Annotated in this window: 47 protein-coding genes (2 of these 47 only partly in view); 19 read left to right on the top strand and 28 right to left on the bottom strand. The window is 72.1% G+C overall.

The window, feature by feature from the left end; genetic code table 11:
• A protein-coding gene (locus ACZ63I_RS19845) for an iron-siderophore ABC transporter substrate-binding protein (protein ID WP_469340261.1) crosses the window boundary here: on the top strand, positions 1–368 show its final stretch. The gene continues 706 nt to the left of window position 1, outside the view; only the last 368 of its 1074 coding nucleotides appear in the window; its start codon lies off the left edge, out of view; the stop codon is at positions 366–368.
• Between the two features lie 134 nt (positions 369–502).
• Here the strand turns inward: ACZ63I_RS19845 and ACZ63I_RS19840 are convergent, their stop codons facing one another.
• Together ACZ63I_RS19840 and ACZ63I_RS19835 are read right to left on the bottom strand one after the other, a co-directional pair.
• The gene (locus ACZ63I_RS19840) at positions 503–712 is read right to left on the bottom strand and encodes an MbtH family protein (RefSeq protein WP_469340260.1); all 210 of its coding nucleotides are present in this window, start codon (positions 710–712) and stop codon (positions 503–505) included.
• Between the two features lie 102 nt (positions 713–814).
• On the bottom strand, positions 815–19669 hold the full coding sequence (locus ACZ63I_RS19835) for an amino acid adenylation domain-containing protein (protein ID WP_469340258.1): 18855 nt from the start codon (positions 19667–19669) through the stop codon (positions 815–817).
• A 163-nt stretch (positions 19670–19832) separates the two neighbouring features.
• On the opposite strand from ACZ63I_RS19835, the gene ACZ63I_RS19830 reads away from it, so the two are divergent.
• Genes ACZ63I_RS19830 through ACZ63I_RS19820 form a run of 3 tightly spaced genes read left to right on the top strand, consistent with a single transcriptional unit; the run spans position 19833 to position 22783 of the window.
• Entirely contained in the window at positions 19833–20870 is a 1038-nt protein-coding gene (locus ACZ63I_RS19830; protein ID WP_469340256.1) for a FecCD family ABC transporter permease, read from the top strand.
• Position 20871: 1 nt separating this feature from the next.
• Positions 20872–21939: a FecCD family ABC transporter permease gene (locus ACZ63I_RS19825; RefSeq protein WP_469340254.1), complete on the top strand. Its 1068-nt coding sequence runs from the start codon at positions 20872–20874 to the stop codon at positions 21937–21939.
• Between the two features lie 19 nt (positions 21940–21958).
• A complete protein-coding gene (locus ACZ63I_RS19820) occupies positions 21959–22783 on the top strand; it encodes an ABC transporter ATP-binding protein (protein ID WP_469340519.1) in 825 nt (274 codons plus the stop codon).
• On the opposite strand, the gene ACZ63I_RS19815 is transcribed toward ACZ63I_RS19820, so the two are convergent.
• Positions 22750–23709, bottom strand: coding sequence for a methionyl-tRNA formyltransferase (locus tag ACZ63I_RS19815; protein ID WP_469340253.1), 960 nt, complete (start codon positions 23707–23709; stop codon positions 22750–22752). The two genes, ACZ63I_RS19820 and ACZ63I_RS19815, sit on opposite strands and share 34 nt — an antisense overlap.
• A 76-nt stretch (positions 23710–23785) precedes the next feature.
• Here ACZ63I_RS19815 and ACZ63I_RS19810 point away from each other — a divergent pair, with 76 nt between their 5' ends.
• A complete protein-coding gene (locus tag ACZ63I_RS19810) occupies positions 23786–25129 on the top strand; it encodes a lysine N(6)-hydroxylase/L-ornithine N(5)-oxygenase family protein (protein ID WP_469340251.1) in 1344 nt (447 codons plus the stop codon).
• A gap of 24 nt (positions 25130–25153) precedes the next feature.
• Here ACZ63I_RS19810 and def read toward each other — a convergent pair whose 3' ends face one another.
• A complete protein-coding gene (def, locus tag ACZ63I_RS19805; protein WP_469340250.1) occupies positions 25154–25816 on the bottom strand; it encodes a peptide deformylase in 663 nt (220 codons plus the stop codon).
• Between the two features lie 63 nt (positions 25817–25879).
• On the opposite strand from def, the gene ACZ63I_RS19800 reads away from it, so the two are divergent.
• Positions 25880–26446 (top strand): helix-turn-helix domain-containing protein, encoded by a 567-nt coding sequence (locus ACZ63I_RS19800; RefSeq protein ID WP_469340248.1) that lies wholly within the window; start codon positions 25880–25882, stop codon positions 26444–26446.
• Positions 26447–26461: 15 nt separating this feature from the next.
• On the opposite strand, the gene ACZ63I_RS19795 is transcribed toward ACZ63I_RS19800, so the two are convergent.
• The 6 genes from ACZ63I_RS19795 to ACZ63I_RS19770 all read right to left on the bottom strand — a co-directional run bounded on the left by ACZ63I_RS19795 (position 26462) and on the right by ACZ63I_RS19770 (position 30320).
• Entirely contained in the window at positions 26462–26638 is a 177-nt protein-coding gene (locus ACZ63I_RS19795; RefSeq protein WP_469340246.1) for a hypothetical protein, read from the bottom strand.
• Positions 26638–26787, bottom strand: coding sequence for a hypothetical protein (locus ACZ63I_RS19790; RefSeq protein WP_469340244.1), 150 nt, complete (start codon positions 26785–26787; stop codon positions 26638–26640). The genes ACZ63I_RS19795 and ACZ63I_RS19790 overlap by 1 nt, the downstream gene beginning before the upstream one ends.
• A 98-nt stretch (positions 26788–26885) precedes the next feature.
• The gene (locus ACZ63I_RS19785) at positions 26886–27416 is read right to left on the bottom strand and encodes a hypothetical protein (protein ID WP_469340243.1); all 531 of its coding nucleotides are present in this window, start codon (positions 27414–27416) and stop codon (positions 26886–26888) included.
• Positions 27417–27769: 353 nt separating this feature from the next.
• Positions 27770–28615 carry an alpha/beta fold hydrolase gene (locus tag ACZ63I_RS19780; RefSeq protein WP_469340241.1) on the bottom strand — a complete coding sequence of 282 codons (846 nt, stop codon included), beginning with the start codon at positions 28613–28615 and terminating at the stop codon, positions 27770–27772.
• Positions 28616–28637: 22 nt separating this feature from the next.
• Positions 28638–29600 (bottom strand): alpha/beta hydrolase, encoded by a 963-nt coding sequence (locus tag ACZ63I_RS19775; protein ID WP_469340239.1) that lies wholly within the window; start codon positions 29598–29600, stop codon positions 28638–28640.
• Positions 29601–29693: 93 nt separating this feature from the next.
• Entirely contained in the window at positions 29694–30320 is a 627-nt protein-coding gene (locus ACZ63I_RS19770; RefSeq protein WP_469340237.1) for a TetR/AcrR family transcriptional regulator, read from the bottom strand.
• A 153-nt stretch (positions 30321–30473) separates the two neighbouring features.
• Between ACZ63I_RS19770 and ACZ63I_RS19765 the strand changes: the two genes are divergently transcribed.
• The 3 genes from ACZ63I_RS19765 to ACZ63I_RS19755 all read left to right on the top strand — a co-directional run bounded on the left by ACZ63I_RS19765 (position 30474) and on the right by ACZ63I_RS19755 (position 32173).
• Complete coding sequence (locus ACZ63I_RS19765; protein WP_469340236.1) at positions 30474–30635, top strand: hypothetical protein; 162 nt, start codon at positions 30474–30476, stop codon at positions 30633–30635.
• A gap of 12 nt (positions 30636–30647) precedes the next feature.
• The gene (locus ACZ63I_RS19760) at positions 30648–30920 is read left to right on the top strand and encodes a DUF4190 domain-containing protein (RefSeq protein ID WP_469340234.1); all 273 of its coding nucleotides are present in this window, start codon (positions 30648–30650) and stop codon (positions 30918–30920) included.
• 95 nt (positions 30921–31015) lie between these two features.
• Positions 31016–32173, top strand: coding sequence for a glycoside hydrolase family 88/105 protein (locus ACZ63I_RS19755; RefSeq protein WP_469340232.1), 1158 nt, complete (start codon positions 31016–31018; stop codon positions 32171–32173).
• 60 nt (positions 32174–32233) lie between these two features.
• Here the strand turns inward: ACZ63I_RS19755 and ACZ63I_RS19750 are convergent, their stop codons facing one another.
• On the bottom strand, positions 32234–32599 hold the full coding sequence (locus tag ACZ63I_RS19750) for an MmcQ/YjbR family DNA-binding protein (protein WP_469340231.1): 366 nt from the start codon (positions 32597–32599) through the stop codon (positions 32234–32236).
• Between the two features lie 20 nt (positions 32600–32619).
• Positions 32620–34371 carry a glycosyl hydrolase family 18 protein gene (locus ACZ63I_RS19745; RefSeq protein ID WP_469340229.1) on the bottom strand — a complete coding sequence of 584 codons (1752 nt, stop codon included), beginning with the start codon at positions 34369–34371 and terminating at the stop codon, positions 32620–32622.
• 177 nt (positions 34372–34548) lie between these two features.
• Between ACZ63I_RS19745 and ACZ63I_RS19740 the strand changes: the two genes are divergently transcribed.
• From ACZ63I_RS19740 to ACZ63I_RS19730, 3 genes are all read left to right on the top strand, one after another.
• Positions 34549–35544: a DUF8017 domain-containing protein gene (locus ACZ63I_RS19740; RefSeq protein WP_469340227.1), complete on the top strand. Its 996-nt coding sequence runs from the start codon at positions 34549–34551 to the stop codon at positions 35542–35544.
• Positions 35545–35705: 161 nt separating this feature from the next.
• Positions 35706–36758: a peptidoglycan-binding domain-containing protein gene (locus ACZ63I_RS19735; RefSeq protein ID WP_469340226.1), complete on the top strand. Its 1053-nt coding sequence runs from the start codon at positions 35706–35708 to the stop codon at positions 36756–36758.
• Between the two features lie 86 nt (positions 36759–36844).
• The gene (locus ACZ63I_RS19730; protein WP_469340224.1) at positions 36845–37270 is read left to right on the top strand and encodes an SRPBCC family protein; all 426 of its coding nucleotides are present in this window, start codon (positions 36845–36847) and stop codon (positions 37268–37270) included.
• 82 nt (positions 37271–37352) lie between these two features.
• Here ACZ63I_RS19730 and ACZ63I_RS19725 read toward each other — a convergent pair whose 3' ends face one another.
• The gene (locus ACZ63I_RS19725; RefSeq protein ID WP_469340518.1) at positions 37353–38885 is read right to left on the bottom strand and encodes an alkaline phosphatase D family protein; all 1533 of its coding nucleotides are present in this window, start codon (positions 38883–38885) and stop codon (positions 37353–37355) included.
• Positions 38886–39069: 184 nt separating this feature from the next.
• On the bottom strand, positions 39070–39906 hold the full coding sequence (locus ACZ63I_RS19720; RefSeq protein WP_469340222.1) for an alpha/beta fold hydrolase: 837 nt from the start codon (positions 39904–39906) through the stop codon (positions 39070–39072).
• A gap of 195 nt (positions 39907–40101) precedes the next feature.
• On the opposite strand from ACZ63I_RS19720, the gene ACZ63I_RS19715 reads away from it, so the two are divergent.
• On the top strand, positions 40102–40827 hold the full coding sequence (locus ACZ63I_RS19715) for a cyclase family protein (RefSeq protein WP_469340220.1): 726 nt from the start codon (positions 40102–40104) through the stop codon (positions 40825–40827).
• 22 nt (positions 40828–40849) lie between these two features.
• On the opposite strand, the gene ACZ63I_RS19710 is transcribed toward ACZ63I_RS19715, so the two are convergent.
• Positions 40850–41950 carry a glutamate--cysteine ligase gene (locus ACZ63I_RS19710; RefSeq protein WP_469340218.1) on the bottom strand — a complete coding sequence of 367 codons (1101 nt, stop codon included), beginning with the start codon at positions 41948–41950 and terminating at the stop codon, positions 40850–40852.
• Positions 41951–41976: 26 nt separating this feature from the next.
• The gene (locus ACZ63I_RS19705) at positions 41977–43233 is read right to left on the bottom strand and encodes an MFS transporter (RefSeq protein WP_469340217.1); all 1257 of its coding nucleotides are present in this window, start codon (positions 43231–43233) and stop codon (positions 41977–41979) included.
• Positions 43234–43375: 142 nt separating this feature from the next.
• Between ACZ63I_RS19705 and ACZ63I_RS19700 the strand changes: the two genes are divergently transcribed.
• Both ACZ63I_RS19700 and rho read left to right on the top strand, forming a co-directional pair.
• Positions 43376–44005: a GOLPH3/VPS74 family protein gene (locus ACZ63I_RS19700; protein ID WP_469340216.1), complete on the top strand. Its 630-nt coding sequence runs from the start codon at positions 43376–43378 to the stop codon at positions 44003–44005.
• A 212-nt stretch (positions 44006–44217) separates the two neighbouring features.
• The gene (gene rho, locus ACZ63I_RS19695) at positions 44218–45375 is read left to right on the top strand and encodes a transcription termination factor Rho (protein WP_469340214.1); all 1158 of its coding nucleotides are present in this window, start codon (positions 44218–44220) and stop codon (positions 45373–45375) included.
• Here rho and ACZ63I_RS19690 read toward each other — a convergent pair.
• On the bottom strand, positions 45347–45994 hold the full coding sequence (locus tag ACZ63I_RS19690) for a peptide deformylase (protein WP_469340212.1): 648 nt from the start codon (positions 45992–45994) through the stop codon (positions 45347–45349). The two genes, rho and ACZ63I_RS19690, sit on opposite strands and share 29 nt — an antisense overlap.
• A gap of 127 nt (positions 45995–46121) precedes the next feature.
• Here ACZ63I_RS19690 and ACZ63I_RS19685 point away from each other — a divergent pair, with 127 nt between their 5' ends.
• Positions 46122–46394, top strand: a complete 273-nt coding sequence (locus ACZ63I_RS19685) for an SCO5918 family protein (protein ID WP_469340211.1) — start codon at positions 46122–46124, stop codon at positions 46392–46394.
• Between the two features lie 32 nt (positions 46395–46426).
• Positions 46427–46804, top strand: a complete 378-nt coding sequence (locus ACZ63I_RS19680; protein WP_469340209.1) for a hypothetical protein — start codon at positions 46427–46429, stop codon at positions 46802–46804.
• Positions 46805–46900: 96 nt separating this feature from the next.
• Here ACZ63I_RS19680 and ACZ63I_RS19675 read toward each other — a convergent pair whose 3' ends face one another.
• From ACZ63I_RS19675 to ACZ63I_RS19645, 7 genes are all read right to left on the bottom strand, one after another.
• Positions 46901–48451 (bottom strand): DEAD/DEAH box helicase, encoded by a 1551-nt coding sequence (locus ACZ63I_RS19675; protein WP_469340207.1) that lies wholly within the window; start codon positions 48449–48451, stop codon positions 46901–46903.
• 264 nt (positions 48452–48715) lie between these two features.
• Positions 48716–48919, bottom strand: a complete 204-nt coding sequence (locus ACZ63I_RS19670) for a cold-shock protein (protein ID WP_014061102.1) — start codon at positions 48917–48919, stop codon at positions 48716–48718.
• Between the two features lie 241 nt (positions 48920–49160).
• Positions 49161–49466, bottom strand: a complete 306-nt coding sequence (locus tag ACZ63I_RS19665) for a MerR family transcriptional regulator (RefSeq protein ID WP_469340517.1) — start codon at positions 49464–49466, stop codon at positions 49161–49163.
• A 62-nt stretch (positions 49467–49528) separates the two neighbouring features.
• Positions 49529–50761 (bottom strand): glycosyltransferase 87 family protein, encoded by a 1233-nt coding sequence (locus ACZ63I_RS19660; protein ID WP_469340205.1) that lies wholly within the window; start codon positions 50759–50761, stop codon positions 49529–49531.
• Complete coding sequence (gene mptB / locus ACZ63I_RS19655) at positions 50758–52191, bottom strand: polyprenol phosphomannose-dependent alpha 1,6 mannosyltransferase MptB (RefSeq protein ID WP_469340203.1); 1434 nt, start codon at positions 52189–52191, stop codon at positions 50758–50760. Before mptB ends, ACZ63I_RS19660 begins: the two co-directional genes overlap by 4 nt.
• Before the next feature lie 89 nt (positions 52192–52280).
• Positions 52281–53216, bottom strand: a complete 936-nt coding sequence (gene hemC / locus ACZ63I_RS19650) for a hydroxymethylbilane synthase (RefSeq protein WP_469340202.1) — start codon at positions 53214–53216, stop codon at positions 52281–52283.
• A gap of 158 nt (positions 53217–53374) precedes the next feature.
• Positions 53375–53689 carry a hypothetical protein gene (locus ACZ63I_RS19645; RefSeq protein WP_469340200.1) on the bottom strand — a complete coding sequence of 105 codons (315 nt, stop codon included), beginning with the start codon at positions 53687–53689 and terminating at the stop codon, positions 53375–53377.
• Between the two features lie 69 nt (positions 53690–53758).
• Between ACZ63I_RS19645 and ACZ63I_RS19640 the strand changes: the two genes are divergently transcribed.
• Positions 53759–54487: a class I SAM-dependent methyltransferase gene (locus ACZ63I_RS19640; protein WP_469340198.1), complete on the top strand. Its 729-nt coding sequence runs from the start codon at positions 53759–53761 to the stop codon at positions 54485–54487.
• Between the two features lie 30 nt (positions 54488–54517).
• On the opposite strand, the gene ACZ63I_RS19635 is transcribed toward ACZ63I_RS19640, so the two are convergent.
• Genes ACZ63I_RS19635 through ACZ63I_RS19625 form a run of 3 tightly spaced genes read right to left on the bottom strand, consistent with a single transcriptional unit; the run spans position 54518 to position 55504 of the window.
• Positions 54518–54835, bottom strand: a complete 318-nt coding sequence (locus tag ACZ63I_RS19635) for a hypothetical protein (protein ID WP_469340196.1) — start codon at positions 54833–54835, stop codon at positions 54518–54520.
• 37 nt (positions 54836–54872) lie between these two features.
• Positions 54873–55250: a toxin Doc gene (locus ACZ63I_RS19630; RefSeq protein ID WP_041994633.1), complete on the bottom strand. Its 378-nt coding sequence runs from the start codon at positions 55248–55250 to the stop codon at positions 54873–54875.
• Positions 55251–55252: 2 nt separating this feature from the next.
• A complete protein-coding gene (locus ACZ63I_RS19625) occupies positions 55253–55504 on the bottom strand; it encodes a hypothetical protein (protein WP_041994630.1) in 252 nt (83 codons plus the stop codon).
• 341 nt (positions 55505–55845) lie between these two features.
• Here ACZ63I_RS19625 and ACZ63I_RS19620 point away from each other — a divergent pair, with 341 nt between their 5' ends.
• Entirely contained in the window at positions 55846–56490 is a 645-nt protein-coding gene (locus ACZ63I_RS19620; RefSeq protein WP_469340194.1) for a hypothetical protein, read from the top strand.
• A 119-nt stretch (positions 56491–56609) separates the two neighbouring features.
• On the opposite strand, the gene ACZ63I_RS19615 is transcribed toward ACZ63I_RS19620, so the two are convergent.
• Positions 56610–56700: the final stretch of a ThuA domain-containing protein gene (locus ACZ63I_RS19615; protein WP_469340516.1), read on the bottom strand. It continues 1646 nt past the right edge of the window; the window shows 91 of its 1737 coding nt (coding positions 1647–1737); its start codon lies beyond the right edge, outside the window; it ends in the stop codon at positions 56610–56612.

The raw sequence follows: 56700 nt of genomic DNA, 5'->3' as shown, positions 1-56700 counted from the left end.
CGCGTTCGCGGATTCTGAGCGGCCTCGGCTTCGCGCTGCCGACCGGTCTTGACAAGGCGATCGGTGACCAGTTCGGCGCCAACATCAGCAAGGAGCGCACCGACCTGCTCGACCAGGACGCCATCGTCTGGATCGTGGGCGACACCGCGAAGGACCCGGTGAAGCTGCACGACGACCCGTCGTACGGCGATCTGAACGTGGTGAAGCAGGGCCGCGAGGTCTTCGTCAAGGAGACCGGCGACTACGGCAACGCGGTGTCGATGTCGACCGTGCTGAGCCTGCCGTACGTGCTCGACCGGCTGGTCCCGCAGCTCGCGGCCGCCGTCGACGGCAAGCCCGCGACCGAGGTGGCGCAGCCCGCCTCCTGAACGGGCCGTCTCTGAGACGGCGTTGACACGAAAGCGCCGTTGGTACGAAGGACCGCCGACGACACGAAGGAGCCGGGCAGCGAGGTGACTCGCTGCCCGGCTCCTTCGCTGTGCCGTACGGGCCGCGCCGGGCCTCAGCCCTCCATCGACCGGACGAGGCTGTGGGGCCGCATGTCCGTCCAGTTGGCCTCGATGTGGTCCAGGCACGACTGCCGGTTCGTCGGGCCGTGGGTGACGCGCCAGCCGGCCGGTACCTCGGCGAAGTCGGGCCAGAGGCTGTGCTGGCCCTCGTCGTTGACCAGCACGGAGTAGACGCCGTCGGGGTTCTCGAACGGGTTGCTCATCGCGGTTTCTCCTCTGTACGTGCGTGTGGGTGCGCGGGTGTGTGTGAGTGTGTGTGAGTGTGTGAGTGTGTGCGGCGGATAGCTGGGGCGGGTGGTCTGCGGTTACCGCGCCTGGGCGTGGTCCACGAGCGCGCGCAGCGCCGTGAACCACGTTTCGGCCAGGTCCTGTACGGCGTCCTCGGAGAGCACCCCGTCCGGCCACGACCAGTGGGCGGCGAGCACGGGCCCGTCCGCCCTGTCCTCGGTGACGACGTTGATGCTCAGGGCGTGTCCTTCGCGCATCGCCGGCTCGGGGCCGATGTCGGCGTCGTCCTCCTCGGGTGCGTACGACCAGTCGGTGGCCTCCGGGATCCCGAAGCGGCCCAGGTAGTTGAACTCGATCTGCGGGCTGTCGGCTGCGGCGAGCACCGGCGCCGTACGGGGGTTGAGATACCGGAGCAGACCGTAGCCGAGGCCGCCGGACGGCAGCGCGGCGAGATGCGCCTTGACGTTCGCGAGGGCGTGTCCGGCCGAAGGGCCGCCGGACAGCGCGTCGGTGAGATCGACGGCGCCGGGGTCGAGCCGTACCGGGAAGACGCTGGTGAACCAGCCGACGGTACGGGACAGATCGGCGTCGTCGGCCACGTCCTGGGAGCGGCCGTGGCTCTCCACGTCGACGAGTACGGCGCTGGGCGCGGTGTCGCCGTGCCGGGTCCGCCAGTCCGCGACCGCGAGGCCGAGGCCGGTGAGCAGCACGTCGTTGACGTCCGCGCCGAGCGCCGCGGGGACGGCCGACAGCAGCGGGCCCGTCCGGTCGGCGTCCAGCCGCAGCGCCAACTCCCGTACGGTGCTTGCCGTGTCGACCTCCGGGTCGAGCGGCCGGGTGAGCGGGAGCGGTTCGACGCCGGCCAGCACGCCGGTCCACAGGGGCAGTTCGGCTTCCCGCGCCGGAGCGAGGGCCTGGTCGGCGAGCAGCCGCGACCATCGGGCGAACGACGTCTCGACGGGGGCGAGTTCGGGTGTGCGGCCGGCTTCGACGTCCTGCCAGGCCGCGGCCAGGTCGGGCAGCAGGATCCGCCAGGAGACACCGTCCACGACCAGGTGGTGCGCCATCAGCAGCAGCCGTCCCGGCCGGTCTCCCGCGTCGAACCAGACGGCCTTGACGACGTCGCCCGCCTCGGGGTCCAGCTCCGAACGGGCGGCCCGCGCACGTTCGGCGACCGCCTCGCGCAGTGCGGCGGCGTCGAGTCCCGTCACGTCGGCGCGTTCGATCCAGGTGCCGGTGTCGACCGTCCCCGCCGCCGGGACGTCGAGGGTCCACTCGCTCACGGTCCGTACGAGCCGGGCCCTGAGCAGGTCGTGCCGGTCGGCCAGCGCCCGCAGCACGGCGGCGAGCTTGGGCCGGTCGAGCGCGGCCGGGGTCTGCACCAGCGCCGCCTGGTGGTAGCCCTGGAAGGGGCCGCCGAGTTCGCGCAGCCAGTGCATGACCGGGGTCAGCGGGATGCTGCCGGTGCCGTCGTCCGGTGTGCGTGCCGCCCCCGTCAGGTCGGCGGGTGTGCCGGCGACGGCGGCGAGCGCGGCCACCGTACGGTGCCGGAACACCAGCCTCGGGGTGATCCGGATGCCCGCTGCCCGCGCCCTGCTGACCAGTTGCATGGCGACGATGCTGTCGCCGCCGAGCGTGAAGAAGTCGTCGTCGACCCCGACCTGCGGCAGTCCGAGGACGTCGGCGACGACCTCGCTCAGCCGCTTCTCCAGGTCGGTGCGCGGTGCCCGGCCTGTGGAGGCGGCGGTGAAGTCGGGGGCGGGCAGGGCCTTCCGGTCGAGTTTGCCGTTGGCGAGCGACGGGAGCCGGTCCAGCAGGACGACCGCCGCGGGGACCATGTAGTCGGGGAGCAGCGCGGCGACATGGCCGCGCAGCTCGGCGGGGTCCGGCGCGTGCCCGGCGGCGGGCTGGACGTACGCCACGAGCTGGGTGCGCGGGCCGTCCTGACGGGCCGTCACCACGACCTGCCCGGTGTCGCTCCGGTCGGCGAGTACGGCCTCGATCTCGGCCGGTTCGATACGGAAGCCGCGGATCTTGACCTGGTCGTCGGCCCTGCCGAGGTAGTCGATGCGTCCGTCGGCCGTCCAGCGTGCCAGGTCGCCGGTCCGGTAGAGCCGGGATCCGGGCGGCCCGAACGGGTCGGCGACGAACCGCTCGGCCGTCAGTGCGGGCCGGCCGAGATAGCCGCGCGCCAGTCCGCCGCCTGCCAGGTACAGCTCGCCGGTCACGCCGGGCGGTACGGGGAGGAGGGCGTCGTCGAGGACGTAGGCGCGGGTGCCGGCCACCGGCCGTCCGACGAGGGGCCGTTCGCTGTCGCGTACCCGTGCGACGAGGGCGTCGACGGTCGACTCCGTCGGACCGTACAGGTTGTACGCCTCGGTGCCGCGCAGCCCGCCGAGCCGGTCCCACAGCGCCTGCGGTACGGCTTCCCCGCCGACGCCGACCACGGCGAGCGGGCAGGTGTCGCCCTGGACGAGGCCGGTCTCCGCCATCTGGGCGAAGAAGGACGGTGTCACTTCGAGGAAGTCGAAGCCGTGCTCGACCACGGCCGCCGCCAGCAGTTCGGGGTCGCGGCGGGTCTCCTCGGAGACCACATGGACGCAGTGGCCGTCCAGCAGCCACAACTGGGGCTGCCAGGAGGCGTCGAAGGAGAAGGACCAGGCGTGCCCGGCCCGCAGATGGCGCCGTCCGGTGGCGGCCACCGCCGGTTCGTACAGGGTCGCGCGGTGGCTGTGGAAGAGGTTGCCGACGGTCTCGTGCGTGACGACGACGCCCTTGGGCCGTCCGGTGGAGCCGGACGTGTAGATCACATAGGCCGGGTGGCGCGGTTCGAGCGCGGCCGTGCGGTCGGCGTCGGTGAGGTCGGTGGCGTCCTGCGCGGCGAGCCTGGCGAGGGTGTCCGGGTCGTCCGTCAGCAGCACCGGCACAACGGCGGTACCGGGCGGTGCGCCGGGGAGCGCGCCGGCGAGTTCCCGGGTGGTGAGCACGGCGACCGGCCGGGCCTCCGCCAGGATCTCGGCGGTGCGCGCGGGCGGTGTGTCGGGGTCGAGCGGCAGATAGGCGGCGCCCGTCTTCTGCACGGCGAGGATGGCCAGCAGCGTTCTGGCCGTACGGGGCAGCGCCAGGGCGACGATCCGCTCGGGGCCTGCCCCGTACCCGACGAGCAGCCGGGCGAGCCGGTTGGCCTCGGCGTCGAGTTGGGCGTAGCTGAGTGCCAGCCCGTCGGACGCGACCGCCGGGGCCTCGGGCGACCTGCGGACCTGCTGCGCGAACAGCTCGGGCACGGTGGTCGCGGGGGCGGGTGCCGGACGGTCGTGCGGGCCCGCCACGAGCAGCGCGCGTTCGGCGCCGCCGAGGAGGTCGACGCGGGTGAAGCGGGTCTCGGGGTCGGCGGCGACCGCGCGCAGGATCCGCAGCAGCCGTTCGGCGAACGTCTGGGCGGTGGCGGGGTCGAAGAGGTCGGTGCTGTACTCCAGCACCCCGTCCACGCCGCCGCCTTCGGCCTGTTCCACGAAGTCGAAGGACAGGTCGAACTTGGCCGTGGTCTGGCCGACCTCGATGCGCCGCGAGTGCGGTCCCGGCAGGCCCGCGTCGTCGCCGCCCGCGGCCAGATAGACGACCATCACCTGGAACAGCGGGTGGCGTGCGAGCGACCTGGCGGGGTTCAGCACGTCGACGAGACGTTCGAAGGGCACGTCCTGGTTGTCGAAGGCGGCCAGGTCGAACTCCCGGACCCGGCCGAGCAGTTCACGGAAGGTCGGGTCGCCGGACGTGTCGGTGCGCAGCACGAGCGTATTGAGGAAGAAGCCCACCAGGTCTTCGAGCCGCTGGTCGGTGCGCCCGGAGATGGGGCTGCCCAGCGGGACGTCGGTGCCCGCGCCGAGCCGGGTCAGCAGCGCGGCGACGGCGGCCTGGACGACCATGAACATACTGACGTCGCAGGACCGGGCAAGCCGGCGCAGAGCGTCGGCCAGTTCGGGATCGAGCGACAGGTCGGCGGCGCCGCCCCGGTAGCTCGCCTCCGCCGGGCGCTGCCGGTCGGCGGGGAGCGCCAGCTCCTCCGGGAGGCCGGCCAGTGCCTTCTCCCAGAAAGCGATCTGACGGGCCGTCAGGCTCGCCGGGTCCTTCTCGTCGCCGAGCACCTCGCGCTGCCACAGCGTGTAGTCGGCGTACTGGACGGGCAGCGGCGCCCAGTCGGGGGCCAGGCCCGCCGACCGCGCGGCGTAGGCGGTGCCCAGGTCGCGGGTCAGGGCCAGGTCCGACCACTCGTCGCCGGCGATGTGGTGCAGCAGGACGAGCAGTACGTACGCGTCGTCGGCCAGGTGGAACAGGGTCACCCGCAGCGGCGGCTCACGGTCGAGTTCGAAGCCGTGGTCCGCGGCCTGTGCCAGCAGTCCTGCGACGGTGTCCTCGGTGGCCGGGACCGTCACCACCGGGATCGTGGTGTCGGCGGGATCGAGGATCTGCTGGTAGGCCCGTCCGTCCTCCTGGGGGAAGACCGTGCGCAGTGTCTCGTGCCGGGTGGCGAGGTCCTGTACGGCGGCGCGCAGCGCGTCGGCGTCGAGGGTGCCGGTCAGCCGCCACGCCGCCGGGATGTTGTAGGTGGGTCCCGCGCCTTCCACCTGGTAGAGGACCCAGAGCCGGCGCTGCGCCGAGGACAGCGGCAGCCGTTCGGGGCGCGGCCGTGCGGTCAGTGCGGGCCGGGCCTCGGGTGCGGCGCCGAGCCGTTCGGCGAGCCGGGCGACGGTGGGGGCGTCGAAGACGGTGCGCAGCGACACCTCGGCGGCGAGCGCGGTCCTGATCCGGCTGACCAGCCGCATGGCGAGCAGGGAGTGGCCGCCGAGGGCGAAGAAGTCGTCGTCGACACCGACCTGCGGCACACCGAGGACGTCGGCGAACTCGGCGCACAGGATCTCCTCGCGCGGGGTACGCGGTCCGCGCCCCGCCACCGGCGCCGGCGCGTCGGGCACGGGCAGTGCCGCGCGGTCGAGCTTGCCGTTGACGGTGCGCGGCAGGGACTCCAGGGTCACCAGCGCGGCGGGGACCATATGGCCGGGCAGCGAGGCGGCGGCGTGCGCGCGCAGCTCCGCGTGGTCGGGGGTGCGTCCCTGCGCCGGTACGACGTACCCGACGAGCCGCTGGGCGCCGGGGGTGTCCTCACGTACTACGACGGCCGCGGTCGCGACGTCGGGGTGGGCGGTGAGCAGGGACTCGATCTCGCCGAGTTCGATGCGGAAACCGCGCAGCTTGACCTGGTCGTCGGTGCGGCCGAGGAATTCGACGGTGCCGTCGTGGCGGCGCCTGGCGCGGTCCCCGGTGCGGTACATCCGGGTGCCCGGCGCGCCGAACGGGTCGGCGGTGAACCGCTCGGCTGTCAGGCCCGGCCTGCCGAGATAGCCGCGGGCCAGACCTTCGCCGGCGAGGTACAGCTCGCCCGCCACCCCTGCGGGGACCGGCCGCAGGACGGCGTCCAGCACATGGGCGCGGATGTTGCCGACCGGCGCGGCCCAGGGCCGCTGCCCGTCCCGTACGTCGCCGCCGTGCAGGCCGTAGGCGTCGACGGCGCACTCCGTCGGACCGTACAGATCGTGCACCACGGTGTCGGGCAGCGCGCACAGCCACTGCCACAGGGGCGCGGGGGTGGCTTCGCCGCCGACGGCGAGGACGGCGGGCGCGTGCCGGCCCGCCGCCAGGAAGCCGTGGTGGATCAGCTCCCTGAGGTACGTGGGCGTGAGGTCGACGAAGTCGATGCGCCAGGTGTCGAGATGGCCGACGAGGGCGGCCGGGTCGGTCATGGTGGTCTCGTCGGTCACATGCAGTTCGTGGCCCGCGAGCAGCCACAGCAGCGGTTCCCAGGACCCGTCGAAGCTGAAGGACGCGGCGTGCACGGCGCGCAACGCCCGTCCTTCGGCGGCCCGTTCGGCGGGGGCGATCAGGTCCTGGTACTGGGCGGCGAAGAAGTTGCTCAGTCCGCGGTGGGTGCCGATCACGCCCTTGGGGGCGCCGGTGGACCCTGAGGTGAAGATGACATAGGCGGCGGATTCGGGGTGCGCGCGGTGCGTCGGGCCATCGGGAACCGTGTCCGGTACGGGTACGGGCTGCGGCCCGTCGTCCAGCAGCAGCCGCTCGTGTGCGGTGTCCGGCAGCTTCGCCGCGAGGGCGCGGGTGCTGAGCACACACAGCGGGGCGGCGTCGCCCAGCATGAACTCAAGCCGGTCGGCCGGGTATTCGGGGTCGAGGGGCAGGTAGGCGGCGCCGGTGGCGAGCACCGCGAGGATGGCGGGAACCAGCTCGGCCCGGGGCAGCGCCAGGGCGACGACCTCGCCAGGGCCCGCGCCGTGTCCGCGCAGGATCCGGCTGAGCGTGTCGGCGCGTGCGGACAGCTCGGCGAAGGTCATCCGGCCGGCGCCGGTGACCAGGGCGGTGGCGTCCGGTGTGCGGCGTACCGTATCGGCGAACACCTCGGGCACGGTGCGTGGTTCGACGGGCCGGGCGGTGTCGTTCCACGTGGTTCGGGCCGCGACGCTCTCGGCTTCTGTGAGGATCCGCAGGTCGGCGACGGGCCGGTCGGGGTGCTCGGCGATCTGTGCCAGCAGTGCCAGCAGCCGTTCGACCAGGGCGTCGGCCGTCTCGCGGTCGGCCAGGTCGGTGGCGTATTCGAGCAGCAGGCCGATGGGGTGCTCGGGACCGTGGTCCACGAAGGTGAAGTCCAGGTCGAACTTGGCCATGCCGGTGTCCATGTCGGCCCATTCGGTCGCCAGGCCCAGCATGGCCTGGTCCCCTTCGGGTCGGTGGTGGTAGCCGAGCATGACCTGGAAGAGCGGGTTGCGGTCGGCAGCGCGTGCCGGGTTGACGGCCTCCACCACCCGGTCGAAGGGCAGATCCTGGTGCTCGAAGGCGGCCAGCGCCGACTCCCTTACCCGGGCGAGGAGTTCACCGAATGTCGGCTCCCCCGACAGGTCCGTGCGCAGGACGAGTGTGTTGACGAAGAAGCCGACCAGGTCGTCGGTGGCCGCGTCGGTGCGGCCCGCGATGGGTGCGCCGAGGGGGATGTCGTCACCGGCGCCGAGCCGGTGCAGCAGGGCAGCCGTCGCCGCCTGGAACAGCATGAACATACTGACGCCGCGCTCGCCCGACAGGTCGCGCAGCGCGCTGCCGACCTCGGTGGGCAGCGTCCCGCGTACGGTCCCGGCGCGTCCGGTCGCCGTGTCGGCGGGCGGGCGCGGCCGGTCGAGGGGCAGGGTGAGATCGTGGGGCAGCGCGCGCAGGGCCTCGGTCCAGTAGGCGAGTTGCCGCTCCCCCACGTCGGCGAGGAGCTGCTCCTGCCACAGGGTGTAGTCGGCGTACTGGACGGGCAGCGGTGCGAAGCGCGGCGGCCGGCCGGCGGCGCGCGCCGCGTAGGCGGCGTTGAGGTCGGCCAGGAACGGCCGGTCGGACCACTCGTCGGTGGTGATGTGGTGCAGGACGACGGCCACCACGTGGTCGGCGGCGCCGCACCTCAGCACCTCGGCCCGCAAGGGCAGTTCGCGGCTGAGGTCGAACGGGCGGCGCTGGGCGGCGGTGACGAAGGCGGCCAGTTCGGCGTCGTCCTCGCCCGCGCGGTCCGTGACGGTGAAGGGGACCTGGGCCTCGTCGGCGGGGACGATCCGCTGGTACGGCTCACCGCCGTGCTCCTCGAACCGGGTGCGCAAGGACTCGTGCCGCCCCGCCACATCGGTGAGGGCCGAGCGCAGCGCGGCCAGGTCCAGTTCGCCGCGCAGCCGGAAGACCAGCGGGAAGTTGTACGCGATTCCGCCGCCGGTGCCGGTGCCGCCGGTGATCTGCTCGACCAGCCACAGCCTGCGCTGCGCCGCCGAGAGCGGGATCCGCTCGGGCCGGGGTGCGGCCGGGCGCAGTGCGGGCCTGGCCGGCCTGCGGTCGCCGGTCCTGGCGGCGAGCAGGGCGGGGGTGGGTGCCTCGAAGAGGTCGCGGATGGCGAGTTCGGCGCCGAGTTCGGTACGCGCCCGGCTGATCAGCCGGGTGGCGAGCAGCGAGTGGCCGCCGAGGTCGAAGAAGTTGTCGTCGGCGCCGAGGGCGACCAGACCGAGGACGTCGGCGAAGAGCCGGCAGAGCGTCTCCTCCTCGGGGGTCTCGGGGCCGCGCCCCGAGGTGCCGGCCGAGACGGGTTCGGGTTGCGGGAGGGCCCGGACGTCGAGCTTGCCGTTGGCGTTCATCGGCAGCGCGGGCACCACGACGAAGGCCGCCGGGACCATGTAGGCGGGCAGCCGCTCCTTCAGGTCGTCGCGCAGCCGGCGTACGAGTGTCCCGGAACCGCGCGCCGCCGTCGGGGTGTTGGCGTGCGGACGGGTGCGGTCCCCGGGCAGGTAGAGGTCTGCGGTGAGCCGGGGCGCCGAGGCGGCTGCGTCGCGCAGGAACACCGCGTCGTAGCGGCCGAGTTCGTCGGACCAGGTGGTGAGGGTGCGGTAGCCGCGTACCGTGCCGAGCGCCCGGAGCGCTTCGGGCTCCACTCCCCCGGCCGGGGCACCGATGCGCTGCGGCCGTCCCTCGTCGAGGGCGCGCATGGCGGCCAGTTCACCCGTCGTGCGCGCGTCGGGGACCTGGCTCACGCGCAGCCGCTCCGGGCGCTCGTCGTCCAGTTGGGCGGCGAGCGCGTCAGCGCCGGGCCAGCGGACGACGGGGGTCCCGGCGAGGGACAGGGCTTCGGTGTCGTGCCGGTACAGGACGGCGTCGTAGCGGTGCCTGGTCAGCTCGTTCTGGTAGGTCCCGGTCTTGGTGCGCAGGTCGACGCCGTAGCCCAGGGTGGTGAAGTAGTCGGGATCGACGAGGAGTTCCTTCTCCAGGGCGATGCCCCGGTCGACGGCCCTGCGCAGTGCGGCGGGATCGGTCTCGCCGTCGGCGCGGGCGAGCTGGATCGCGGACTGGAAGACCCGGGCCGAGCGCAGATTGCGGACGTCGCCGACGAACAGCGCGCCACCGGGCGCGAGCAGTGCCATGGCGCCGGTGATGACCTCGGTGAGGTGGTCGGCGCTCGGGAAGTACTGGATGACGGAGTTGATCACGATCGTGTCGAAGAAGTCCTGCGGCAGACCGTCCGTCACATCGGCTGCCTGGCAGCGCAGTTCGACCTTGGCCGCCAGTTCGGGAAGGCTCCGCAGGTCCTGCGCGATCTTGCGGATGACGGGTTCGGCGAAGTCGGTCGCCCAGTACGCCTCGGCGTCCGGGGCGAGTTGGGAGAGCAGCAGCCCTGAGCCGACGCCGATCTCCAGGATCCGGCGCGGCCCCAGTTCGCGGATGCGCTCGACCGTGGCCGCCCGCCATTCGCGCATGTGCGGCAGCGGGATGGGCGCGCCGTCGTACGAGCTGTCCCAGCCGGCGAAGTCCTCGGTGAGGACGGCGGTGCTGATCTCGGTGTACTCGGCGGAGTAGATCTCCTCCCACTCGCCGATCTGTTCGCGCTCCGCCTGCCGCCGTGCGTCACCGGTGAGTTCGGCCGGTACGACATAGCCGGTGAGCCGCTTCGTACCGGGCGCGGCCGGGTCGTCGGACGCGACGACGGCGGCCTGGCCGACCTGCGGGTGCTGGGCCAGTACGGTCTCGATCTCGCCGAGTTCGACGCGGTAGCCGCGCACCTTGACCTGGTCGTCGGTGCGGCCGAGGAAGTCGATGACGCCGTCCTGGCGGCGCCGTACGAGGTCGCCGGTGCGGTACATCCGCTCGCCCGGCAGGCCGTACGGGTCGGCCGCGAACCGTTCGGCGGTGAGTCCCGGCCGGCCGAGGTAGCCGCGTGCCAGGCCCACGCCCGCGATGTACAACTCGCCGGGCACGCCGTCCGGTACGGGACGCAGCCAGCCGTCGAGGATGTGCGCCCGGGTGGCCCGGATGGGCCGGCCGACGGTCGGGGTCGCGCTGTCGTGCGTACCGCCGCCGAGGGTGTTGATGGTGTATTCGGTCGGTCCGTAGAGGTTGTAGCCGTAGGTGCCTTCGGTGTCGCGCAGCCGGTTCCACACCGCTTCGGTGACCGCTTCGCCGCCGAGCAGGACCAGCGGCGGGAGATGGCCTTCGAGCAGGCCCTCCTCGATCAGCAGATGCGCGTAGGTGGGGGTGACGTTGACGACGTCGACCCGGTGGGTCTCGCAGTACCCGACCAGCGCCTGTGCGTCGCGGCGCAGTTCCTCGTCGCAGATGTGCACCTCGTGGCCTTCGACGAGCCAGAGCAGCTCTTCCCAGGACATGTCGAAGGCGAACGAGACGGTGTGGGCGATGCGCAGCCGCCTACCGCCGGCGGCGGCGATGGCGGGGCCGAAGATCTCCTTGCGGTGGTTGAGATGCATGTTGGTCAGGCCCCGGTACGGCGTGACGACGCCCTTGGGGCGGCCGGTGGATCCTGAGGTGTAGATGACGTAGGCCGGGTGGTCGAGGCTGAATTCGACGTGCACCGGGGCGTCCGGCAGCGCCGCCAACTCGGCCTGGACCGCAGGGTCGTCCAGCAGGACGTGCGCGGGCCCGCTCTCGCCGTCGCTCTGCCCGGCGCTCTCGCCCCCGCTCTCCCCCGGCTGTGCGAGCTTCCGTGCGGCGGCGCTCGTGGTGAGGAGCAGCAGCGGGTCGGCGTCCCGCAGGGTCAGTGCCAGCCGGTCGGCGGGGTGGTCGAGTTCCAGCGGCAGGTAGGCGGCGCCGGTGCGCAGTACGGCGAACAGCGCGACGACCATGTCGATGGAGCGGGGCAGGGCGAGCGCGACGACCTGCTCGGGGGCCGCGCCGCGTGCGATCAGCAGCCGTGCCAACCGGTCGCAGCGCGCGTCGAGTTCGGCGTAGGTCAGGGTCCGCTCGCCGAAGACGAGCGCCGTCGCACCGGGAGTGCGGGCCGCCTGCGCCGCGAGCATGTCGGCGATGGTCTCCTGCGGTACGGGCTCCCGGCTCGCCTCGTTGCGCGCCGACAGGGTGCCGCGTTCGGCGGGCAGCAGCGGGTCGAGGCTGCCGATCGGGGCGTCCGGGTCCGCGACCAGCCGGTCCAGCAGCAGGGTGAAGCGGGCCAGCAGGCTCTCGGCGTAGGGGCCGGTGATCAGATCCGGGCGGTGGGCGAGGGTGATCCGGATCTGCCGGCCGGGCGTGACCACGAGGTTGACCGGGTAGTGCGTGGCATCGACGTTGGCGACCGCTGTGGCGCCGTGCCGGTCGCGCAGTTCGGCCAGCCGCTCCTCGGTGTCGGCGTTGCGCAGCACGAAGAGGGTGTCGAAGAGGCGGCGGTGTCCGGTCTCCGCCTGGAGGACGCCGAGTCCCAGGTATTCGTGCGGCATCAGGTCGAGCCGCTCCGCCTGGATCCTGCGCAGCAGGGCGACGACCGGCTCGGCCGGGTCGTAGGCGATGCGCGCGGGGACGGTGTTGAGGAACATCCCGATGACGTTCCCGACGTCCGGCACCTCACTGGGCCGTCCCGCGACGGTGGTGCCGAACACCACGTCGGTGCGGCCGGTCGCACTGGCGAGCGCCAGCCCCCAGGCGGCGTTGAGCACGGTGTTGAGGGTGAGGCCGTGCCGGCGGGCGGTGTCCCGCAGCCGGTCGCTCGCCCCGGCGGACAGGACGGCGTCGAGGCTTGCGGGGATGACCGGTTCAAGTCCCTGCTCCGCGGCGGCCGGTGCGAGCAGGGTCGGCTCGTCGAGGCCGTCGAGGGCCGCGCGCCAGGCGCGGGTCGCCTCGCCGGTGTCCTGGCGGTCGAGCCAGTGCAGGTAGTCGCGGTACGAGCCGGGGCGCGCGAGCCCTTCGGCGGCGCCGCCGCTCTCGTACAGGGCGAAGAGCTGGTCGAGGAAGAGCCAGGCCGACCAGCCGTCCCAGAGGATGAGGTGGCGACCGATGACCAGCCGGTCGCCGCGCTCGTCGCCGAGCCGTACCAGCAGCATGCGCAGCAGCAGCGGGCGGCCGAGGTCGAACCTGCGGCTGCGCTCCTCGTCCAGCAACTCGCGCAGCCTGGCTTCCTGTTCGGCTGCCGGGAGCGCGGACAGGTCGGCCTCGGTGAGCGGGATCTCCGGGTCGGCGACGATGAACTGGACGGGGCGCTGCTGCCCTTCGCTGGTGAAGCCGGCGCGCAGGCTCGGGTGCCGGGCCAGCAGTACCCGCGCCGCCTCGCGCAGCCGGCCGGCGTCGAGCCGGGTGGCGAAGTCGAACGACTCGTGGACGGTGTAGACATCGAGAGCGCTGTCGTCGTAGGTCGAGTGGAAGAAGAGCCCTTCCTGGAGCGGGGCGAGCGGCCAGATGTCCTCGACGGCGCCGGGGGCGGCGACGGCCTCGACGCGCGCCCGCTCGTCGGCGGTGAGGGTGAACTCCGGTGCCGGGGCGGGAGTTTGTCCTGCGTCGGGCAGGGTGGTCGCCGCGGCTGCCAGGGCGGCGGGGGTGCGGTGTTCGAAGATGTCGCGCGGGCTGAGGACGAGTCCGGCGCGGCGGGCGCGGCCCGCGACCCCGATGGAGCTGATGCTGTCGCCGCCGAGGAGGAAGAAGTCGTCGTCCACGGAGACGCCGTCCGCCTTCAGCACGTCGGCGAAGATGTCGGTCATGGTCTTTTCCCTGGCGTCGCGCGGGGCGCGCGCCGGGGCCCGTTCGACCTGCGGTGCGGGCAGCGCCGCCCGGTCCAGTTTGCCGCTGGGGGTCAGCGGGAGCGCGTCGAGCACGACATAGCCGGCGGGCACCATCGGCGCGGGCAGGGTCTCGGACAGGGCTGTCCGCAGCGCGGCGGGGTCGGGGGCGGCGTCCTTCGCGGGGACGACGTAGGCGACGAGCGCGTTGTCGCGTACGACGACCGCCGTCTGCGCCACCTCGGCCAGGCCGGTGAGGGCGGATTCGATCTCGCCGAGTTCGATGCGGTTGCCGCGCAGCTTGACCTGCCGGTCGGTACGCCCGAGGTAGTCGAGCGTCCCGTCGGCGCGCCGCCGGACCAGGTCGCCGGTGCGGTAGAGCCGGCTGCCCGGCGGACCGTACGGGTCGGCGGTGAACCGCTCGGCGGTGAGCGACGGGCGGCGGTGGTAGCCGCGGGCGAGCTGCGGTCCGGTGAGATACAGCTCCCCGGGCACCCCGTCGGGTACCGGCCGCAGGCAACTGTCGAGCACCCGAAGGCCGGTGTTCCACACGGGCCGCCCGATCGGCACGGTGGTGTCCTGCGCGGCGTCGTACCGGTGGTGGGTCACATCGACGGCGGCCTCGGTCGGTCCGTACAGGTTGTGCAGCGGAACGCCGGTGAGGGCGTGCCAGCGGGCGGCGGCGGATCCGGGCAGTGCCTCGCCGCTGCTGAAGACGCGGCGCAGCGATCCGGCCCAGGCGGGGTCGCCGGTGACGTCGTCGGCCTGGAGGAAGGCTTCGAGCATGGACGGTACGAAGTGCAGGGTGGTGACGCGCTGTTCGGCGACGAGCGCCGCGAGGTACGACGGGTCGCGGTGGCCCTCGGGCTTGGCGAGGACGACGGTCGCGCCCTGGAGGAGCGGCCAGAAGAACTCCCACACGGACACGTCGAAGCCGGCCGGTGTCTTCTGCAGCACCCGGTCGTCGGTGCCAAGACCGTACTCGCCCTGCATCCAGGCCAGCCGGTTGACGATGGCGCGGTGCGTGACGAGGACGCCCTTGGGGCGGCCCGTGGAGCCGGAGGTGTAGATGAGGTACGCCGGGTCGTCGGCGGTCGCGGCCCGGCGCGTGGCCAGGGGCGGTGCGGCTGCGGGGATGCCCGCGCGGTCGTCCGGCGCGTCCACGAGCAGCGCGGTCAGCCCCTCGACAACGGGCAGGCGCCCTGCGGCGGCCGTGGTGGTGATCACCGTGGTGGCGCCCGAGTCGGTGAGCATATGGGTGATCCGGTCGGCCGGGTAGTCCAGGTCGACGGGCAGATAGGCGGCGCCGGACTTCAGTACGCCGAGGAGGGCGGCCATCAGCTCTGCGGAGCGCGGTACGGCGACGGCGACGACGGTGTCGGGCCCTGCTCCCGCCGCGCCCAGCCGGTCGGCCAACGCCTCGGCCTGCCGGTTGAGTTGGGCGTAGCTGAGGTGTTCGTCGCCGAAGACGACGGCGGTGGCGTCCGGGGTGCGGGCGGCCTGTTCGGCGAAGGCGGCGCCGAGGGTGGTCTCCGGGACGTCGTGTGCGGCGCCTGCGGAGTGCGCCGCCGCCCGCTCCGCCGGGGAGAGGAGTTCGATGCGGGCGACGGGCTGTGCCGGGTCGTCCGCGATCGATTCGAGGAGGCGGGAGAGCCGGTCGCCGAGGGCGCGGACGGCAGCTCCGTCCAGCCGGTCGGCGTGGTGCTTCAGCCGCAGGTCGAGGCGGCGGCCGGGCTTCACGATGAGCGCGAGCGGGTAGTGCACGGCGTCGTGGAACTCATGGCCGGTGATCCGGACCGTGCCCGAGGGGTCGCGCAGGTCGGCGTCGGCCGGGTAGTTCTCGAACACGACCAGGGTGTCGAAGAGTTCACCGCCGCCTGTATGTCCCGTGGTCCGCTGGATCTCGGCGAGGCCCAGATGCTGGTGGGCGAGGAGCCGCGCCTGCTCGTCCTGGAGCCGGGTCAGCAGCGCCGCCGCCGTCTCTGCGGGCTGCCAGGCCAGCCGGGTCGGCAGGGTGTTGATGAACAGCCCGACCATCGACTCGATGCCGTCGACCTCGCTGTCACGTCCGGAGACGGTGGTGCCGAACAGCACGTCCTGACTGCCCGTCAGCCGCCCGACGAGCAGCCCCCAGGCGCCCTGGACGACGGTGCCGAGAGTGACGCCGTGCTCGCGCGCGCGGGTGACGAGCCGGGCGGTGGTGCGCTCGGACAGTTCGACGCGCACCTGCTCGGGCCGTACGGGTGCGTCCCCCGCCGGGGCCTCGACCAGCCGGGTCGGCCCTTCGAGTCCGGCGAGCGCGTCGCGCCAGGTGTCCCGCGCCGCTGTCCGGTCAAGGCCCGCCAGCCGGCGCAGATGGTCGCGGTACGGCGCGACCTCGGGCAGCGACGGGGTGTCCGAGCCGTAGGACGCCATGAGTTCGCGGTGCAGCACCGGCAGCGACCAGCCGTCGGCGACGATGTGATGGAACGTCAGCACGAGCGCGCTGCGGTCGGCGCCGAGGCGGACGAGCGCGCAGCGCAGCAGCGGCGGCCGGGCGAGATCGAAGGGGACGGCGCGCTCGTCGGCCGCCACCGCTCCGGCCAACTCGCCGCGTACCGGCTCGTCCCGCGCCGTCAGGTCGACCTCGCGCCAGGGCAGTGCCAGCCGCTCGGTGATGATCTGCACCGGGCTGCCGTCGGGCCGCTGCCGGAAGGCGGCGCGCAGCGGGGCGTGCCGGTCGAGGAGCGTCTGCGCCGCACGGCGCAGCGTCTCCCCTTCGACCGGTCCTGCCAGTTCCAGGACCTGCTGGACGGCATAGGAGTCCCGGTGGGACCCGTCGACGAGGGCGTGGAAGTAGAAGCCTTCCTGGAGCGGGGTGAGCGGCAGCAGTTCCTCGATCGCCAGGGGCTCGGCGCCCTGGATCGCGGCGAGTTCGGCGTCCGTGACCGTGACGAGCGGGCCGCTCCGCGGTGCGGCGGCGTCCGGCGACGGTGCTTCGGTGGTCTCGGCGGCCTGGGCGAGCGCGGCGACGGTGCGGTGCCGGAACACATCGCGCGGGGTGAGCCGCAGACCGGCCTTGCGGGCGCCGATCAGCAGTCGGATCGCGGTGATGCTGTCGCCGCCGACGGCGAGGAAGTCGTCGTCGATGGTGACGGCGGACAGCCCGAGGACGTCGGCGAACAGCGCGCACAGCAGCTCCTCGCGGGCGTCCCGCGGGGCGCGGCCGGAGCTGAGGGCGCCGTAGTCGGGGGCGGGCAGCGCCTTCTCGTCGAGCTTGCCGCTGGGGGTGACCGGCAGTCGGTCGAGCGGCACGAAGGCGGCGGGCACCATGTGCTCGGGCAGGGCTGCGGCGGCGTGTGCGCGCAGGGTCTTCATCAGCGCGGTGATGTCGCGGAACGGGGCCGGCCGGTTGGCGTGCGGGAAGTCCAGGCCGGGGCGGTACGGCGCGCGGACGGCGGGTCCTTCGCCGGCCTGGAGGACGATGTCGAGGGCGCCGTCGTCGGCGTGGCCGCTCCAGGTGACGGCCGTCCGGTAGCCGTGCCGGGCGCCGAGCGCGCGCAGGTCTTCGGGGTCGGCCGCCGGGGCGGCTGGGCCGCTGCTGTCGTCCAGGGTCCGCAGGGCGGACAGGTCCTCGGTGAGCCGGGCGTTGGGCACACCGGTGAGCCGCAGCCGATGTGGCCCTGCGGCGAGCAGTTCGGCCAAGGCGTCAAGACCGCCGAGCGCCGACCAGGCCATCTCCCGCTCCTCGGTACCGGGTTCGGCCGTGTCGCCGTCGCTTCCGGGGGTACGGGCGCGCAGGACGACGTCGTAGCGGTAGCGGCTCAGCTCGTTGTGGTGGGCGGCGCGCTTGACCAGGACGTCGGCCTCGAATCCTTCGAGCGCGGCGAAGTAGTCCGGGTCGAGGAGCAACTCCCCCTCCCAGGCCACGGATCGCTCGACGGCCGTGCGCAGGGCGCTCTTGTCGTCGTGGTCGCGCCGGCTCTCGACCGCCGCGCGCAGGGTGCGCAGCAGCCGCTGGTTGCGCACGTCACCGACGAAGATACGTCCGCCGGGTGCCAGCAGCGCGGAGATGTCACGCAGGACGCCGGTGAGGTAGTCGGCGCTCGGGAAGTACTGGGCGACGGAGTTGATGACGACGGTGTCGAAGAAACCGGTGGGCAGCCCCGTCATGTCGTGGGCGGGCTGGGCGCGCAGGTGCACGCGATCGGCCAGTTCCGGTACGGCGTCGACCTGGGCGCGCAGCGCCCGCGTCGCCTCCGGGGAGAGATCGGTGCCCCAGTAGGTCTCGCACTGCGGCGCGAGCCGGGACAGGATCAGTCCGCTGCCGACGCCGATCTCCAGGACCCGTCCCGGGCTGCCCAGTTCACGGATGCGGTCGACGGTGGCGTCACACCATTCGCGCATCTCGGCGACGGGGATGGGCAGTCCGTCGTACATGCTGTTCCAGCCGGCGAAGTTCTCCCGGAATCCGTCGGAACCGGCCGCGCTGTAGAGCAGTTCGTGCAGATCCTTCCACTCTTCGACCTGCTGGTTCTCGTCGCTCCCGCGCCGGGCGTCAAGGGCGGGCACGACATAGGCGGCGAGCCGTCGCAGGCCCGGCTGGTCCTCGCGGGCGACGACGGCCGCCTGACCGACGGCGGGATGGGCGCGCAGGACGGATTCGATCTCGCCGGGTTCGATGCGGAAGCCCCGGATCTTGATCTGGGTGTCGGCGCGGCCGAGGAACTCCAGCCTGCCGTCGGGCTTCCAGCGCACCAGGTCGCCGGTGCGGTAGAGCCGTTCACCCGGCGCGCCGAAGGGGTCGGCGACGAACCGCTCAGCGGTCAGCCCCGGCCTGCCGAGATAGCCGCGGGCGAGACCCGCTCCGCCGAGGTACAGCTCGCCGGGCACCCCGGCCGGGACCGGGCGCAGCCGCGCGTCGAGCACATAGGCGCGGGTGCCCGGGTCGGGGATTCCGATGGGCACGACGGCGCCGGCCGGGATGTCCGGATCGCACAGGCCCAGCGTGGAGTTGGTGGTGGCCTCGGTCGGGCCGTACGCGTTGAACATCATCCGGCCGCGCGCGTACCGGCCGACCAGTTCCGGCGAGACGCGCTCGGTGCCCGCCAGCAGGGTGGCGCCCGGGGGCAGTACGGCGTCGTCGGGCATGGCGGCGAGCAGCGCGGGCGGCAGGATCATGAAGGTGATGCCGTGGGCGTTGGCGTAGTCGGCCAGGGCCGTGCCGGGGACCCGGAGTTCGGCCGGTACGACGACGAGCCGGCCGCCGGACAGCAGTCCGAGGCAGAGGTCCCAGAAGGCGACGTCGAAGCTCGGTGAGGCGAACTGCAGGACGCGGCTGGCCGGTCCGATGCCGAACCGTTCGCTCTGGGTGGCGACGAGCCCGGCGACACCGGCGTGGGAGAGCACCACTCCCTTGGGGCGGCCGGTCGAGCCCGAGGTGTAGATGACGTACGCGGCGTTGAGCGTGGTGAGTGCGGCGCCCCGGTCGGCGTCGGTGGGGTCGTGGGCGGGGCGGTCGGCCAACTCGGCTGCGGTCTCCGGCAGATCGAGCAGGAGGCGCGCCATACCGCCCCGGCCGTCGGGGCCTTGCCGGTCCTCGCCCGCCGGGATGTCGCCGGTGACGGCCGCGGTGGTGACGAGGCAGACCGGCTCGGCGTCGGCCAGCATGTAGCCGATGCGCTCGGCGGGGTAGTCGCTGTCGACCGGCAGATAGGCGGCGCCGGACTTGAGTACGGCCACTTCGGCGACGATCAGTTCGACCGACCGGGGCAGCGCCAGCGCCACCACGCGTTCGGGTCCTGCGCCCCGGGCGATCAGGGCGTGCGCGAGCCGGTTGGCCCGTTCGTCCAGCTCGGTGTAGCTGAGCCGCTGGTCCTCGAAGACGAGCGCGAGTGCGTCGGGGCGCGCCCGCACCTGGTCGGCGAACAGGGCGGGCCAGGTGCCTGCGGGGACGGAGTGCTCCGTCGCGTTCCACTCCACGAGCACCCGGCGGCGTTCGGCGGGGGTGGTCAACTCCAGTTCGGTGACCGGCAGATCGGGGTGGGCGAGGGCGTCGGCCAGCAGTGTGCGGTAGTGGCCCTCGGTGTCGGTGCCGCTCTCCGTGTCGGCGCCGAACGAGGCCCTGACCTCCACGGCCTTCTCGCGTGCGGCGGCCAGCGCCGCCCCTGCCCGCCGGGTCAGTTCGCGGAACGTGGGCTCGTCGCCGAGTTCGACCCGTACCGATTCCGCCCCTTCTCCGAGGGATATGTCCGGTGCCTGGCTGTACCGGTGTCGCAGCGCCACCCGGGCGGCGAGCAGTTCCTCGTCCGTGGCGGTACGTGCCGTCTCCGGCGCGAAGGCGTCGAGCAAGTGCCGCCAGTGGACCAGGACTTCTTCGATACCGGACACGATGGCCGCGCCTCCCCAGCAAGCAGTTCGGTGCCGGCTCGGTGGAGCCGGATTCGAGCCATACTAAGGTAAGGTTTACCTAATTCAACAGGCCGCACCCACCAGCACCCGCACGGGTGGCCTGCTCTACAGTTAAGGGCTGCCTAACCTAAGGGATGATGACGTGGAGAGCTCGGTGACCCGGGCGAAAGCCCCTCGCGCTGTGCTCCTGGTGGTGCTGCCGTGCGCCGCCCTGGTGGCGCTGTGCCTGCTGTCGCTGGCGCTCGGCGCACTGCGGGTGCCTCTCGGCCAAGTGGTCGACACACTCCTCGGCCACCCGCCGAGCAGCCGGATCGACCATGTCATCTGGTCGGTACGGCTGCCCCGTACGGCACTTGGCCTCGCCGCAGGCGCCGCACTCGGCCTGTCGGGCGCGCTCATGCAGGCGCTGACGCGCAATCCGCTCGCCGATCCCGGGGTGCTCGGGGTCAGCGCGGGCGCCGCGTTCGCCATCGTGCTGTCCGTCGGCGTGTTCGGACTCGGCGCGCTGTACGGCTACATCTGGTTCGCCTTCGCGGGCGCGCTCGTCGCGAGCGTGCTGGTCTATCTGCTGGGCGGGCTCGGCGGTTCGGGGACGACACCGGTCAAGCTGGCCCTCGCCGGGGTCGCCGTCACCTCGCTGCTGTCGTCCCTGACCAGCGCCGTCGTCCTGACCGACCCGGACGCCCTGAACCGCTACCGGTTCTGGGAGGCCGGATCGCTGGCCAACCAGAACAACGACGCGCTCACGCAGGTGCTGCCGTTCCTCGCCGTCGGCGCGGTGCTGGCCCTGGCCAGCGCCCCGGCGCTCAACAGCCTCGCGCTCGGCGACGACGTGGCGGCCTCGCTGGGGCTGCGCCTCGGCCTCGTCCGTATCCAGGGCGTGCTGGCCGTCACCTTCCTCACCGGCGGCGCCGTCGCCGTCATCGGTCCCGTGGTCTTCGTCGGTCTCGTCGTCCCGCACATCGCGCGGGTGCTCACCCAGGCCGCCGGCATCGGCCCCGACCACCGGTGGCTGCTGCCGCTCTCGGCCGTGCTCGCACCGAGCCTGCTGCTCGTCGCCGACATCCTCGGCCGGATCGTGGCCCGCCCTGTGGAGATCCAGGCGGGCATCCTGGTCGCCTTCATCGGCGGCCCGTTCTTCATCGTGATGGTCCGCCGCCGACGACTCGCGGAGCTGTGAGATGACCGGACTCCTGCCCGCCCGCACCCCAGGACGTATCACCTTCCGGCTGGCCGCCCTGCCGGTCTCCGGTGTGCTGCGGCCGCGCTTGCTGGCCGTCACCGCCGCACTGGCCGTCGCCACCTTCCTGGTCTTCTGCGTCGGCATCTCCGTCGGCGACATCCACATCGGACTCGCCGATGTCATGCGGTCGTTGGTGGGCTCCGGCGACCCCGGGACCCGGCTCATCGTCCAAGAGCTTCGCCTGCCACGGGCGTTGACCGGGCTGCTCGTCGGCATCGCCTTCGGTGTCTCCGGAGCCCTGTTCCAGACGATGACGCTCAACCCGCTGGCCAGCCCCGACATGATCGGCATCACGCAGGGCGCGGGCGCGGCCGTCGTCGCCGGGATCGTCCTCGGGTGGGACGCGGGGCTGAGCACCCAGTCACTGGGGCTCGTCGGCGCCCTGGTCACCGCCCTGCTCGTCTACGTACTGGCCTGGAAACGCGGGACCACCGGCTACCGCATCGTGCTCGTCGGCATCGGCATCTCCTGGATCTGCACCAGCGCCACGGACTATCTCCTGGCCCGCGGCGGCCAGTTCCAGGCGCAGGCCTCGCTCGGCTGGCTCGTCGGCAATCTGAACGGCCGCGACTGGTCGCAGGTCCGTCCGCTGGCCGCCGCCCTCGTCGTCCTGCTCCCGGCCGCACTGCTGCTCGGCCGCTGGATGCGCACCCTGCAACTCGGCGACGACGTCGCGAAGGGGCTCGGTACGCCGGTGCAGCCCGTGCGGCTCGCCGTCCTGCTCACCGGTGTCGGCCTGATCGCCTTCGGTACGGCCGCCGCTGGGCCCGTCGCCTTCGTGGCGCTCGCCGCTCCGCAGATCACCCAGCGGCTGGCGCGCACCGCCTGGCCGCCGCCGCTGGCCTCCGGGCTCACCGGCGCGCTGGCCGTGCTCGGCGCGGATCTGATCGCGCGCAAGCTCATTCCCGACACCGAGCTGCCGGTCGGTGTCGTCACCGGTGTGCTGGGCGCCCCGGTCCTGCTCTGGCTGCTCGTCCGTGCCAACCGCGTCGGCTCAGGAGGCTGAACTCGTGTCATCGAACCCGGTGGACCCCGCCCGACCCGATCTGCGGGCCGAAGGGCTGCGGCTGGCGTACGACAACCGCGTCGTCGTGGAGAAACTCGACGTGGCGATCCCGCCGGGCCGGATCACCGCGATCGTCGGGGCCAACGCCTGCGGCAAGTCCACCCTGCTGCGCGCGCTGGCGCGGCTGCTGTCGCCGCGCGCCGGATCCGTCCAACTCGACGGCCGCGCCCTGCAGTCCATCCCCACCAGGGAGCTGGCGCAGCGGCTCGGGATCCTGCCGCAGGGCCCGGTGGCGCCCGAGGGGCTGACCGTCGTCGACCTGGTCGGCCGCGGCAGGTCCCCGCACCAGACGTGGTGGCGGCAGTGGTCGAAGGGCGACGAGCAGGCCGTGCACGACGCGCTGCGCGCGACCGCCATGACCGACCTGGCCGACCGCCCGGTGGACGAGCTGTCGGGCGGCCAGCGGCAACGCGCCTGGATCGCCATGGCCGTTGCCCAGGGCACGCCGGTGCTGCTGCTCGACGAGCCGACCACCTATCTGGACCTGGCGCACCAGATCGACGTGCTGGACCTGATCACCGATCTGAACCGGCACGAGAAGCGCACGGTCGTGATGGTGCTCCACGACCTCAACCAGGCCTGCCGCTACGCCGATCACGTGATCGCCATGAAGGCGGGGGACATCGTCGCCCAGGGCTCCCCCGCCGACGTCATCACCGCGCAAACCGTGGCGGAGGTCTTCGGGCTCCGCTGCCAGGTCACCAGTGACCCGGTCAGCGGAACGCCGATGATCATCCCGATGAGCCGGCATCACGACACGCCGGGGCCCGTCGCCGTCAAGTAGCCGCCCATGGTGCGGAAGTAGTCCGTGGCGGCGTGCTCGGTGCCGTCCTCGGTCCGTACCCGCTTGACGAGCAGACCGCGGCTGCGGCCCGCCCGCGCCCGCTCACCGGCGACGATCACGATGCCGTCCCCCTCGCGGATGAAGATCCGCCCGGGGGTGCCGCCGTAGTTGGCCTCCGAGAGCCCGGCCGAGACGATCCGCAGCCGCTCGCCGCGGTGGTAGGTGAAGGCGTTGGGGTACGGGTCGCACTGGGCCCGTACGAGCCGTTCCAGGTCCTCGGCGGGCCAGTTCCAGTCGATGCGGCTGTCCACGAGCGAGCGCTTGTGGAAGAAGCTGGCCTTCGACCGGTCCTGCTGGGTCCAGTTGGCGGTGCCGGACTCGATACGGTCCAGCGACTCGGTCACGATCGGCTCGATCAGATCGACCGTGCGGTGGAAGAGGTCCGTCGCCGTGTCGGCGGGCCCGACCGGCACGGCCCGCTGCAACACGATGTCGCCCGCGTCGAGTTCGGCGTCCATCCGGTGCGCCGTGACCCCCACCTCACGCTCGCCGTTGATGAGCGCCCAGATCAGCGGCGAGAAGCCGGCGTAGGAGGGCAGCAGCGAGTCGTGCACGTTGAGCGTCCCGTGCGGCGGCAGATCGAAGATCTCCGGCGGCAGCCAGGTGCGCCAGTTGTTCGCCACGATGATGTCGGGCGCCGCCTCCTCGAGCCGGTCGAGCAGTTCCTGGTCGTCGGGCCTGTTGCGCAGCAGCACCGGTACGCCGTGCTTCTCGGCGAGTTCGGCGACGGAGTCGTCCCAGATCTTCTCGTAGACGTGGTCGCTGCTGGGGTGTGTCACGACAAGGACCACTTCGTGCCGGGAATCCAGGAGCGCACGGAGCGTTCGATGACCCCAGGTCTGGTAGCCGAACATGACAACCCGCATGGTGAATCCTCCTCAGACGTTGCAAGGTAAGGCTAACCTTATCTAACATGTGGCTGCTTAGGGAGGCGATGACGCGGTGACAACACTGCACAGTGAGCCGGACACCATCTACGACGTCCTGGGGATCGGCTTCGGGCCGTCAAACCTGGCTCTCGCGATAGCAGTTCAGGAACACAACGGACAAGTCCGCCCCGATGACCGGATTCAGGCCGTATTCCTGGAGAAGCAACCGCGCTTCGGCTGGCACCGCGGGATGCTGATCGACGACGCCACGATGCAGGTGTCGTTCCTCAAGGACCTCGTCACGATGCGGGATCCCACGAGCGACTTCAGCTTCCTGTGCTACCTGCGGGAACAGGGCAGGCTGGTCGACTTCCTCAACCAGAAGACGCTCTTCCCGCTGCGGATCGAGTTCCACGACTATCTCGAATGGTCGGCCGACCGCGTCTCGGACCTGGTGGAGTACGGGGCCGAGGTCCGGTCCGTGCACCCGGTCACCGAGGACGGCGAGGTGCGGTGGTTCGACGTCGTCAGCCGCGACCCGGCGGACCCCGGGCGTACGATCACCCGTCGCGCCCGCAACATCTGCGTCGCGACCGGCATGGAGCCCCATCTGCCGCCGGGGACCGTGCTGTCCGACCGGGTGTGGCACAACAGCGAGTTGATTCCGAGAGTCGCCGAACTGACCGGGCGCGGGACGCCCGTCAGGCGCGCCGTGGTGCTGGGCGCCGGGCAGAGCGCCGCCGAGGCGGTGGACTACCTGCACCGCAGCTTCCCCGAGGCGGAGATCTGCTCGGTCTTCTCCAAGTACGGCTACACCCCGGCGGACGACAGCCCCTTCGCCAACCGGATCTTCGACCCGGAGGCGGTCGACATCTACTACAACGCCCCGCGCGGCGTGAAGCGTTCGCTCTTCGACTACCACCGGGCCACCAACTACTCCGTGGTGGACATGGACCTGATCGAGTCGCTGTCCCGGACGATGTACCAGGAGAAGGTGCAGGGCAGGGAGCGGCTGCGCATGCTCAACGTCTCGCGCATCCACGAGGTCGAGGAGAGCGACGAACGCATCGACGTCACGGTCGAGTTCCTGCCGACCGGTGAACGCAGCGTGCTCAGCGCCGATCTGCTCGTCCACGCGACCGGCTACCGGCCGCCGGACATCGGCGAGCGGCTGGGCGAACTGGGCAAGCTGCTGCTGCGCGACGAGGAGGACGCGCCGCTGGTGGGGCGCGACCATCGCGCGGTGACCGCGCCGAACGTCGTCTCCGGCATCTATCTGCAGGGCGGCACCGAGCACACGCACGGCCTCACCTCGACGCTGCTGTCCAACACGGCCGTACGGGCGGGCGAGATCCACGCGTCGCTCCTCGCCGAGCACACGACGAGAACGCGAGGTGCGGCGAGGAGCGCGGCCTGAGGCCCGTTCCCTTTCCCCCCCCGGCTACCTGCCCAGCGTCTTCGCCCGCTCCGCCCGGCGGGCGAAGACGTCGTCCTTGACGGCGGCCATCTCGCGCAGAGCCCCTTTGCGCTCCCGCCGGTCGAGCCGGTCCAGGTACAGCAGGCCGTGCAGATGCTCGGTCTCGTGCTGGAGGCAGCGGGCGAAGTATCCGAAGCCCTCGATCACCAGCGGGTCGCCGTCGCGGTCGAAGCCCCGGACCACCGCGCGGTCCGGGCGCGGCACGGTGCGGGAGGGGCCGGGCACCGACAGGCACCCCTCCCCCTCGTCGAGGAGTCTGCGCTCGGCGGCCGGCAGTTCGTCGAGCACCGGGTTGGCGATGTGCCCGACATGGCGCACGCCCCACTCGTCGGTGCAGTCCCACACGAACAGCCGCAGATCCACGTCGACCTGGTTGGCTGCGAGTCCTGCGCCCTCGGCCACGTACAGCGTGGTGAACATGTCGTCGATCAGCCGCGACAGTTCGGGCGCGCCGAACTCCGTGACGGGCAGGGCGCGCCGGCTCAGGATCTCCTCGCCGACGACGGTGATCCGGCGCGCCGAACCCCGCCCGGCCTCGGGAGCGAGCCGCGGATAGCTGCCGACCCGCTCCCCCTGCACCCACACGCCGGGCGCCTGGGACGCTCCGTCCCGCATCCGAACCACCATAGGAATCAACGCCTTTGCATGCCCGCTTGACCGAAGGCTTTGCAAAGTAGCATCCTTTGCAAAGTGAGCACCAGTGAGCATCGCCCGACGGCCCCCGCCGCGTCCCTGCCGGACCATCCGCTGCGGATCGCCCTGCTGGACCTGCTGGCCGAGGTCGGCACGGTCACGTCCACCGAAGCCGCGCAGCGGCTGGGCCGGAGTTCCGGTCTCTGCTCGTTCCATCTGCGGCAGCTCGCCCGGCACGGACTCATCGAGGAGGCGCCGCACAGCGGCGGCAGAGCGCGGCCGTGGCGGCTGCGGTGGGAGCCCGTCGAGCCGGACGGCGCCGAACCGGACGGCGGGGCGGCGGAACCGGCGGGTTTCACCACACTGGCGCGCGGACTTGAGGACGAGAGTTACCAGCGCTGGCTGTCCCACCGCGCGACAGCGCCCGTCGAGTGGCAGCAGGACGAGGCGTTCAGCGCCGTGCTGCATCTGACACCGGCCGAGACGGCCGAACTCGCCGAGTCGATCCGCCGGCTGCTGGCCGGCTACCGGCGGCGGGACGACCGGCCGTCCGAGCGCCCCGCCGACGCGCTGCCGGTCGCTGCCGTCGCCCGGCTCTTCCCGCTGCTGCCCGAGGGTTCTTGACGGTGCGTCAGTTTCCTAGGCGACCTGGCTGACACCGAGCGCGGCGACACCGACACCGACGACCATGCACAGGACCCAGATCGCTTTCCTGGCCACCGGCGAGTCCTGGCCGTAGCGGGAGGCGGTCAGCCGTCCCAGCGCCCCGATCGCCAGGCCGATCACGATGAGCAGTACGCCCGTCACCTTGCTCATTACCTGCCGCCCCGTCCCCTGCGTCGCTTGTTCCAGATCCCGTAGCCGAACATGCAGACCACGAAGGCGAAGACGCACAGCACGACGATCACGCCCGCCGTGCCGTCAGGTATCCAACTGCCGCGCCCGCTGACGGCGTTCGGGGGCATTCTCCACTCCTTCTCAGGGTCGGGGGGGGACGGGTGGGCGAGAGGACCGCAGACCCTCTCGCCCACCCGAGAGGCGGCTGGTCAGGCCGCGCGCCGGGTCAGCAGCGTTCGGACGAGCGGGCGTGGTAGTGGCCCTGCTCGCCGGCGACGCTGATCGTGCCGTCGCCGGCCGTGCACTCGTCGGTCGTGTCGGCGGCGTTCCCCCAGAACTCCTGGCCGTGCGTGTTGAACACGGTCCTGCCACCGACCAGCGATCCGCGCTCGAACGACCAGACCCCGACGGTCAGATCGAAGTTGATCTTCTTGTCCAGGAAGGACTTCCACACCCATACATAGCCGTAGTTCTTGTCGCACGTGGGCGAGTAGAACTGCTTGACCGAGGCGATCATCTCGGTGCCCCGGTAGGCGTACGCCGTGGTGCCGATCTGGTAGGCGTCGGTGCAGACGCCGGCTGCCGCCGCTTGGGCGCTGCGCGGATTGCCCGTCTCACTGGCGGTGGTGTCCGAAGCGGGTACGGAGGACCCGGTGCCCGGCACGGGTCCGGTGCCCGCGCTCGCCACTCCGGTGCCGAGCAGTGACAGAGCGGCCCCCACGGTCACCACTGCCGCCATGGAACGTATGCGGTTCATCAGTGTTTCTCTCCCCCACGGTCATGCGCACCCGCAGAACGCCCCACGCGTCATACGGCCATGCACATCAAGGCGCATCATTCGGTGCGCCTTCACATCGTTGCCTGAAGGGGAGATGGAACCGATAATTCCAGCGCACACTTACAGGCAGCGACAATCGACACGTTCGGTAAGGGCACGGAATTTCCACCGTTCCCTCACAGGAAACCCAGGCGCCGGCTCCGCTCGGCTTGTGTTCTTGAGGCCGCGTCAATGCCTCGCCTCACGAAGCCGCTTCACCACGGGAAGCGTGACTTGCCTCACAGGTTTACCCCTGGCGCTCCAGGCAAGACGGAACTGTTTGCCGCACACCGTCAGCCCGGTGCCAGCCGGGTGAACTCCCGCACGGCCCGAGCCAATTCACGTGGCTGGTCCAGCGCGACGAGCGTGCGGCTGTCGCCGATCTCCACCAGGCAAGCGTGCGGCAGGAGTTCGGCGAGCCGCCTGCCGTGCGCCGGCGGCATCACCCGGTCGCCGCGAGCCCAGACGACCAGGACGGGACGGTCGAACTCCGGCAGTCGCAGGGCGGCTTCGCTCAGGACGCCGGGGTCGGCGGCGACGGCCCGCAGCATGCGGACCGCGTCGCGGCGGATCTCCTGACGCCTCAGTACCGGCTCCACCCAGCGCCGCGTCGCCGCGTCCCCGCGCCTGGTGAGCTGACCGAAGGCGAACGGCGAGCGGCGCACGGCCCGTAGCCGCATCTGCTGCATGAACATCCCGAACAGCCGGGGCGCCAGCTTGCCGGTGAGCATGAGTGTGCGGCCCGTGAGCCCCGGCGGGAGGTTGTCGAAGGCCTCGCACGAGACAAGGACGGCCCGGCCCACCCGCGCGGCCCCGCCCGCGATGACGAGCTGGACGAGCGCGCCGCCGGTGTCGTTCCCGACCAGGGTGACGTCCCGCAGGTCGAGCCGGTCGAGAAGCTCGACGACCAGCCGCGCCACACCCGGCAGCGACAGGTCGGCGTCGGGGCGCATCGCGTGGCGGTGCGCCCCGAGCGGGAGCGTCGGTGTCACGCAGCGGTGTCCGGCCGCGAGTTCGGCGACGGGCCCCGCCCACAGCGAGGAGTCCATCATCAGCCCGTGCAGCAGCACCACGGTGGGGCCGTCCCCGCCGGTGTCCTCGTACGCGACCGGCCCGGCCGACAACTCGATCAGAGTCATCCCGTCCCTCCCCCTCAGATCCTCAGATCCCGCGCCCCGGCGCCGGCCGCGCCGCTCCGGGTGCGCCGTGGCCCGCCGGCGCCTCGCCGAGCAACCTGCGGCGCAAAAAGGCCAGTTCGGCCTCGACCGCGCGCTCGTGGGCGTCCTGGAAGGGCGCGTAGTGTCCGCCGGGTACGTGGACCAGCTCGGCGTCCGGCGCCTGCCCCGCGGCGCGGACCGCGGGCGCGGCGAGGACCGACCGGTCCTGGTCGGCCACGACCACCAGCAGCGGGCAGCGCACCCGGGACGCGTGCCGACCGGGCTTGTACAGGCTGAAGTTGAGCACCGAGCGCGCCGCCACCTCCTGCTGCCACTGGGGGTACGCGTTGTCCGGGTTGAGCACCTGGTCGCCGAGCCTGCCGTCCGGAGTGGTGAGCATGACGGTCTCGCCCGGCTCTCCGGAGAGCCCGATCAACAGGGGCTCGCGGCCCACGAGACCGCCCAGCGTGTCGAGCAGGGCCAGCGCGGTGACCTTCAGCATCGCGAGCGGCGTCTGGAAGCGCGACGCGTTGCGTGAAGCCACCGGACCGTCGGCGTTCGGTGTCTGCGCGATCGCCGCAGCGAGCCGCGGATCACGCGCGGCGACCGGGAAGACATGGCCGCCGGACAGCGAGAAGCCCCAGATCGCGAGGCCGGCCGGATCGACGCCGGGCAGCGTGGCGGCGAAGCCGATCGCCGCCTGCCAGTCGTCGAGTTGGTCCGCCATGCGCACGACCTGGCGCGGCTGCCCGCCGCTCTCCCCCAGCCGGCGGTAGTCGAAGGCGAGGACGGCGAACCCGGCATCGTTGAACCGCTTCGCGAACCGGTCGGTCCCCGGCTCCTTGGTGACTCCCCCGCCGCCCGCCATGACCACGCAGCCGCCGTTGGTTCCTGGATAGTGCCAGGCCACGCACTCCGTGCCGCCGCTGGTGAAGCGGACCTTCTCCCGTTTCAAGGACATGCCCATGCCGGTCTCCCCGTGGCCGATACTCACCCCGTCACTCACCCCGTCCTTAAAGTGAACCACGTGGTTCGCATGCTGTCCACGCACGCCGGACTCCTACTCCTCGGCGGCCTCCTCCCGCTCCAGCGCGCGGCCCAGGGCCTCGAAGCCCGCGGCGATCCCCGCGCTGTCGCCGCTGGTTCTGGCGTCCACCAGGAAGCCCCGCAGGACGGCGAGGATCATCTCGGCGACCTCCAGCTTCCGCCGCTCCGGCCAGGTCTCCGGGCAGATGGACAGCAGCAGCGGCAGATACTGCTGGGACGCCTCGCGGCCGAGCGCGCCGTGCCGCTCGGGGTCGTACATCGCGAGGCCGATGGCCTGGTCGAGCACCCGCGCCTCCTCGCCCACCAGGACGGGCCACACCACCCGCACCCAGTCCGCGAGGGGCCGGCGCGGCTGCCCCGCGGTGGCGGCGGTGAACGCCTTGTCGATACGGCGCTCCCGCAGTTGCACGATCGCCTGCCTGAGCAGGTCGTCGATGCCGTCGAAGTGGTAGAGCAGCACCTTGTGGGTGGCGCCCGCCGCCCGCGCGGCACGCCGGAGCGAGAAGTCCACGAGCCCGTTGGCCGCGAGGTCGTCGGTGACCCGGCCCAGCAGCTCCAGCCGCCTGGCCTCGCCACGGGGCGACCCGGCCGAACGCCGGTAGCCGGCCCGCTCGGAACGGTCCTCGAACGCTGGCGACACGGCGGCTCCCTGGAAGTCGGTTCCGGTACAGGCGCACACCGTAGCTCCGGCCCCGGGTGTGGGTGGCACCACACACCGCCGTCGTTTCCGTCGGTAACCCTCGGGCACGCGCAGTGCACAAGATCCGCGAGACACCAGGAGCCAAGGAGAGACATGTTCGTTCTCGTCGGAGCGTTGCTGCTGTTCGGAGTCGCCCTCGGAGCCGTGGTGCACGTGCCGCTGCCCGTCGCGCTCGGCGCCGCCGCCGTCATCGCCTGCTGGCTCGGGGTGTACGCGCTGCGCAAGCGGCACGCCCACACCCGAGGCCACTCGTAAGGAGTCAGGACCATGACCGCCAAGACCCCCGCGCCCCCCGTGCGCACCCGCGAGTCGACCCGCCGTACCGCCGACGGGATGGCCGTCGCGTCCTTCGTGCTCGGCCTGGTCGGGCTGCTGGTGTTCAACCTCTTCCTCGGGCCCGCCGCGCTCGTCCTGGGCACGCTCGCCCTCGTCCGGCGCACCGGGCACCGCGGCCGGGCCTACCTCGGGCTGGCCCTGGGCGCGGCCGACCTGATCGTGCTGGCCGTGCTCACGGCGGCGGACCACACCGTCAGTTGGTAGCCGGGCCCGCACCGGAATCCTGGTACGGACCATGGACACCGTGACGGCGAAGCGTCGATGATGACTGCACCCCCACAGATGTAGGAGCAGTTCACATGGATAGACGACAGTTGATCGCCGGCGGTGTCGCGGCAGCGGCGGCAGCCACCCTGCTGCCCGCGCTGTCCGGTACGGCGGCGGCCGCATCCGGCGCTGCGCCCGCCGCCCCGCCGTCCGGCCAACTCCCGCCCAGGGAAGACATCATCAGCGTCCTGCGGCGGGTGGCCGACCACTGGATCGGGGCGCACGCCGACCCGGGCGACAACGGCTGGGCCAACGCGACGTTCTTCAGCGGGCTGTTGGCCTTGTTCAGACTGACGAACGACCCGGCCTATCTCAACTACGCCAGGAACTGGGCGGAGAGCCACGACTACGGGCTGATCGGCGGCGCCGCCACCCGGCACGCGGACAACCAGTGCGCGGGCCAGGCCTATCTCGACCTGTACGAGATCGAACCCGACGAGCAGAAGCTCGCCGCGATCGAGTCGTCGCTGCACCGCATGGTCTACACCGACCAGCCGGGCAAGAACGACGACTGGTGGTGGGACGACGCCCTGCACATGGCGATGCCGTCGTTCGCGCGGATCGGCGCGCTGCGCGACGACCCGCGGTACTGGGAGAAGCTCTACAGCCTCTACGACCACACCAAGCACGCGGAGGGCGGCCCGGGTCTGTACGACGCTGCCTCCGGCCTCTGGTACCGCGACGCGAACTTCCTGCCCGGCGGGATCGTCTCCCCGAACGGCAAGCCGGTGTTCTGGTCGCGCGGCAACGGCTGGGTGACCGGCGCGCACACCAAGACACTCAAGGCGCTGCCCGCGAGCGAGCGCCATGTCGCCGAATACCGCGACACACTGCGCCAGTTGGTGACCGCCACGGCCAAGGTCCAGCGCACCGACGGCTTCTGGAACGTCAATCTCGGCGACGCCGCGCATCTGCCGGGTCCTGAGACGAGCGGTACGGCGTTCTTCGTGTACGGGACGGCGTACGCGATCGGCGCCGGCCTGGTCGACGGCGCGGCTCTGCTGCCGGTCGCCGCGCGGGGCTGGAACGGCCTGGTCGCCACCGCCGTCCACCCGGACGGCGTCCTCGGCTACGTGCAGAAGGTCGGCGACCGCCCGGAGTCGAGCCAGCCCATCACCTACGACAGCACCGCCGACTTCGGTGTGGGCGGTTTCCTGCTGGCGGGGTCCCAACTCGCCGCTCTGGCCTGACGCGTACGAGAGAGCCGGCGGTACGGCCGGCGGATCCGGGGATCCGCCGGCCGTACCGTCTCAGGTGGAGCCGGGGTCCCGGCGCGCGGTGGCCGCGAAGCTCTCCGCGAGCCGGTCGGGTGCGGCCTGCTTCCAGGAGTCCACCAGGATGTCGTACAGCTCGTCGAGATCCTCCAGTGCGGCGAGCCGCACCCGCACCCAGGAGGAACTCGCCTCGTGCGGCGGCACCCAGAACTTCTCCGGTTCCGCGGCGATCAGCTCGGTCCGCTCGTGCCGGGGGCAGCGCACGGCGAACGACGCCTGGTCGTCGGGGACCGTGATGAACATCTTGCCGGCGACCCGGAACGTGGGCATGCGCCACGCTTCCTTCTCCAGCGTCTCGGGGAGCGACAGTGCGATACGGCGCACGTCATCAGCATCAATCACACCCCCACGTTAGACGCCTCTCAGGTCAGCGAGAAGTCGTCTCCGTACACCGCCGACTGGCCGTACCAGCCGTGCAGGTAGACGGTGACCGTGCCGGAGGCGCCGGTGGTGAACGGCACCGTCAGCTTGGACCAGCCGGTGGAGCTGGTCCAGGCGCTGGCGGTGGCACCGCCGCTCACCCCCAGGTAGGCGTAGCTGCCCTGCACCCAACCGCTCAATGTGTAGTGGGTGTTGGGGCTGAGGGTGAGGGTCTGGCCGCACTGCCCCGTCTGCGCGGAGGTGGGCGACGACTTCAGCGCGTGCGCACCGCCGTGCACCGGTGTCGTCACCAGCGCACCGCCGCTCTCGCAGGTCCAGGGTGCCAGGGACGCGTTCTCGAAGCCGCCGTTGACCAGGGCGCCGGTGTTCCCACCGGGTCCCGCGACGGTGAGCGTGAAGGTGGCGGTGTGGCTGACCGATCCCGCTGTCGCCGTCACGTCGAGCGGGTACGTGCCCGGCGCCGCCGACGCCGAGGCGCTGACCGAGAGCGTGGCCGAGCCGCCCGCGGTGACCGACGCCGGGCTGAGCGCCGCCGTCACGCCCGCCGGGGCGCCGCTGGTCTTGAGCGCGAGGCTCTGCGCCGTACCGGAGGTGACGGCCGTCTTCACACTCGCCGTGGTCGAGCCGCCGGGCTGCACCGAGGCCGACCCCGGGGCGACCGAGACCGAGAAGTCGTTGGTCACCGGGCCGCTGCCACCGCCGGTGAACGGGGCGAAGGTGTGGGTGAAGTACCACGGGTCCTGCGGGATCCCGGAGCAACTGTCGGAGCCGCCGGTGCCGGGGCAGGACCCCGAGTCGCGTTGCAGGGCCCAGAAGGAGAGGGTGTTGATGCCCTTGGCGACGGCCCAGTCAAGGACCGGGGGCGCGTCGGCCGTGGTGAAGGTCTCGGCGGGGCCGAAGTCGTCGATGCCGGGCATCTCCGTGACGCCCACCATGCTCCAGAGCTGCGCCTGCGTTTTGCCGGGGTTGAACTGGGCGAGCTGGCCCACGAGTCCGGTCGTCGCCGTCTTCGTGTCGTCGGCCATGTTGTGCGTGGCGTTGTCGTAGTAGTCGAACGTCATGATGTTGACCACGTCCACCCGCGTGCCGTTCGACGCGGCGTTGCGCAGCACGTCGAGTCCGGTGTCGCCGAGGCCGCTCGTGGTGGTGGGCAGGGTGTACGAGAACTGCACCGAACGGCCGTTGGCCGCCGCCCAGTCCTGCACCTTCTTGATCGCCTTGTTGCGGCGGTCGATACCGGCCGTGTTGGTCAGCGAGTTGTCCTCGATGTCCATGTCGAGGCGCGAGACGTCGTAGGTGGTGATGATCTTCTCGTACGCAGCGGCGATGGAGTCGACGTTGGTGCAACTGTCCGCGATCTCGGTGCCGCCGTTGTCGGCCGCGTAGCCGCCGAGTGACGGGATCACATCGCCGCCGCGTGAGCGGATGGTGGTGAAGTCCTGGCCGAACACGGACGAGGCGATCGGCATGCCCGTGTCGCCGTTCCAGTACGTCGTGCAGGAACCGGGCCGTTCGGTCTGGACGAAGGCCATCGTCAGGTACTTGGCGCCGGACTGCTGCGCCAGGGCTGCGGGGCTGTCGCCGTTGTACGCCTCGAAGTACGGCGCGAAGACATGCGCGGGAAGCGGGGTCGCGGCGTGCGCGGCGGCTCCGGTGGTGAGGACCAGGCCGGCCGAAGCGGCCACGGTCGCCAGGGTGGCGAGCAGCGCTCTGACGGATCTCGTACGTCTCATGGGGGCTCCCAGTGGGTGAGACAGCAGGCGGATCGGGCCCCATAATTGGTCTGGACCAACGGACCGTCAAGGGTCTGGACCACTTCATTCCGTACTGTTTGCCTTATCCATCCACCCGGTCGCGGCAAGGGACCCGGGCCTCGGCCGGCGCACAACACCCCTCTATCGTGGCCTTTCATGTGGCCAGGAGAGCAGCAACCGGGGGACGGGCCCAACGCGCAGGACCCGTACGCGAATCCGTACCAGCAGCCCAACCCGTACCAGCAGCCGAACCCGTACCGGCAGCAGCCCAACCCGTACCAGCAGCCGGGGCAGCCACCGGGGCAGACCCCGCCGTGGGCCGCCCCCACCGTCGCTTCGGGACCGCCCGAACCGCCGCGCGGGGGCGGCGGGAAGACCCGGCTCGTCGCCGTCGTCGCGACCGCCGTCGTGGTGGTCGCGGCGGCCGTCACCGGGTTTCTGGTGCTGGGCGGCGGCTCCGACGACGAGGGCAAGAACGTCGACCCGACCAAAGACCCGTCGACGCGCGGCGCCGTCTCGCCGACCGCGTCGGGCGGCGCCGACGGACGCGACAGCGCGCCGGAGCCCGTCGTCGCCGGCTGGAAGGCCGTGTTGAACCCGTCGACCGGCGTCGTCTTCGACGTACCGCCGGAGTGGGGCCTCAAAGCGGCCAGTTGGACGACGTACGTCGCCGACGAGAGCGACCCGGAGGAGAAACCACTCATCGGTTTCACCGCCCCCGCCCTGCTCAAGGAGAAGTGGTGCTCGTCCGACGAGGACGGGAACGGCAGCACGGAGGACACCGCGCTCGCGTCCGCCGGGTCGCGCGGGGAACGCGGCGCCGCCACCACGGAGGAGGCGGCCAAGAACAACGCCGCCCTGTGGCTCTACGGGGCGTACACCCAGCCCGACAAGAAGACGATCAAGCCGGGGCCCGTCGAGCCGTACACCACCTCGTCGGGCATCAAGGGGAGTCTGGCGACGGCCGTTTCCTCCGGTGTGCCGAAGAAGGGCAAGTGTGACAGCGACGGCAAAGTCACCAGTTTCGCCTTCGAGAACGCCAAGGGCGACTTCGTGTCGTGGACGTTCTTCGGGGCGACCGGTGTGCCGGACGAGGTGCCGGACGCGACGGTGCGCAAGATCCTCAGCACCGTGCGCGAGGGCCGGAGTTGACGAGTCCGCCGGGCTCGCTCGGCATTTGCCCGAATGAGCCGGAGAATGGGCAGTTACCTCCCTCGGAACAGTCGGTCTCGATCAGCAAACAACGCCAAGAAGCGCTGCGCGAAGGGGCGGGGGCTCTGCATAATCGCTGCGAACCCCGGAAGGAATCGTCCGTGAAGCCAGAACCCTGCCCTCGCTGCTTCGCACCCGCACGCGAGGACGGCCGCCCCGACTGCGCCTGCGCCATCCCCGCCGAGACAGCCGCGGAGAGCACCGCCGAAGACGACCACATCGAAACACTCGACATGCTGCACACGCGCCCCTACGTCTCGCTGCACAACGCGCAGACGCCGGGTGACACCGCGGCTCCGAGGATCGCACGCGACGAGGACGTGGCCGCTCTCACCGCCGGCGAACACGCGGCGGGCGGCGAACACGCGGCGGGCGTCGAACCCGAGACGTCCGGCGAACCCGAAGCCGTGGCGGCCGATCACGCGGTACCGGCCGCCGAGACCCAACCGCTGCCGCCCGTACCGCCGTCGACACCGGACTTCGTCGCGGCGGACGAGGAGAGCGACCCCGCGGCCCCGGCCGGCTCCGGCCGCCGCAAGACCGGTCTGCTGGTGGCCGGCGCCGTGGTCGTGGTCGCCGCGGCCGTCGCGATCGGCGCCGGAGTCCTCGGCGGCAACGGCGGCTCCGGTACGTCCGACGCGGCGGCGGCACCGAACTCCCAGGGCGCGCTGCCCGGTTCGGCCTCCGCCACCCCCTCGGCCACGGACGCCCCCACGTCGGCCGGTCCGAGTGAAGAGCCCAGCCGGTCCCCCGGCGCGTCGGCCGACGGGTCGGTCAAGGACAAGGCCAAGGACATAGCCGCCTCGGCCGCCGCCGCGATCGCCGGCGGCGCCGACACGTCCGGCGCGAGCGCCGCCCCTTCGTCCTCGGCCGACGGCGGCGGGCCTCTCCCCGCAGGTCCCACGCAGACCACCTCCCCCTCGGGCCCGCCCGTGCTGCGCGAGGGCGACACCGGACCCGAAGTCGTCGAACTGCAGAAGCGGATGGGCCAGCTCCTGCTCCAGTACGTCGGCCTGCCCGACGGCACGTACGACGCGGGCGTGCAGCGCGCGGTCGCCCGCTACCAGGACAGCCACCGCATCACCGGCGACCCGTCAGGCGTCTACGGCGCCGCCACCCGGGCGGATCTGGAGTCCCGTACCAAGGAGCCCTGAGCAGGCCGCTCCTGGGTGGCGGATAGCCGACCGGTCAGCGGGTAGCCGCCGGAAGGCAGGCACATCACCGAGGAGAGGACACCACCATGTCGTCGTCGCTGCTTGAGTCCGTAGACATCAAGGCGCCGGTGGCGGTGAGCTGGAAGCTGTGGAGCGACGTCACGCGCTGGCCGGAGTTCCTCAGTCATGTACGGCACGTCGAGCGTATCGACGACCGCAACTTCGCCTGGCAGCTCTCGCTCCCCGGCGCCGACAAGGCGTTCGTCGCCGAACTCACCGAGGTCGTACCGGAGGACCGGATCGCCTGGCGGACCACGGAGGGCGTCCACCACGCGGGGGTCGTCACCTTCCACCACGTCACCGAGTCGACGAGCCGGGTCACCCTCCAGATCGAGTACGACCCGAAGGGCTTCGTCGAGCGCCTCGGCGCCCTGACCAACCTCGACTCCGCCCTGGCCAACTACGACCTGGGCGAGTTCCAGAAGCTGGCCGAGGTCACCGCGGGCGGCTGAGCGGCCGGCCCGCCGCGCCAGGACGGCGCACGGCGGGCCGGCGGGAGAGCGGGCAGGCGGGTTCGCGGACGGTCCGGCGGCGTCAGACGACGTGCACGCCGGGCCGTCCCGCGTCGACCCGCAGGCTCGACAGCGTGGTCGACGCCGACTGCGGCTTGAGCACCGTACCGACCACCCGCACCTGGGCGTCGATACCGCGCTCCCCGATGTCGAACAAGTGGTAGCCGCGGTGGTAGTCGATGACCTTCCAGTGCGGGTTGTCGCCGCGCAGCGGGTCCCACATGGCGTTGAACGCCGTCGCGTCCTGGTCGCCGTTGGAACTGATCGACGTACCCACGAACTCGGCGCCGACGACCGCCGATTCGGGATCTCCGTAGTCCCTCTTCAGATCGCTGATCATCGTCAGATGGCGGTCACCGCTGAGCACCACCGGGTTGTCCACCTGCCGGAAGCGGGCCAGCAGGTCGTTGCGCTCGACCTGGTAGCCGTCCCACGCGTCGTAGAACCACTCCTTGCCGGGCCCCGCCAGCAGATCGGTCTCGGCCATCATGATCTGCGAGGCCGTCAGGTTCCAGCGGGCGTGCGAGCCGGCGAGGTTGCCGGCCAGCCACGCCCGCTGCGGCGCGCCGAGCATGGTCATCGCGGGGTCCTCGGCGCCGGCCTGTGTGGTGGTCTGGTCGCTGCGGAACTGGCGTGTGTCGAGGACGTTGAGCCGGGCGAGCCGGCCGAAGTCGAAGCTCCGGTACATCTGGATGTGCGGGCCGTTCGGCACCGCCGTCGCCCTGACCGGCATGTGCTCGTAGTACGCCTGGTAGGCGGCGGTCAGCCGGGAGACGAAGGCGTCGTGCGGCTGCCGCGCGGGGTCCTGCGGCACCTCGCCGGCGAAGTCGTTGTCGACCTCGTGGTCGTCGAAGGTCACGATCCAGGGCGCGGCGGCGTGCATCGCGAGCAGGTCGGGGTCGGTCTTGTACTGCGCGTACCTGTTGCGGTACTGGACGAGGCTGTACGGCTCGCCCGAGCCCTCGTGGACCCGTACGGCGGACGCGGTGGGCGCGCTCTCGTAGATGTAGTCCCCGACGAAGAGCACGATGTCGGGTTCCTGCTCGCGCATGTCGGCGTACGGCGTGAAGTAGCCGTTCTGCCAGTTCTGGCAGGAGGCGAGGGCGACCCGGAGCTTCGACGGGTCGCGCGAGATGGTGCGGGTGCGGCCGACCGGTGAGAGGTACGTGCCGGCCCGGAAGCGGTACCAGTAGACGCGGCCGGGTTCGAGTCCGCGCACATCCACGTGCACGCTGTGTGCCAGGTCCGGATCGGCGAGGGCGACCCCCCGGCGCACCACCCTGCGGAACGACTGGTCCTGGGCCACCTGCCACTGCACGGCGACGGGCGAGTCCGGCATGCCGCCGCCGTTCAGCGGGTCGACGGCGAGCCGGGTCCAGATGACGACGGCCGTGGTGAGCGGGTCGCCGGAGGCGACGCCCAGCGTGAACGGGTCGGCGGCCAGGGGTCTGCCTGCCGCACGGGCCGCCGGAGCGGTCAGGAGCTGACTCGCGGCCACGGCGCCGGATGCGGCGGCGCCGGCGGCCAGCAGTCGGCGGCGGGTGAGTTCGGGCATGGTCATGTTCCCTTCTCAAGGCGGCACAGCCGCACAAAAGATGTCAGGCCCACAGACACGGGCACCCGAAGTCCATCAGGCAGGGTCATGACAGCGAAGTGTCGTCTGATGCGGGATCAGGCCATATCCGGCACCGGGGGGCCTCTCGTGGCCGTCGGGCCCGCGAAGATCGGCCGGACAGGGCCTAGCCGACGGTACGCGCGGCGTCGCGGATCAGACCGGTGACAGCGCCGGGGTTGGTGAGGAAGGCGGCGTGCGGCGCCTCGACCTCGATGGTGCGCGAGTGGGCCCGCTCCGCCATGAAGCGCTCCGCTTCGGGCGAGATCGCGTGGTCCTGCTCGGCGACCAGGGCCCAGGAGGGAATGGTCTTCCAGGCCGGCTTGCCGGAGGGCTCGTCGAACGCGGCGGCGTCGACCGGCCGCTGGGTCGCCGCGAGGACCTGGGCGTCGGGCGCGGGGAGCCGGTCGCTGAGGAAGACGTCGCGGTACTTGTCGGGCTTGATGGAGACGTCGACGCCGCTGCTCGTACCGGTCGAGTACGGCACGGGGTTGAGGGCCGCGGCGAGGGGCGTGGCGGGGAACCTGTCGTTGATGGAGGTGATGGTCTCCTTCGCCGCCGGGGCGAAGGCGGCGATGTACACCAGCGCCTTGACGTTCTTGTTGCCCGCCGCGGCGTTGGTGATGACGGCCCCGCCGTAGGAGTGGCCGACCAGGACAATCGGTCCGCGCACCGACTTCAGGAAGCTCGCGAGGTACGCCGAGTCACTCGCCAGACCGCGCAGCGGGTTGGCGGGGGCGATCACGTCGCGGTACCCCTCGCCGTGCAGGCGGCCGATCACGTTCTCCCAGCCGGACGCGTCGGCGAACGCCCCGTGCACCAGCACCACCGTCGGCTTCGCCCGGTCGGTGCCCGCTCCGCCGGGCGCCGCGGAAGCGCCCTGCGCCGGTACGGCACAGATTCCGACGCCGACGGCGGCAGCGGCGCCGATCAGCCGGAACAGACGGGTGCGAGTGAGGTTCATGGATCTCCGTAGGGCAGCGGCGGGAAAACCGGGCGACGACCGGCACGGGTCTTTATTGCCCGGTCACCCGGCAAGGTCAGCAGCGCCGGGCGGATCGCTACCCGATCGGACGCGTCGTCACGGCCGGGTGGAGGAACCGTCCGGCGCACGGCCCAGAATGGAGGATCCGGCGGTCGGCGACAGAGAGGGCGATCCATGACACCCCAGCAGGAACCGGCGTCCGTCGAGTGGCTGGATCTGTCCGTTCCGCTCGTCACCGGCATGCCGGTCTACCCCGGCGACCCGGAGGTGGAGATCACCGCCGCGCTGCGGGCCGCCGAGGACGGCGTCAATGTGCTGCGGGTCCACCTCGGTTCGCAGTCGGGCACGCATGTCGACGCGCCGTACCACGTGGACGACCGGTGGCCGACCCTCGACGACTTGCCGCTGACGCGCTTCACCGGCCCTGCCGTCGCCGCCGATCTGCGCGCTCTCGCGCCGCGCACCGGCGCCACCGCGGCGGACCTGGCGCCCGTACTGCCCCGACTGCGGCCCGGCACCGTCCTGTTGCTCGTCACCGGCTGGTCGGCGCACTGGGGCACCGACCGCTACCTCGGCCACCCGTGGCTCACTCCCGGGGCGGCGCGGGCGGTCGTGGCCGCCGGCGTGCGTACGGTCGGTGTCGACGCGCTCAGCGTCGACCCGACACCCGCGCCCGGTGCTCCGCACCCGCCGGACGGGGACGGGAACGGAGACGGCGACGGGCTGGCGGCCCACCGGGTGCTGTGCGGCGCGGGCGGTGTCATCGCCGAGAATCTCACCGGGCTCGACCGGGTGGTCGATGCGCAGCGCGCCGGGCGGCGGGTCGAGGTGTCACTGTTCCCGCTGCGGCTCGCCGGCGCCGACGGCGCGCCCGTACGCGCCGTCGCCCGGATCGGCTGAGCACGGCATCCCGGTCGGGCCGTCAGCCGCGGGTCCTGCGGGCGCACTCGGCGACCACCTTGCGCAGGCTGCCGGTGCTGCTCAGCAGCTCGCGCTGGACGCGCGCGCCGTTGCCGTCCCGCAGCAGCGTGGCCAGGCCGGCACGGGCGGCCGCCAGGTCGCCGCTGTCCTCCAGCGCGTCGTGCACATGGGCGAGCAGCGAGTCGACGACGTCGGCGGCCGGTTCGGGGACCATCGTGACGGGGTGGAGCAGTGTGTCGTCGAGACCCGAGCGGCCGGCCCGCCACGCGGCGAGCCGCAGCACCCCGACCCCGTGGAGCGGTGCCGGGTCGCCGGCCCGCCACTGGCGCGCCGCCGTCTCGACCAGTCCCCGTACGAGCATGGCGAGCAGCACCGGGGTCGAGGCGTCGAGGCACACGTCGGCCACGCGTATCTCGACGGTGGGGTAGTTGTGGGACAGCCGCGCGTCGAAGTAGATCATCCCCTCGTCGCGCAGCACACCGGTGCCGACCATGGACCGCACCTGCTCGTGGTAGCGCTCCGCCGTGACGAACGGCTCCACGGGGCCCGCCGAGGGCCAGCGCTCCCACACCCGGCTGCGGTAGCTGCTGTAGCTGCTGTCGTCGCCCTGCCAGAAGGGCGAGTTGGCGCTCAGCGCGAGAAGCACCGGCAGCCACGGCCGGATCCGGTCGAGTACGGCGACGCCCTCCTCGTCGGACTCGACCGCCACATGGACATGGCAGCCGCAGGTGAGCTGGTTGTGCACGCTGAGGCCGTACTGCTCCTGGAGCCAGCGGTACCGCTCCCCCGCGTTCACGGTGGGGCTGACCGGCAGCGGCGACGTGGCGAGGGCCGCGACCGTCACCTGGGCCTGTGCGGCGTGCTCGGCGGCGTCCTGCCGCCAGCGGACTATCTCGTCCGCGAGGTCGTCCATGCCGGTGCACGGATGGGTCGCGAACTCCAACTGCTGACCGTGCAGTTCCTTCTCGAACGTGTGGTCGTCGGCGCCTGCCTTGTCCGACGCCCGGTCCGCGACGGCCAGCACCGCGGCCGACAAGGCCCGGGGCTCACCCGACTCGGGATCCACCAGGAGGAGTTCCTCCTCCACTCCGACACTGCGCACTGGAACTGCCTTTCCCCGAGGAGACGTTAGGGCGAGTAGCTTGTCTCATCGCCGGCGTGGTCGGCGACCGGGGCCGCTTTCTTCCGACGTGTTCCCGTCGTCGCGAAGGCCGAGTAACGAGGGACCCAGCGCAGCAGAGCGGCGGCGGCAACGATACCCATGCCGCCCATCACCATAATACCGGCGGCCAGACTGCCCAGAGCCGCGGCCGCCGACACCACCAGCGGACCGCCCGCACTGCCGGAGTCGGCGCACAGCCGCCACACACCGAGGAACTGCGAACGGGTCGCGGGCGGCGCCACATCGGCGCCCAGTGTCATCAGGATGCCACTGCCGATCCCGTTCCCGAACCCCATGAGCATGGCGACGACGGTGATCGAGGCGAGCCCGTGGGTCAGCGGCAGCGACGCCATCGTCACCCCGAGCACCAGCATCGAGGGCACCGCGATCCACAGCCGGCCGTACCGGTCCATGATCCGGCCCGACGGGTAGAAGGTCATCGTGTCGACGAGCCCGGCGATCCCGAAGATGACGCTGGTGGCCGAGGCGCTCTGGCCGAGATGGTCGGCCCACAGCGGCAGCACCGTCTGCCGGGTGGCCCGGACGGAGCCCACCAGCAGGACGGCGAAGCCCAGCGTCAGAAAGATCCGCCGGTGGTCGCGCACCACCGTACGGACCGGGACGGGGGTCTTGCCGGTGCGGCGGGCCGCGGACTCGTCTCTGACGTCGGGCACCACGAGCAGCACCACGGCCGTCACCGCGGTGCAGAGCAGCGCCAGCCAGTAGATGTCGTGGACGGGCCGCCCGGTGAGGATCACGGCGCCGACGAAGGGCCCCACGAAGGCGCCGATCCGCGACATGCCTCCCAGCGTCGACAGGGCCCTGGCGCGCAGCCCCGTCGGCACCACCTCGGTCAGGTAGGACTGCCTGGCCAGGACGAAGACGGCGTTGGTCGCGCCCGTGGCGGTCACGGCCAGCGCGAGCTGCCACAGCTCGGTGGCGAGGGCGCAGCAGCTCAGGGTGACCGCGGCGACCCCGGCGGCGACGAGCATCGCCTTGCGGTCCCCGAGCCGGGCGGCGAGCGCCCCCGCGGGCACGTCGCCGAGGATCTGCCCGACACCGACCAGCGCCAGTACGAGCCCCGCCCCGCCGATGGAGGCGCCGAGCGCCCGGCCGCTGAGCGCGAGCACCGGGGCGAGCGCCCCCATGCCCGTCTCGAAGATGAGCGCGGGCAGGAAGACGGCGGGTATGAGGCTGACGAGGGACACGGGACGGTCTGCCACCTGCGGGGGCCTCACTTCGCTGTACGGGTGCGTGCGGAACCCCACCAGCAAATCAGACGGCTCCCGCCCGTCTCACCGGGCCCGTGAGCAACCGAACGGGGGGCGCGGCGCGTCCTCGCAGCAAAGCCTTAGGGAGAGCCCGATGGACCAGCCAGTCGTGACCCTGCCCGAGGAGCTGCTGCTCCTGGCCCTCAGCCCGGCGACGGGCCGGCCCCGTACCCAGATGTCATACGTACGGCTCGGCGTCGCCGGCGCCGTGCTCGCCGAACTGGCGGCGGCGGGACGCGTCGGCGCGCGGGGCGGGAAGGCCGTCGTCGGGGACAAGTACCCCACCGGTGATCCCGTGCTGGACGACGTCCTGGCCAAACTGGTCGCCCGGGGCGGCGAGGTACGGCTGAGCGGCTGGCTCAGGGGAGCGTCGCGGCATGTGACCGACCTCTACCTGCGGCGGCTGGTGCAGCGCGGCGTACTCCGCGAGGAGAAGCACCGGGCGCTCGGCATCTTCCCGTTCCACCGCTATCCGGCCGCCGCCGCCGACTGGTCGGCTCCGGCCGTCGCCCGGCTGGGCGCCGCGGGGAAGATGTCCTTCCCCGAGGAGCGCAGCCGCGCGCTCGCCGGGCTCGTCCACGCCGTCGATCTCGCGCGGCCGCTCTTCCCCGGCCCCGGCGCCCGCCAACTCCGCGGCACCATGCGGGAGTTGGCGCGCGACCTGTGGTACGCCGAGGCGGTGCGGCGGGCGGTGCAGAGCGAGAAGTCCGCCGCGGCGGGCTGACCCTGCCGGATCCGGCACGTGGTACAGTCATGAACAGCACTCGTGTACGCCTGGGTTTTCGGCGCCGGTGCTTATTCCCTCCAGACGGCTCTCGCCGTCGACTGTCTCTGTGACTGACGCACCCGTCCTTCATGACGGTGATCCAGCACAGCCCCAGTGATTCTCCCGGCCGTCGAGCCGCTGTTCCACCATGTCCGTGAAAGGACCCCCGTATGACCACCACTCTCGAACACACAACCCCCGTCCCGACCCAACAGCCGGCCGGCCTCGCCACCAACGGCGTCCTCGACATCACGTCGGGCGGACGCGGTTTCCTGCGCGTCGGCGACTATCTGCCGCGCTCCGACGACGTCCAGCTCTCGGCAGCCCAGATCCGCCGGGCCGGCCTGCGCAAGGGCGACGTGATCCAGGGCGTCAGCGACGCCAAGCACGTACTCACCACCATCGAGCGGGTCAACGGCCGCCCGCCGCAGGCCCTGCACGGCCGGCCGCACTTCGCCGACCTCACCCCGCTGCACCCGCGGGACCGGCTGCGGCTGGAGAGCCCGGCAGGCGGGGTGACCTCACGTGTCGTCGACCTGATCACACCGATCGGCAAGGGCCAGCGCGGCCTGATCGTCGCCCCGCCCAAGACCGGCAAGACGATGCTGCTGCAACAGCTCGCCGCGTCCGTCGCCGCCAACCACCCCGAGTGCCTGCTGATGGTGGTGCTCCTCGACGAACGCCCCGAGGAAGTCACCGACATGCGCCGCTCCGTACGCGGCGAGGTGCTCGCCTCCACCTTCGACCAGCCGGCCAAGGCGCATGTCGCGCTGGCCGAACTCGCCGTGGAACGCGCCAAGCGCCTGGTCGAGCAGGGCCAGGACGTGGTGATCCTGCTCGACTCGATCACCCGGCTGTGCCGCGCGTACAACAACGCGGCGGGCGCCGGCGGCCGTACGCTCAGCGGCGGTGTCGACGCGAGCGCGCTCCAAGGCCCCAAGCGGCTGTTCGGCGCCGCGCGCCACACCGAGGAGGGCGGTTCGCTGACGATCCTCGCGACCGCGCTCGTCGACACCGGATCGCGCGCGGACAACTACTACTTCGAGGAACTGAAGAGCACCGGCAACATGGAGCTGCGGCTGGACCGCACCCTGGCCGACAAGCGGATCTACCCCGCCGTCGACATCACGCCTTCCTCCACCCGGCGCGAAGAACTCCTGCTTCCCGCCGCCGAGTTGACCGCCGTCCGCGGTCTGCGGCGCGCCCTGCTCGGCCAGGACGGCCAAGCCACACTGGAAACACTGCTCGACCGGCTCCGCCGCACTCCCGACAACGCCGCGTTCCTGCGCCAGATCCAGCTCACCGTGCCCGCACGCCCGGCAGTGTGAACCCCAGTTCCCGCGCGGCCAGCTCAGGAGTGGGCTGCGCCCAGCGTTCGAGTACGTCCTGCGTCGTCGACAGCGAGCGCGTCTCGGCGATGTCGAGGTAGAGCGTCCCGTCCAGGTGGTCCGTCTCGTGCTGCACGATCCGGGCCGGCCAGCCGGACAGCTCCTCGTCGACCGCGTTCCCCCGCTCGTCCTGCCCGCGCAGCCGGATCGTCCCGTGCCGCGCCGTCACCGCCTGCCAGCCCGGCACACTGAGGCAGCCCTCGAAGAAGGCGGCCACGCCGTCACCCACCGGCGCGTACGAGGGATTCACCAGCACCCGGAAGGGCAGCGGAACCCTGCCACGCGCCTGAGCCGTCTCCTGCGGGACGTCGGCCGGGTCCTCCACGACCGCGAGCCGCAGCGGAACGCCCACCTGCGGGGCCGCGAGACCGACACCGGGGGCGGCGTGCAGCGACTCCCGCATGGCCCGCACCAGGCGGTCGAGGCGGTCCTCCCCCAGCTCTCCCTCGTAGTGCGGCGCGGGGCGCCGCAGCACCGGGTCGCCCGCGCGCACGAGCGGCAGCGGAGCGGGTCCCGCGAGGATTTCGTCGACGAGTTCGGTGAGCGCGATGGCCTGCATGGATCCAGCTTCCCAGATGCCGCCCGGGACCCGCTGCACCGGTCGGACCGCCGCAATGACCCGGCCCACCCCTGTGGCGTGGGATGCTGGAGTCTCCGCACCACTCCCTCCTCCCTGCCGAGGCACTATGCGCTGCATCATCGCCCACTTCCCCTTCGAGCTGAACAAGAGCGAGGTGCAGGAATCGATGAAGGGCGTGAAGCCCGAACCCGTCACGGGCGAGTCCGTGGTCATCGGCCGCCGGGTCTACCCGGTCAAGCAGGTGGGCGAGCTGATCACTCGCCAGGACCGCCGCGATTTCTCGTCCGGCGAGGTGGTCAGGGCGCTGACCCGCCTCGGATTCACCTGTCGTCCCGTACCCGTGCCCGAGGAGGAGCCGGTGGCCGCCGCGCTTCTCTGAGGCGCACCACCTGCGTAGTAGAGTCTGCGCCCATGTCGAAACCCGACGAATTGCTTGTCGATATCGCCACCAGGGTCGAATCGGAACAGAGCAATCAGATGTCGCTCACCGTAGTCGTTCAAGGTGCTGTCATCACAGGGCGGTTGGCGCCCGAGGCCATGTGGCGGCAACGCGTGGCCGAGGTGCTGGAGGATTCGGAGCGGCTCGGGCCGTTCTCCGTCATCTTCACCCCCGCCGACGCGGTGGCCCGCTCCGGGAACCGGAGCGAGCCACCCACCCATCTGCACTTCCATGTCGCGAGGATCCTCCAGGGAAGCCTCGGCATTCCGGAGACCGGCGGGATGTACCGGCTCGCCATCGAGGACGTGGGGGCCTGGACGGTGGGAGACGTCAGCTACTCCGACCACTGACCGGCCCCGCGCCGACCGGCGCGCCACCACAGCGCACAGCCCCGGTACCCGGACGAATCCGGGTACCGGGGCTGCTTCGTGCGGTGCGGGCGCTGCTTACGCGGCGCCGCGGTACGAGGACTGCCGCTGCGCCGTACCCGAGCCGCCCGGGGTGCGCGGCTGGGACGAGGCGGCGCTGCGCCGGCCCTGGGCGGGCCTGCTGCGCCTGCCGCGGGACGACGAGGTGCCGCCGCGCTTGGCGCGGTCGGACACCGGCGCCGTGATGACGACGGGCACGCCCGAGGGCGCCTGGGCGCCGGTGATCCGGCTCAGTTCGGCCTCGCCCGAGCGGACCTGGGCGGTCTGCGGGGTGATACCGGCGTCGGACATCAGCCGGGTCATCTCGCGGCGCTGGTTGGGCAGGACGAGCGTGACGACGCTGCCGGACTCGCCGGCGCGCGCCGTACGGCCGCCGCGGTGCAGATAGTCCTTGTGGTCGCTCGGCGGGTCGACGTTGACGACGAGGTCGAGGTTGTCGATGTGGATGCCGCGCGCTGCGACGTTGGTCGCCACCAGCACCGTCACATGGCCCGTCTTGAACTGGGCGAGCGTACGGGTGCGCTGCGGCTGCGACTTGCCGCCGTGCAGGGCCGCCGCGCGTACGCCGTTGTTCAGCAGGTGCTCGGTGAGCCGGTCCACGGCGTGCTTGGTGTCGAGGAACATCAGCACCCGGCCGTCGCGGGCGGCGATCTCGGTGGTGGTCGCGTACTTGTCGGCGCCGTGCACGTAGAGCACGTGGTGCTCCATCGTGGTGACGGCACCGGCCGAGGGGTCGACCGAGTGGACGACCGGGTCGTGCAGGTAGCGGCGCACCAGCAGGTCGACGTTGCGGTCGAGGGTGGCGGAGAACAGCATCCGCTGGCCCTCGGCGCTCATCTGGTCGAGCAGCGCGGTGACCTGGGGCATGAAGCCCATGTCGGCCATCTGGTCGGCCTCGTCGAGGACGGTGATGCTGACCCGGTCCAGCTTGCAGTCGCCGCGCTCGATGAGGTCCTTGAGCCGTCCGGGTGTCGCGACGACGACCTCGGTGCCCCCGCGCAGCGCGCTGGACTGGCGGCCGATCGACATACCGCCGACCACCGTGGCCAGCCGCAGCGAGAGCGACCTGGCGTAGGGGGTGAGCGCGTCGGTGACCTGCTGGGCCAGTTCGCGGGTGGGGACGAGGATCAGGGCGAGCGGCTTGCGCGGCTCGGCGCGCTGTCCGGCGATCCGGACCAGCAGCGCGAGGCCGAAGGCGAGGGTCTTGCCGGAGCCGGTCCGGCCGCGGCCCAGTACGTCGCGTCCCGCGAGCGAGTTCGGCAGGGTGGCCGCCTGGATCGGGAACGGCTCGTTCATGCCGAGGCCCGCGAGCGTCTTCAGTACCGGCTCGGGCATGTCCAGCTCGGCGAAGGTGCTCACCGGCGGCAGCGGCGGGGTGATGGTGACGGGCAGCGCGAATTCGCCCTGCAGCGCCGCGGGGCGGCGGCCGTAGCCGCCGGACCTGCCGGGCGCTCCCGAGCGGCTCGGGGCCTGCGAGCGGTAACGGCCGGCGCCGCCGGAATTGCCGGCGCTGGAGCCGCCTGAGCGGGTACGGGTGTAACGGTCGTTCGTGCGTCCTGCGCGGTTCATGGGGAACCTTCCTCGATGCGGCACGTATCGAGGAATTCCCGGCGTACAACAGGGCCGAGGAATCGCAAGAACGAGCCGGAGTAAACAAAGAAAAGAAGACGGGCCGGTCGGGAATCTGCCGGGCGCGGCGCGTCGAATTTCATAGGGCATCCGCCGGCAGCGGGCGGAGCGCGGCTGCCTGGCCGGGGGCCTGGCAACGCAAAAAAATAACGAGCTGGGGCCCGCACCCAAGGTGCGGGCCCCAGCTACGTCATACGTTCAGCGTCAGGCGGGAACGATGTTCTCGGCCTGCGGGCCCTTCTGGCCCTGCGTCACGTCGAAGTTCACCTTCTGGCCCTCCTGAAGCTCACGGAAGCCCTGGGCGGCGATGTTCGAGTAGTGGGCGAAGACGTCAGCGCCGCCGCCGTCCTGCTCGATGAAGCCGAAACCCTTTTCCGCGTTGAACCACTTCACGGTGCCACTAGCCATATCAATTTCTCCTTCGGGGCAGTGCCCCGGGGTCCGCACTGTGCGTACCCCGCGTCGCCGCAATGATTACCCCGTCCGGAGATTATCCACCGGAAATACGAAAGTGCTCCCACAGCACAGGACGCTGATGGGGGCACTTGAAGTCTCTGGGAACCACAACTGCAACTGAGATCAACAGTAGCACGGTGCGAGCGGGCTGGGACGGCAAGTGTTTAAGCGCGTGGCGCGGCGTCGGAAAACGTCAGCGCCTATTGCCCTTTTTTCTGTCATCGCCGCTGTAGTTATTCTCGTCCCCCGCCGAGCGGCGCAGTTCTTCGTTGAGCCGCAGGGCGTCTTCGAGCTGGTCCTCCAGGATGACGATGCGGCAGGCCGCCTCGACCGGGGTGCCCTGGTCGACGAGTTCGCGGGCGCGGGCGGCGACGCGGAGCTGGTAGCGCGAGTAGCGGCGGTGGCCGCCCTCGGAGCGCAGCGGCACGATGAGCCGCGCCTCGCCGACGGCCCGCAGGAAGGCGGGAGTGCTGCCGATCATCTCCGCGGCCCGGCCCATGGTGTAGGCGGGGTAATCGTCGTCGTCGAGCCTGTCGGATGTGTTCGGCCGGGATGCCTGGATCACGTGTGCCTCTGGTCGCTGCGGAAGACTCTCTCCCCACCATAGTGGCGTATGGCTGTCGCGGCCGGTACAGATTCGGGCCGGCCGAACGGCAGTGCCACGAGCAGCCAGAGCGTGATCCAGACGTAGATGTTCGAGCCGAGGAAGGCGTCGAGCCCGGTGGAGTCGGCCCGCCACAGCCAGACCACGCCGGCGCACAGCAGGACGTACGACACGGCGCAGGCGACGAGCAGCGGGCGGTGGCGGCGGCGCAGGGCCGAGTCGGTGAGCAGCAGCAGCGCGGGGAGCGCCCAGACGAGGTGGTGCACCCAGGTGACCGGCGAGACGAGGCAGGCGGCGAGGCCGGTCAGCGCGAAGCCGGCCGGCTCGTCGCCCGCGCGGACGGCGGCGCGGCAGCGGTACGCCCAGACGGCGAGGACGGCGAGGACGCACACCGCCCAGAGCGCCCGGCTGTCGCCGGCCGGGCCGAGCCGGGCCAGGACTCCTTGCAGCGACTGGTTGGAGACGTAGCTGAGCGTGCCGACCCTGCCGGTGTCCCACAGGGCGGTGATCCAGAAGGTCCGGGAGGCGGCCGGGTCGATCAGCGCGGCGAGCAGGGTGGCGCCGGCTGCCGTGGCCGTCGCGATACCGGCCTGCCTGCGCCGTCCGGTGACCAGCAGGTAGCCGATGTACAGGGCGGGGGTGAGTTTGACGGCGGCGGCGAGTCCGATGCCGACGCCCGCGTACTTGCCGTGTCCGGTGGCGATCAGCCGCGCGTCGGCGAAGACGAGCGCGCACAGCACCAGATTCACCTGGCCGAAGCTGAAGGTGTCGTTGACGGGTTCGAGCAGGGCGAAGAGGCAGCCGATGACGGTGAAGGCGAACCAGCGCACCCACCGTTCGCGCCGGACGGCGGGCGCGGCCAGCCAGTGGAGCAGCAGCGCCGAGGCCGCCAGGCTCAGCGCGACGCTGATCGCCACGGCGGCCGGCCAGGGCACGAGCGCCATCGGCAGCATGGCGACGGCGGCGAACGGCGGGTAGGTGAAGCCGTAGTGCGTGCCGGGGCTGAGGTAGTCGTAGATCCGGCCGCCGCTGTGGACCCAGTCGCCGACGGCGCCGTAGTAGACGCCGACGTCGAAGAAGTGCCGGAACAGCGGGACGGTGACCAGGAAGACGGCTGTCGCCGCGATCAGCAGGCCGGCGGCGACGGGCCGTCCCGCGGGCGCCTCCAGCGCCGTGCGCAGCCGTCTCATGAGACGGTCCGGGGCAGCGGCGCCGCCAGGGTGGAGTCGGCGGGCGCCAGCAGGAACATCCACCACAGGGCGAGCAGCGCCAGTATGCCGCCGCAGATGGCGAGGGCCAGTTGCAGCCCGCCGGGTGGCAGTCCGTCCGGCAGCAGTCCGAGGGCGAGCACGCCGCTGCCGGCCGCCGCCCACCGCCGCAGCCGGCCCGGTGGCGCGGAGACGGCGACCAGGAACAGCCCCCACAGCGCGTACCAGGGCCGCAGCGCGGGGCCGAGGGCGAAGAGGGTCAGCAGCCCGAGCGCCAGGGCGTGGACCACGCCGGTACGTTCGCGGCGCAGCCAGAGCGCGACGACCACGCCGGCCGTCGCGAGCATGCCCAGCAGCCGCCACAGCGGCAGCGCGAGGTGGCCGAGTCCGCTGCCCGTCGCGTCCAGCAGCATGCCGCTGAGCCGGCCGAGTCCGCTGGTCAGGGACCAGTTGTCGGCCGATACGGGGGTGCCGAGCGCGCCGAGCCAGCCGTAGCCGGTGCCGGCGAGCGCGGTGACAGCGGCGGTGGTGGCCAGGGCGACGGCGCAGGTCAGCCCCAGGGCTCGGAGGGTGCGGGCCCGGCCGGTGAGCTGCGCGGCCCACAGCGCGGCCACGGTGAGCAGTCCCAGCGCCGCGGGCGCCTTGACCAGGGCGGCGAGGGTGATCAGTACGGTCGCGGGCACCGGCCGGGCGCCGAGCGCGGCGACCAGGCCGGCGCCGAGCAGGCCCAGCATCAGGGCGTCGTTGTGGGCGCCCGCCACCAGGTGCAGCAGGACGAGGGGGTTGAGCGCCCCGAGCCACAGGGCCGCCGACGGGTCGACGCCGCAGCGGCGGGCCAGGGTGGGCAGGACGGCGATCATCAGAGCGACGCCGAGCAGCGCGACGAGCCGCATGCCGAGCACCCCTGCGGGTATGTCGAGCCGGGCGAGTCCCGACGCCTTGCCCGCGACGGCGAGGAAGACCGGGCCGTACGGGGCGGGGGTGTGCCGCCAGACGGGCGCGACCTCGGCGGCGAGCGGGCCGCCGAGCCGGTCGGGGCCGTGGGTGTACACGTCGATGCCGGAGTGGACCATGGCGCCCTGCGCCAGATAGCTGTAGACGTCCCGGCTGAACAGGGGCGGGCCGAGGACCAGCGGCGCCGCCCACACCAGCAGCGTGGTGGTCAGCTCGCGCGGGGCGGGCGGCCGCGGCCCCCGTACGCTGCGGCCGAGCCACCACCAGGCGGCTATCAGCAGCACGATGCCGAAGTAGACGCAGAGCAGGCCGAGGGCGGCGCGCCCAGAGGTCGGCACGATCTCCTCACGTACCGGCAGGGCGCCGGCCGTGAGACCGCCGGCCATGATCGCGACCGCCCCCACGAATCCGAGCGTCCGGCAGCGGCTGGGGTCCACGTCCACGTTCAGGGCGAGCATCCGTGGACACTCGCAGGCGCGATGACACCGATGCGGGCGTCCATATGGCCGTGGCCCGTCGCCCAGTTGAATTGCGGGCGGGCCCGCCGTCAGTGGGCGATGGCGTCGATCAGTTCGCGGGCGCCCTGGCGCAGCAGCGTCACGGCGACGGAGGTGCCGAGGGTGGCCGGGTCGAGCGGGCCCGCCCACTCGTGGGCGTTGAGCACGGTCTTGCCGTCGGGCGTGAAGACGCAGGCGCGCAGCGAGAGGTCGCCGTTGCGGTGGGCCTTGGCGTATCCGGCGATCGGCGAGTTGCAGTGGCCCTGGAGGACGTGGAGGAACATGCGCTCGGCGGTGGTCTCCCGGTAGGTGTCCGGGTCGCCGAGGTCGCTGACGGCGTCGATGGTCGCCGTGTCGTCCTGGCGGCACTGCAGGGCGAGCACGCCCGCGCCGATCGGCGGGCACATGGTCTCGGTCGACAGGACCTCGGTGATCACGTCACGGCGGCCGATGCGGTCGAGCCCGGCGGCGGCGAGGAGCAGCGCGTCGGCCTCCCCCGCGGCGAGCTTCTCCAGCCGGCGGTTGGCGTTGCCGCGGAACGGTACGCACTCAAGTCCCGGGTGGGAGGCGGCGAGTTGGGCGACCCGGCGTACGGAGGACGTCCCGACCCTGGTCCCGTCCGGCAGCTCGTCGAGGGTGAGCCCGCCGGGGTGGACGAGGGCGTCGCGGATGTCGTCGCGCTTGAGGAAGGCGGCGAAGGTGGTGCCTGCGGGCAGCGGACGGTCGGCCGGGATGTCCTTGACGCAGTGCACGGCGAGATCGGCATCACCGGCGAGCAGGGCGGCGTCGACCTCTTTGGTGAAGGCGCCCTTCCCCTCGACCTGGGACAGGTCGCCCATCCACTTGTCCCCCGTCGTCCTGACCGGCACGACCTCGGTGGCGATCCCGGGGTGCAGCGCGGCCAGTTCGGCGCGTACGCGTGCCACTTGGGCCAGGGCCATGGGCGAGTCGCGGGAGACGATGCGGATCAGCTCTGGGACGGACATAGGACCAACGATAGCCCGTCAGAAGAGGACTCCGACGCCCGCCCGCCGGGCGCGCCCGGTGCGGACCGGTGACCGGGCGCGGCCGGAATCCGGCGCCGTCGGCGAGGACACACCGCGAACTCGCCGGGGCGCCGGAGCGCCGGCTCGGTGGTGAGGGGTCACAGGTGGGTGCGGGCCCGCGCCTTGCGGGCCGCCAGGCGGGTCCACAGCGCCGCGGCGAACAGCACCACTCCCACGAGGCAGAAGATCCACGCGTCGGTGTCGCCCCTGATCACGCCGATCGCCTCGAACAGGGCCCATGCGCCAAGGACGACACACAGCGCCGTCCACGCGATGTCCGCCAGGCGCACGCGGAGTTGGCCCCGCTGGACCGTGCCGGGCTCCAGCGGGGACATCGGTTTGTCGGGGTGGGTGTGCGGCGCGAGCCGGCCGGTGTGCGGGGTGGGCCGCTGGTCGTGTGTGTGCTCCGTCATGGGGCACCTCCTTGTCCATCCCGCTGCCCCGGAAAGCGGTCCGTACGCCGGGCGGTTAGGCTGGCCGCGATGTTCACCCCCAAGGGCCCGACCCTGCGCGAACTCGCCGTCCAGGCGCTCTCGTCCATCGAGCACGGCTACGACCTGCTCGCTCCGAAGTTCGACCTGACACCGTTCCGGACGCCGGAGTACCTGCTGGACGCGGTGGTGCGGGCGGTGCGGCCGCTGGGGCCTTTCCGTACCGGGCTCGACGTGTGCTGCGGCACGGGCGCGGGGGTGGGGGCGCTGCGGCAGCTCTGTGCGGAGCGGGTCACCGGTGTCGATTTCAGCGCCGGGATGCTGGCGGCGGCGCGCGCCGCCCAGCCGGCCGCCGCGGGCGGGCCCGCCGTGGAGTTCGTACGGGCCGACGCGCGGCGGCTGCCCTTCGGCCCGGTCTTCGACCTGGCGGCGAGCTTCGGGGCGTTCGGGCACTTCCTGCCCGGCGAGCGGCCCGCGCTGTTCGCGCAGACCCATGCCGCGCTGCGGCCCGGCGGGCTGTTCGTCTTCCCGTTCCCCGCGCCGCCCCGCGTCGGCTCCCGGCTCTACTGGGCGCTGTGGGCGTTCGACGCGGGGATGCGGCTGCGCAACGCGTTGTGGCACCCCTCGTTCGTCATGTACTACCGCACCTTCCGGCTGCCGGACGTGCTGGCCGAGCTGGCGGTCGCGGGCTTCACCACGGAGCTGCTGCCGCTGACGGAGCTGGGTGAGCGGCCGGACGGCGGGCCGCGGTGCGCCGTGGTGGTGGCCCGCAAGGGGTGAGCGCGGCAGCGCCGGGGGGAGCGCGCCGGCTCAGAAGTCGCCGTCGATGCCGGTGACCGCAGCGGGGCCGAGCGGGGCCCGGTCCTCGGAGAGGCCCGCGGCGTGCAGGGCGGCGCCCGCGAGGCGCTTCGCCTCGGCCTCGGCGGCGCGGTTGTTGTCGGCCTCGACCTCCAGCCGGATGTTGAACGTGCCGTTCTCGTTGACGCTGAGGATGTCCAGCTCCTCCGCCTCGCCGAGCGCCGTGTTCTGCGGGTCCGCGGGGCGCAGCCGCGCCAGCAGTGTGGCGCGGGCGTCCTCGGTCAGCTTCTCCAGGAAGGTGCCGGGGATCGTGATGACGTAGGTGGTCATACGGACTCCTTGGTAGGCGGGCCCGGCGGGGAGGCGCTCAGATCCGCCAGGACCGGATACGGTCGGCCGCGTCGAAGACGTCGGTCTTCTCGGCGGTCAACTGCTTGGTGAGTTCGACGATTTCACCGTACGGAGCGTCCACGCCCTCGCCGCACATGCTCATGTAGGCGATGGCGACGGCGCAGGCGAACCGTACGTTGTAGGCGGGCAGTGGCTTGAGGACGACGAGTGTGTGCAGCAGTGCTGCTGCCCGCCAGGCGGGATCTGAATCCATCCCGAGCCGCGGCGGATCGACGCGGTGCCGGGCGACCGCGGCGACGAGCGCGGAGAAGTCGGACACCACGGGGTGGTCGGGCAGGACACTCTCCTGCTGATGCAGCAGCCAGCGCACGTCGACGTACAGGACGGGCGGCACGGTCAGGCGGCCCGTCCCGCGGAGCCCCTGCCGGGCCCGTCGTCGATACCGGCGTCCGCGATGGCGTCGGCGAGGGCCGTGTCGCCGAAGACGCGGCGGAAGACGTCAGCGCCTTCCTTCATCGCCCGGTGCCGTACGACGGCGTCGGCGGTCGACGCCCGGACGAACGCCTTCATCGTCATGCCGCGCTCCGAGGCGATCTCGCGGATCTCCTGGAGTTCCGTGTCGGGGAAGTCCACATTGAGAGCTGCCATCCTCCGACCGTACCACCCGGGTACCTGGACCGGAATAGCCGCAGTTCATCGGGCATCTGTCCGGGTACCCGGGCGGTACGGGACGACGGAGCGCGCGGTGTGCGCGGGGGCGGCGGTCGGTGGGGAGTGCGAACGGCGGCCGTGCAGTGTCAGTACGGTCGGGAGTCGAAGTTACGTACGTGCCGCGGGCACGCGAGGAGCCTGAACAGCAACAACGACAGGTCGTCGGTGTCAACTTCGCCGCCGGTGTCAACTACATTGGTTCCCACACCGCTTAGGCTGCACGGCAGCGGCCGCCAACGGGGGCAACAATCGGTGGTTCTGAATGGAAAGGTGACACCATGACATCGACATCCGGCACACCGGACAGCGTCGGCGCGACAACAGCCCTCCTGAAGACGGAACTTCCCCGTCTTGAGGCTCACCAGCAGTCGCTGGAAAAGGAACTGGCGGCGGTGACCGACCGGCTGGAGTCGGTGCGCTCCGCGCTGACCGCCCTGGTGGCGCTGTCCGACGCACCGCATGTGCTGGAAGCGGCAGCGGCCGTCGCGGCGCCCGCGGACGAGGTTGCGGGAGCCGAACACACGGCGCAGGACGGCTCGTCCGCCGCGCCGGCCCCGGCCCGCCGCAAGGCGCGCAAGGCCGCGGCCGGCGCGAAGGCGGAGCCGAAGGCCGAGGCCAAGAAGGAGACGGCCAAGCGTCCCGCCGCGAAGAAGAGCAGCACACCGAAGAGCGCCAAGGCGGCGGAGAAGCCGGCGAAGGCGTCCGCGGCGCAGGACAAGAACCCGAGCGGGCTGACCGAGCAGGTCGTCGCGATCCTCGCCGCCGCCGGCGGTGACGCCGTGCGCGCCCGCGACGTGGCGGCCGCCCTCGGCCGCGACGACTCCCCCGGCAACATCAACGCCGTGCGCAGCACGCTCGACCGGCTCGTCGCCACCTCGCGCGCCGACCGCGCGGGCCGCGGCCTGTACCGCACCCGCTCCTGACGTCGCGGACATCGCAAGCGCGGCGCGGGTGAGACGTACCGCATCCGGCAGGGGCGAACCCCAGGTCTCCCCGGGGCCCGCCCCTGCCGGATGCGAACGTGCCTGCCGCGAAGCCGGGTTCAGCTCCGCGTCAGTGTGAAGGTGTCGATGTCGAACAGGGACCCGGCCCCACCGGTGAAGGTGAGGTAGAGCGGTCCCGTGGCGGTTCCC

This window comes from Streptomyces sp. NPDC087906 (assembly GCF_055584925.1).
This window is presented reverse-complemented; position numbering and strand designations above follow the sequence as displayed.

What these genes read in the sequence shown, in the direction of transcription:
- ACZ63I_RS19640 (WP_469340198.1), top strand. Translation starts at nt 53,759, where the DNA reads ATGTTCACCCCCAAGGGCCCGACCCTGCGCGAACTCGCCGTCCAGGCG.
- ACZ63I_RS19765 (WP_469340236.1), top strand. Translation starts at nt 30,474, where the DNA reads ATGTTCGTTCTCGTCGGAGCGTTGCTGCTGTTCGGAGTCGCCCTCGGA.
- ACZ63I_RS19665 (WP_469340517.1), bottom strand. Translation starts at nt 49,466, where the DNA reads ATGGGCCGGGCCGCGGAGATGATCGGCAGCACTCCCGCCTTCCTGCGG.
- ACZ63I_RS19785 (WP_469340243.1), bottom strand. Translation starts at nt 27,416, where the DNA reads ATGAACCGCATACGTTCCATGGCGGCAGTGGTGACCGTGGGGGCCGCT.
- ACZ63I_RS19795 (WP_469340246.1), bottom strand. Translation starts at nt 26,638, where the DNA reads ATGAGCAAGGTGACGGGCGTACTGCTCATCGTGATCGGCCTGGCGATC.
- ACZ63I_RS19725 (WP_469340518.1), bottom strand. Translation starts at nt 38,885, where the DNA reads ATGCCCGAACTCACCCGCCGCCGACTGCTGGCCGCCGGCGCCGCCGCA.
- ACZ63I_RS19740 (WP_469340227.1), top strand. Translation starts at nt 34,549, where the DNA reads ATGTGGCCAGGAGAGCAGCAACCGGGGGACGGGCCCAACGCGCAGGAC.
- ACZ63I_RS19685 (WP_469340211.1), top strand. Translation starts at nt 46,122, where the DNA reads ATGCGCTGCATCATCGCCCACTTCCCCTTCGAGCTGAACAAGAGCGAG.
- ACZ63I_RS19755 (WP_469340232.1), top strand. Translation starts at nt 31,016, where the DNA reads ATGGATAGACGACAGTTGATCGCCGGCGGTGTCGCGGCAGCGGCGGCA.
- hemC (WP_469340202.1), bottom strand. Translation starts at nt 53,216, where the DNA reads ATGTCCGTCCCAGAGCTGATCCGCATCGTCTCCCGCGACTCGCCCATG.
- ACZ63I_RS19645 (WP_469340200.1), bottom strand. Translation starts at nt 53,689, where the DNA reads ATGACGGAGCACACACACGACCAGCGGCCCACCCCGCACACCGGCCGG.
- ACZ63I_RS19825 (WP_469340254.1), top strand. Translation starts at nt 20,872, where the DNA reads ATGACCGGACTCCTGCCCGCCCGCACCCCAGGACGTATCACCTTCCGG.
- def (WP_469340250.1), bottom strand. Translation starts at nt 25,816, where the DNA reads ATGGTGGTTCGGATGCGGGACGGAGCGTCCCAGGCGCCCGGCGTGTGG.
- ACZ63I_RS19730 (WP_469340224.1), top strand. Translation starts at nt 36,845, where the DNA reads ATGTCGTCGTCGCTGCTTGAGTCCGTAGACATCAAGGCGCCGGTGGCG.
- mptB (WP_469340203.1), bottom strand. Translation starts at nt 52,191, where the DNA reads ATGCTCGCCCTGAACGTGGACGTGGACCCCAGCCGCTGCCGGACGCTC.
- ACZ63I_RS19745 (WP_469340229.1), bottom strand. Translation starts at nt 34,371, where the DNA reads ATGAGACGTACGAGATCCGTCAGAGCGCTGCTCGCCACCCTGGCGACC.
- ACZ63I_RS19775 (WP_469340239.1), bottom strand. Translation starts at nt 29,600, where the DNA reads ATGGGCATGTCCTTGAAACGGGAGAAGGTCCGCTTCACCAGCGGCGGC.
- ACZ63I_RS19760 (WP_469340234.1), top strand. Translation starts at nt 30,648, where the DNA reads ATGACCGCCAAGACCCCCGCGCCCCCCGTGCGCACCCGCGAGTCGACC.
- ACZ63I_RS19700 (WP_469340216.1), top strand. Translation starts at nt 43,376, where the DNA reads ATGGACCAGCCAGTCGTGACCCTGCCCGAGGAGCTGCTGCTCCTGGCC.
- ACZ63I_RS19620 (WP_469340194.1), top strand. Translation starts at nt 55,846, where the DNA reads ATGACATCGACATCCGGCACACCGGACAGCGTCGGCGCGACAACAGCC.
- ACZ63I_RS19690 (WP_469340212.1), bottom strand. Translation starts at nt 45,994, where the DNA reads ATGCAGGCCATCGCGCTCACCGAACTCGTCGACGAAATCCTCGCGGGA.
- ACZ63I_RS19715 (WP_469340220.1), top strand. Translation starts at nt 40,102, where the DNA reads ATGACACCCCAGCAGGAACCGGCGTCCGTCGAGTGGCTGGATCTGTCC.
- ACZ63I_RS19840 (WP_469340260.1), bottom strand. Translation starts at nt 712, where the DNA reads ATGAGCAACCCGTTCGAGAACCCCGACGGCGTCTACTCCGTGCTGGTC.
- ACZ63I_RS19680 (WP_469340209.1), top strand. Translation starts at nt 46,427, where the DNA reads ATGTCGAAACCCGACGAATTGCTTGTCGATATCGCCACCAGGGTCGAA.
- ACZ63I_RS19635 (WP_469340196.1), bottom strand. Translation starts at nt 54,835, where the DNA reads ATGACCACCTACGTCATCACGATCCCCGGCACCTTCCTGGAGAAGCTG.
- rho (WP_469340214.1), top strand. Translation starts at nt 44,218, where the DNA reads ATGACCACCACTCTCGAACACACAACCCCCGTCCCGACCCAACAGCCG.
- ACZ63I_RS19670 (WP_014061102.1), bottom strand. Translation starts at nt 48,919, where the DNA reads ATGGCTAGTGGCACCGTGAAGTGGTTCAACGCGGAAAAGGGTTTCGGC.
- ACZ63I_RS19780 (WP_469340241.1), bottom strand. Translation starts at nt 28,615, where the DNA reads ATGACTCTGATCGAGTTGTCGGCCGGGCCGGTCGCGTACGAGGACACC.
- ACZ63I_RS19660 (WP_469340205.1), bottom strand. Translation starts at nt 50,761, where the DNA reads ATGAGACGGCTGCGCACGGCGCTGGAGGCGCCCGCGGGACGGCCCGTC.
- ACZ63I_RS19790 (WP_469340244.1), bottom strand. Translation starts at nt 26,787, where the DNA reads ATGCCCCCGAACGCCGTCAGCGGGCGCGGCAGTTGGATACCTGACGGC.
- ACZ63I_RS19675 (WP_469340207.1), bottom strand. Translation starts at nt 48,451, where the DNA reads ATGAACCGCGCAGGACGCACGAACGACCGTTACACCCGTACCCGCTCA.
- ACZ63I_RS19720 (WP_469340222.1), bottom strand. Translation starts at nt 39,906, where the DNA reads ATGAACCTCACTCGCACCCGTCTGTTCCGGCTGATCGGCGCCGCTGCC.
- ACZ63I_RS19815 (WP_469340253.1), bottom strand. Translation starts at nt 23,709, where the DNA reads ATGCGGGTTGTCATGTTCGGCTACCAGACCTGGGGTCATCGAACGCTC.
- ACZ63I_RS19625 (WP_041994630.1), bottom strand. Translation starts at nt 55,504, where the DNA reads ATGGCAGCTCTCAATGTGGACTTCCCCGACACGGAACTCCAGGAGATC.